At 53.2% G+C, this 57123-nt stretch carries 56 protein-coding genes and 1 other annotated feature (2 of these 57 running past the window's edge); of the genes, 42 read left to right on the top strand and 14 right to left on the bottom strand.

Features of this window, described 5'->3' with window-relative positions; translation table 11 throughout:
• From BLT01_RS06665 to BLT01_RS06650, 4 genes are all read left to right on the top strand, one after another.
• A protein-coding gene (locus BLT01_RS06665; RefSeq protein ID WP_092096114.1) for a redoxin domain-containing protein crosses the window boundary here: on the top strand, positions 1-176 show its 3' end. Its footprint begins 454 nt before the window's first position; 176 of the gene's 630 nt are visible here — the last part of the coding sequence; its start codon lies beyond the left edge, outside the window; the stop codon is at positions 174-176.
• A gap of 166 nt (positions 177-342) precedes the next feature.
• A complete protein-coding gene (locus BLT01_RS06660) occupies positions 343-1776 on the top strand; it encodes a S41 family peptidase (RefSeq protein ID WP_092096112.1) in 1434 nt (477 codons plus the stop codon).
• Between the two features lie 135 nt (positions 1777-1911).
• A complete protein-coding gene (locus tag BLT01_RS06655; protein WP_176765070.1) occupies positions 1912-3030 on the top strand; it encodes a PDZ domain-containing protein in 1119 nt (372 codons plus the stop codon).
• A 30-nt stretch (positions 3031-3060) separates the two neighbouring features.
• A complete protein-coding gene (locus BLT01_RS06650; RefSeq protein ID WP_092096107.1) occupies positions 3061-3318 on the top strand; it encodes a CsbA family protein in 258 nt (85 codons plus the stop codon).
• Between the two features lie 53 nt (positions 3319-3371).
• Here BLT01_RS06650 and BLT01_RS06645 read toward each other — a convergent pair whose 3' ends face one another.
• Together BLT01_RS06645 and BLT01_RS06640 are read right to left on the bottom strand one after the other, a co-directional pair.
• Positions 3372-3683, bottom strand: a complete 312-nt coding sequence (locus BLT01_RS06645; RefSeq protein WP_092096104.1) for an AzlD domain-containing protein — start codon at positions 3681-3683, stop codon at positions 3372-3374.
• The gene (locus BLT01_RS06640; RefSeq protein ID WP_092096101.1) at positions 3683-4408 is read right to left on the bottom strand and encodes an AzlC family ABC transporter permease; all 726 of its coding nucleotides are present in this window, start codon (positions 4406-4408) and stop codon (positions 3683-3685) included. Before BLT01_RS06640 ends, BLT01_RS06645 begins: the two co-directional genes overlap by 1 nt.
• Positions 4409-4544: 136 nt before the next feature.
• Here BLT01_RS06640 and BLT01_RS06635 point away from each other — a divergent pair, with 136 nt between their 5' ends.
• The 7 genes from BLT01_RS06635 (at position 4545) to BLT01_RS06605 (ending at position 16753) form a co-directional block, all read left to right on the top strand.
• Positions 4545-5198 (top strand): TVP38/TMEM64 family protein, encoded by a 654-nt coding sequence (locus BLT01_RS06635; protein WP_092096099.1) that lies wholly within the window; start codon positions 4545-4547, stop codon positions 5196-5198.
• Positions 5199-5312: 114 nt separating this feature from the next.
• Complete coding sequence (addB, locus tag BLT01_RS06630) at positions 5313-8813, top strand: helicase-exonuclease AddAB subunit AddB (protein WP_092096096.1); 3501 nt, start codon at positions 5313-5315, stop codon at positions 8811-8813.
• Positions 8788-12516, top strand: coding sequence for a helicase-exonuclease AddAB subunit AddA (gene addA, locus BLT01_RS06625; RefSeq protein ID WP_092096093.1), 3729 nt, complete (start codon positions 8788-8790; stop codon positions 12514-12516). Before addB ends, addA begins: the two co-directional genes overlap by 26 nt.
• The gene (locus BLT01_RS06620; RefSeq protein WP_092096091.1) at positions 12479-13645 is read left to right on the top strand and encodes a DUF418 domain-containing protein; all 1167 of its coding nucleotides are present in this window, start codon (positions 12479-12481) and stop codon (positions 13643-13645) included. Before addA ends, BLT01_RS06620 begins: the two co-directional genes overlap by 38 nt.
• Before the next feature lie 79 nt (positions 13646-13724).
• A complete protein-coding gene (locus BLT01_RS06615) occupies positions 13725-14627 on the top strand; it encodes a fumarylacetoacetate hydrolase family protein (protein WP_092096089.1) in 903 nt (300 codons plus the stop codon).
• Between the two features lie 73 nt (positions 14628-14700).
• Positions 14701-15072, top strand: coding sequence for a YisL family protein (locus BLT01_RS06610; protein ID WP_092096084.1), 372 nt, complete (start codon positions 14701-14703; stop codon positions 15070-15072).
• 226 nt (positions 15073-15298) lie between these two features.
• Positions 15299-16753, top strand: a complete 1455-nt coding sequence (locus tag BLT01_RS06605) for an alpha-amylase family glycosyl hydrolase (RefSeq protein WP_092096081.1) — start codon at positions 15299-15301, stop codon at positions 16751-16753.
• A gap of 46 nt (positions 16754-16799) precedes the next feature.
• Here BLT01_RS06605 and BLT01_RS06600 read toward each other — a convergent pair whose 3' ends face one another.
• Genes BLT01_RS06600 through BLT01_RS06590 form a run of 3 tightly spaced genes read right to left on the bottom strand, consistent with a single transcriptional unit; the run spans position 16800 to position 19855 of the window.
• Positions 16800-18143, bottom strand: a complete 1344-nt coding sequence (locus BLT01_RS06600; RefSeq protein ID WP_092096078.1) for a CoA-disulfide reductase — start codon at positions 18141-18143, stop codon at positions 16800-16802.
• A gap of 20 nt (positions 18144-18163) precedes the next feature.
• Positions 18164-19018 carry a DegV family protein gene (locus BLT01_RS06595; protein WP_092096076.1) on the bottom strand — a complete coding sequence of 285 codons (855 nt, stop codon included), beginning with the start codon at positions 19016-19018 and terminating at the stop codon, positions 18164-18166.
• Positions 19019-19030: 12 nt separating this feature from the next.
• Positions 19031-19855: a Cof-type HAD-IIB family hydrolase gene (locus BLT01_RS06590; protein WP_092096073.1), complete on the bottom strand. Its 825-nt coding sequence runs from the start codon at positions 19853-19855 to the stop codon at positions 19031-19033.
• A 144-nt stretch (positions 19856-19999) separates the two neighbouring features.
• On the opposite strand from BLT01_RS06590, the gene BLT01_RS06585 reads away from it, so the two are divergent.
• From BLT01_RS06585 to BLT01_RS06575, 3 genes are all read left to right on the top strand, one after another.
• On the top strand, positions 20000-20776 hold the full coding sequence (locus BLT01_RS06585; RefSeq protein ID WP_092096070.1) for a prolyl oligopeptidase family serine peptidase: 777 nt from the start codon (positions 20000-20002) through the stop codon (positions 20774-20776).
• Positions 20777-20813: 37 nt separating this feature from the next.
• Complete coding sequence (locus BLT01_RS06580; RefSeq protein ID WP_092096198.1) at positions 20814-21122, top strand: metal-sulfur cluster assembly factor; 309 nt, start codon at positions 20814-20816, stop codon at positions 21120-21122.
• Between the two features lie 168 nt (positions 21123-21290).
• A complete protein-coding gene (locus BLT01_RS06575) occupies positions 21291-23420 on the top strand; it encodes an ATP-dependent Clp protease ATP-binding subunit (protein ID WP_092096067.1) in 2130 nt (709 codons plus the stop codon).
• Positions 23421-23474: 54 nt separating this feature from the next.
• On the opposite strand, the gene BLT01_RS06570 is transcribed toward BLT01_RS06575, so the two are convergent.
• A complete protein-coding gene (locus BLT01_RS06570) occupies positions 23475-23660 on the bottom strand; it encodes a YjzD family protein (protein WP_092096064.1) in 186 nt (61 codons plus the stop codon).
• A gap of 184 nt (positions 23661-23844) precedes the next feature.
• Between BLT01_RS06570 and BLT01_RS06565 the strand changes: the two genes are divergently transcribed.
• The 7 genes from BLT01_RS06565 (at position 23845) to opp4C (ending at position 32253) form a co-directional block, all read left to right on the top strand.
• Entirely contained in the window at positions 23845-24777 is a 933-nt protein-coding gene (locus tag BLT01_RS06565) for a beta-ketoacyl-ACP synthase III (RefSeq protein ID WP_092096061.1), read from the top strand.
• A gap of 82 nt (positions 24778-24859) precedes the next feature.
• Positions 24860-26104 carry a beta-ketoacyl-ACP synthase II gene (fabF, locus tag BLT01_RS06560; protein ID WP_092096058.1) on the top strand — a complete coding sequence of 415 codons (1245 nt, stop codon included), beginning with the start codon at positions 24860-24862 and terminating at the stop codon, positions 26102-26104.
• A 292-nt stretch (positions 26105-26396) separates the two neighbouring features.
• Positions 26397-27425, top strand: a complete 1029-nt coding sequence (locus tag BLT01_RS06555; protein ID WP_092096055.1) for an ABC transporter ATP-binding protein — start codon at positions 26397-26399, stop codon at positions 27423-27425.
• On the top strand, positions 27422-28429 hold the full coding sequence (locus BLT01_RS06550) for an ABC transporter ATP-binding protein (protein ID WP_092096052.1): 1008 nt from the start codon (positions 27422-27424) through the stop codon (positions 28427-28429). Before BLT01_RS06555 ends, BLT01_RS06550 begins: the two co-directional genes overlap by 4 nt.
• 35 nt (positions 28430-28464) lie before the next feature.
• Positions 28465-30204, top strand: coding sequence for an oligopeptide ABC transporter substrate-binding protein (gene opp4A / locus BLT01_RS06545; RefSeq protein WP_092096049.1), 1740 nt, complete (start codon positions 28465-28467; stop codon positions 30202-30204).
• 150 nt (positions 30205-30354) lie between these two features.
• Positions 30355-31320 (top strand): oligopeptide ABC transporter permease, encoded by a 966-nt coding sequence (gene opp4B / locus BLT01_RS06540; RefSeq protein WP_092096046.1) that lies wholly within the window; start codon positions 30355-30357, stop codon positions 31318-31320.
• Positions 31321-31335: 15 nt separating this feature from the next.
• Positions 31336-32253 (top strand): oligopeptide ABC transporter permease, encoded by a 918-nt coding sequence (gene opp4C, locus BLT01_RS06535; RefSeq protein ID WP_092096043.1) that lies wholly within the window; start codon positions 31336-31338, stop codon positions 32251-32253.
• Between the two features lie 265 nt (positions 32254-32518).
• Here opp4C and trpS read toward each other — a convergent pair whose 3' ends face one another.
• On the bottom strand, positions 32519-33511 hold the full coding sequence (gene trpS, locus BLT01_RS06530; protein ID WP_092096040.1) for a tryptophan--tRNA ligase: 993 nt from the start codon (positions 33509-33511) through the stop codon (positions 32519-32521).
• A gap of 45 nt (positions 33512-33556) precedes the next feature.
• Positions 33557-33767: a binding site (T-box leader), on the bottom strand.
• Positions 33768-34024: 257 nt separating this feature from the next.
• Here trpS and BLT01_RS06525 point away from each other — a divergent pair.
• The 5 genes from BLT01_RS06525 to pepF all read left to right on the top strand — a co-directional run bounded on the left by BLT01_RS06525 (position 34025) and on the right by pepF (position 40211).
• On the top strand, positions 34025-35221 hold the full coding sequence (locus BLT01_RS06525; RefSeq protein WP_092096037.1) for a putative glycoside hydrolase: 1197 nt from the start codon (positions 34025-34027) through the stop codon (positions 35219-35221).
• 431 nt (positions 35222-35652) lie between these two features.
• Positions 35653-36051: a transcriptional regulator SpxA gene (gene spxA, locus BLT01_RS06520; protein WP_092096035.1), complete on the top strand. Its 399-nt coding sequence runs from the start codon at positions 35653-35655 to the stop codon at positions 36049-36051.
• Between the two features lie 239 nt (positions 36052-36290).
• Positions 36291-36950 (top strand): adaptor protein MecA, encoded by a 660-nt coding sequence (gene mecA / locus BLT01_RS06515; protein ID WP_092096032.1) that lies wholly within the window; start codon positions 36291-36293, stop codon positions 36948-36950.
• A 248-nt stretch (positions 36951-37198) separates the two neighbouring features.
• Entirely contained in the window at positions 37199-38347 is a 1149-nt protein-coding gene (locus BLT01_RS06510; protein ID WP_125903300.1) for a competence protein CoiA, read from the top strand.
• A gap of 49 nt (positions 38348-38396) precedes the next feature.
• The gene (gene pepF / locus BLT01_RS06505; RefSeq protein ID WP_092096026.1) at positions 38397-40211 is read left to right on the top strand and encodes an oligoendopeptidase F; all 1815 of its coding nucleotides are present in this window, start codon (positions 38397-38399) and stop codon (positions 40209-40211) included.
• A gap of 688 nt (positions 40212-40899) precedes the next feature.
• On the opposite strand, the gene BLT01_RS06500 is transcribed toward pepF, so the two are convergent.
• Both BLT01_RS06500 and BLT01_RS06495 read right to left on the bottom strand, forming a co-directional pair.
• A complete protein-coding gene (locus BLT01_RS06500; RefSeq protein ID WP_092096023.1) occupies positions 40900-41697 on the bottom strand; it encodes a DsbA family protein in 798 nt (265 codons plus the stop codon).
• Positions 41694-42095 (bottom strand): globin domain-containing protein, encoded by a 402-nt coding sequence (locus tag BLT01_RS06495; protein WP_092096021.1) that lies wholly within the window; start codon positions 42093-42095, stop codon positions 41694-41696. Before BLT01_RS06495 ends, BLT01_RS06500 begins: the two co-directional genes overlap by 4 nt.
• A 194-nt stretch (positions 42096-42289) precedes the next feature.
• Here BLT01_RS06495 and BLT01_RS06490 point away from each other — a divergent pair, with 194 nt between their 5' ends.
• Genes BLT01_RS06490 through BLT01_RS06475 form a run of 4 tightly spaced genes read left to right on the top strand, consistent with a single transcriptional unit; the run spans position 42290 to position 45078 of the window.
• Complete coding sequence (locus BLT01_RS06490; RefSeq protein WP_092096196.1) at positions 42290-42673, top strand: UPF0738 family protein; 384 nt, start codon at positions 42290-42292, stop codon at positions 42671-42673.
• Positions 42674-42702: 29 nt separating this feature from the next.
• Positions 42703-43377, top strand: coding sequence for a GTP pyrophosphokinase (locus tag BLT01_RS06485; RefSeq protein ID WP_092096018.1), 675 nt, complete (start codon positions 42703-42705; stop codon positions 43375-43377).
• On the top strand, positions 43374-44177 hold the full coding sequence (locus BLT01_RS06480) for an NAD kinase (protein WP_092096015.1): 804 nt from the start codon (positions 43374-43376) through the stop codon (positions 44175-44177). The genes BLT01_RS06485 and BLT01_RS06480 overlap by 4 nt, the downstream gene beginning before the upstream one ends.
• Positions 44146-45078 (top strand): RluA family pseudouridine synthase, encoded by a 933-nt coding sequence (locus BLT01_RS06475; RefSeq protein ID WP_092096012.1) that lies wholly within the window; start codon positions 44146-44148, stop codon positions 45076-45078. The genes BLT01_RS06480 and BLT01_RS06475 overlap by 32 nt, the downstream gene beginning before the upstream one ends.
• Before the next feature lie 7 nt (positions 45079-45085).
• Here the strand turns inward: BLT01_RS06475 and prpE are convergent, their stop codons facing one another.
• Positions 45086-45826: a bis(5'-nucleosyl)-tetraphosphatase PrpE gene (prpE, locus tag BLT01_RS06470; protein ID WP_092096193.1), complete on the bottom strand. Its 741-nt coding sequence runs from the start codon at positions 45824-45826 to the stop codon at positions 45086-45088.
• Between the two features lie 125 nt (positions 45827-45951).
• Here prpE and mgtE point away from each other — a divergent pair, with 125 nt between their 5' ends.
• Together mgtE and BLT01_RS06460 are read left to right on the top strand one after the other, a co-directional pair.
• The gene (mgtE, locus tag BLT01_RS06465) at positions 45952-47325 is read left to right on the top strand and encodes a magnesium transporter (protein ID WP_092096009.1); all 1374 of its coding nucleotides are present in this window, start codon (positions 45952-45954) and stop codon (positions 47323-47325) included.
• A gap of 48 nt (positions 47326-47373) precedes the next feature.
• Positions 47374-47772 (top strand): hypothetical protein, encoded by a 399-nt coding sequence (locus BLT01_RS06460; protein ID WP_092096006.1) that lies wholly within the window; start codon positions 47374-47376, stop codon positions 47770-47772.
• 128 nt (positions 47773-47900) lie between these two features.
• Here BLT01_RS06460 and BLT01_RS06455 read toward each other — a convergent pair whose 3' ends face one another.
• Entirely contained in the window at positions 47901-48365 is a 465-nt protein-coding gene (locus BLT01_RS06455) for a CotY/CotZ family spore coat protein (RefSeq protein WP_092096003.1), read from the bottom strand.
• A gap of 131 nt (positions 48366-48496) precedes the next feature.
• Between BLT01_RS06455 and BLT01_RS06450 the strand changes: the two genes are divergently transcribed.
• From BLT01_RS06450 to BLT01_RS06425, 6 genes are all read left to right on the top strand, one after another.
• Positions 48497-48898 (top strand): hypothetical protein, encoded by a 402-nt coding sequence (locus BLT01_RS06450; RefSeq protein ID WP_092096000.1) that lies wholly within the window; start codon positions 48497-48499, stop codon positions 48896-48898.
• Positions 48898-49353: a stage V sporulation protein AC gene (gene spoVAC, locus BLT01_RS06445; protein ID WP_092095997.1), complete on the top strand. Its 456-nt coding sequence runs from the start codon at positions 48898-48900 to the stop codon at positions 49351-49353. Before BLT01_RS06450 ends, spoVAC begins: the two co-directional genes overlap by 1 nt.
• Positions 49347-50369, top strand: coding sequence for a beta-ketoacyl-[acyl-carrier-protein] synthase family protein (locus tag BLT01_RS06440; RefSeq protein ID WP_092095994.1), 1023 nt, complete (start codon positions 49347-49349; stop codon positions 50367-50369). The genes spoVAC and BLT01_RS06440 overlap by 7 nt, the downstream gene beginning before the upstream one ends.
• On the top strand, positions 50366-50728 hold the full coding sequence (gene spoVAE / locus BLT01_RS06435; RefSeq protein WP_092095991.1) for a stage V sporulation protein AE: 363 nt from the start codon (positions 50366-50368) through the stop codon (positions 50726-50728). The genes BLT01_RS06440 and spoVAE overlap by 4 nt, the downstream gene beginning before the upstream one ends.
• Positions 50729-50851: 123 nt before the next feature.
• Positions 50852-51019, top strand: a complete 168-nt coding sequence (gene yjcZ, locus BLT01_RS06430) for a sporulation protein YjcZ (RefSeq protein ID WP_092095988.1) — start codon at positions 50852-50854, stop codon at positions 51017-51019.
• A 12-nt stretch (positions 51020-51031) separates the two neighbouring features.
• On the top strand, positions 51032-51289 hold the full coding sequence (locus tag BLT01_RS06425; protein ID WP_092095985.1) for a stage VI sporulation protein F: 258 nt from the start codon (positions 51032-51034) through the stop codon (positions 51287-51289).
• A 52-nt stretch (positions 51290-51341) separates the two neighbouring features.
• Here BLT01_RS06425 and BLT01_RS06420 read toward each other — a convergent pair whose 3' ends face one another.
• From BLT01_RS06420 to BLT01_RS06410, 3 genes are all read right to left on the bottom strand, one after another.
• Positions 51342-51770, bottom strand: coding sequence for a GNAT family N-acetyltransferase (locus BLT01_RS06420; RefSeq protein ID WP_092095982.1), 429 nt, complete (start codon positions 51768-51770; stop codon positions 51342-51344).
• Positions 51771-51773: 3 nt separating this feature from the next.
• Entirely contained in the window at positions 51774-52289 is a 516-nt protein-coding gene (locus tag BLT01_RS06415; protein WP_092095979.1) for a 2'-5' RNA ligase family protein, read from the bottom strand.
• Between the two features lie 63 nt (positions 52290-52352).
• Positions 52353-53075, bottom strand: a complete 723-nt coding sequence (locus BLT01_RS06410) for an alpha/beta hydrolase (protein WP_092095976.1) — start codon at positions 53073-53075, stop codon at positions 52353-52355.
• Positions 53076-53174: 99 nt separating this feature from the next.
• Between BLT01_RS06410 and BLT01_RS06405 the strand changes: the two genes are divergently transcribed.
• The 4 genes from BLT01_RS06405 to BLT01_RS06390 form a co-directional block, all read left to right on the top strand.
• A complete protein-coding gene (locus BLT01_RS06405; RefSeq protein WP_092095973.1) occupies positions 53175-53756 on the top strand; it encodes a phosphatidylglycerophosphatase A family protein in 582 nt (193 codons plus the stop codon).
• A 97-nt stretch (positions 53757-53853) separates the two neighbouring features.
• Positions 53854-54852 (top strand): TAXI family TRAP transporter solute-binding subunit, encoded by a 999-nt coding sequence (locus BLT01_RS06400; protein WP_092095970.1) that lies wholly within the window; start codon positions 53854-53856, stop codon positions 54850-54852.
• A gap of 92 nt (positions 54853-54944) precedes the next feature.
• Positions 54945-55457 carry a DUF1850 domain-containing protein gene (locus BLT01_RS06395; RefSeq protein WP_092095967.1) on the top strand — a complete coding sequence of 171 codons (513 nt, stop codon included), beginning with the start codon at positions 54945-54947 and terminating at the stop codon, positions 55455-55457.
• Positions 55447-57123 carry the 5' portion of a TRAP transporter permease gene (locus BLT01_RS06390; protein WP_092095964.1) on the top strand. 333 nt of this gene lie beyond the right edge of the window, so 1677 of the gene's 2010 nt are visible here — the first part of the coding sequence; the start codon lies at positions 55447-55449; the stop codon falls past the right edge of the window. The genes BLT01_RS06395 and BLT01_RS06390 overlap by 11 nt, the downstream gene beginning before the upstream one ends.

Raw genomic sequence — 57123 nt, 5'->3', positions numbered from 1 at the left:
AATTCGGACTGTCATTCCCGATCCCTCTGGATACGGAAGGTGAGCAGATGGACGTTTACCGGGTCATCACGATTCCGACTACCTACATCATCGATACGTCCGGCATCATACGCCATGTGGTTCGCGGGCCGATGGACGCCGAGATGATGAGGAACCTGACTGGCAGTATCGACTAAGCCGGGCATGGACGAGTGTTAAGAAAACTGCTTTGAGTGTTAAGAAGAGACCCTTGGGTGTTAAATAAAGTCCGGCAATCCCGGAGTTGCCGAAATATAAAAATCGGCCATGCGTGTCGTATGCTTCCCGCTCTGTTCATACACTTGGACGGAGGAGGGATGTCAGATGCGCATGAGCCGATTTTTAATGTTTGTGGCGGTCTGCGCGGCAGCGGGCGGAATCTTCTACTTTGTCCAGAACGGAAAAGGCGAATCGGCCGAATCTGTCAGCGGCAAAAAGCCGATTGATGAGGCGTATGACCTGATTTTGGAAAAAGCGGTCCATCGTGTCGGCGGGGATGAGCTGGTCGAGGGGGCCATGAGAGGGATGGCCGATGTGCTGAACGATCCGTACAGTACATACTTGACCGAAGAGGAGGCCGCGGCCCATGAGGAATCGCTATCGGACGAGCGTGTCGGAATCGGGGCGGAAATAACGGAATCCAGGGGGCGCTTTATCATCGTGGCTCCGGTCCGCAACTCGCCTGCAGAAAAAGCCGGCATACTGCCGTACGATGAGATTGTCCGTGTCGACGGTGAGCGTGTGGACGGTAAGACGATGAAAGAACTGCTTTCACTGATCAAAGGCTCGGAAGGGTCGGATATCACGCTGACCATTTTTCGGCCGGATGAGGACAGGCACCTCGAAATCGCGATGAAAAGAAGCGCGATACCGGTCAAAACGGTGGACAGCAGGATGATCGAGAAAGACGGCTATCAGCTCGGTGTCGTATCCATCTCGATGTTCGGTGAGGAAACAGCCGGTGAGTGGGAGGCGCATACAAAGAAACTGATCAGCGAGGGAGCGGATGGGCTCATCATCGATGTGCGCGGCAATCCCGGCGGCTACTTGTTCAGCGTCTCCAAGATTGCAGGCAGCCTTCTTAGGGAGGGGACGGTTTTCGCCTTTATGCAGGACGCGGACGGGGTCAAGGAGCCGGTCCGCTCCGAAGCTCCTGAAGACGAAGAGTACGCGAAAGCGATGCGCCTGATGAAAGCGGTTCTTCTGCAGGACAAAGGAAGTGCTTCCGCCAGTGAAGTACTGAGCGGAGCACTTCAGGACAATGGGCGGGCGTTTATCGTAGGCACAGTCAGCTTCGGCAAGGGAACCGTGCAGGAAACATGGCCGCTATCCAACGGAGGCGAGATGAAGCTTTCGACGCACAAATGGCTGACCCCGTCCGGAGAATGGATCCACGGCAAGGGAATCAAGCCGGATCTTGAATCGGGGCAGCAATCGCTTTACGGGCTGCCAGTCATGCCGGTAGAGGGCAACTATCAACCCGGCGACTACGGGGAAGACGTGGGATATGCCCAGCGGGTACTGGCAGCATTGGGCTATGATGTGACACGTGAGGACGGCTATTACGATGAGACGACACTAAAGGCGGTCGAGCAGTTCAGGGACCATGAGAAGCTGAATCCCGGCGGAGCCATGGATGACGCGTTCTTCCGGGCACTCCGACAAAAAGTGATTGACTACAAGTCGGACGAAAAAAACGATGATCAGCTGCAGCTCGCCGTGAGCTATATGAAACATGTATTGAAGTCCGGCAACTAAAATCATTCTCATCCTACCCCGGGTTTGATAGAATGAAGTAATGAAGTTTGATTGTGGTTTAGAACCGGGGATGGTGACAGTCTGATGGTAGAGGAAATCTTGTTCGAATTGTTGCATGCCGCGGGAAGATTTTTTATGAACCCGCTGCTTTATATCATTTTGTTGTTCTCTGTCTTGTTGGGTTATACGAGAGTCAAGCGGGAACGCAAGCATTTCAGAGTGAGAATGCATGAAGGCCTGACTGAATTCCGCGCACTGCTCAAGGAGTCATGGCTGATTGCACTTGTCCTGTCGCTGTTGATTGCTGGGGCGGGGCTTGTTGTACCGAAAGGCTGGATCGTGCTGTTCTGCGGCTTCATGCTTGTTGCGGTGCTTCTTTTCCGCTACCAGTCCGGCGCTCCGATATACGCTGCCGGCCTTGCAGCACTTGTTTACTGGCTGCTTGGACACTACGGAATTGCGACGGACTGGCCGGTCATCGGTTGGACTTACACCGGCATATCGGGTGAGACAGCCGTCACCGTCACGGCGGTTGCCGGCCTGCTCACGGCTGCAGAAGGGCTTCTGATCCGCAAGTATGGCGCCCGGGATGCATCTCCGCTCCTCCTGGAGACGGCGAGGGGACTCCAGGGAGCTGCTTACCGGACTAAACGTCTCTGGCTTCTGCCGCTTCTTTTCGCAGTGCCGGGAGGGCCCGTAGGAGAGATGCTTCCTTATTGGCCGCAGTTCACGCTCGGCGGGACTTCTTATTACTTGGTCTTCATCCCGGCGGTCATCGGTTTTGAGCACACTGCCAAGCAGCATCTGCCGGGGCGGGTTTATCGCGGTTACGGCAAGGCGGTTTTCGCCACCGGACTCGGTGTCGCGGCAGCTGCTTTCCTGGGGCTCTGGGAGCCGCTGGCAGGCTGGGCGGTTCTTGCGCTCGGTTTCATTGTGCGGATGGTGATCGCCATCACAAATGCCGTGCGGGAGAATACAGGTAACTTTGCGGTGGCACCGAGAAGTGACGGAGTAGTCGTCGCTGCGGTGCTTTCGGAATCACCTGCGGACAAAATGGGGATTCTTCCGGGCGAGACAATCCGGAAGGTCAATGGCGTCACCGTCACGGATGAGCGGGAATTGTACGAAGCCATCCAGGTCAATGCGGCCCACTGCCGCGTCGAGGTGCTTAATCGTGAAGGTGAATTGCGGCTTTGCCAACATGTCATCTTCAGGCATGATCACCACCGGATTGGCCTTCTCGTCGTCCGCTGACCGGTATTCGCAGGAGAGGGGGGTCAGCCTGTGGAATCATACGCACTCAAAATCATCCTTGCGCTTTTCCTGCCGGCGGCACTGGTCATCCTGTTTACCCGGGTGACCTACCACCATGTGGTTGGCCTTGTCCTGACGGTGGCATTGATCGCAGCGTCCGTTTATGCCGGGTATACGCATACCTGGCTGCTCTATACGATCGACGCCCTATCGCTGACCGTCGGGTTTTACGCGGCTGGCAGGATGAGGCAACGGACAAAGCAGGGACAAAAGCAAAATCCGGAATGACAAAACGGCCTGGCGCATACTTGCGTCAGGCCGTTTTGTCTGTTGCCGCTTGTTCAGCCGGCCAGCAGGCTATAGACAGCGAGAATCACGATCGTTCCGAGCACGGTTCCCATGACACCGCCGCCAAGCCAGGCAATCAGTGCGGCAGAAGCAAATCCGATCACTCCGAACAGAAGATCTTCCGGCTGTGCATACAGGATTGCCGGGAAGATCAGTGCGCCGAGCACGGCGAACGGAATATTCCTCAACACTCCGGATATGGCCGGCGGCAATTCTCTCCCCTCGAGGAAGGTGAGAGGGATGGCGCGCGGAAGGTAGGTCACGACTGCCATTCCGAGCAGCATCCACCAATACCAGCTACCCATCAGGCCCCCTCCTTTCGTTCAACTGCACGCCGGAGGACATTTCCGCGTCGGGCGTAGAGTACTTCAACAGCGACCGCAGAGACGACTGTGGATACCATGATGGCCCAGCCGGTCGACAGTAGCTCCGTCCAGAAGAAAAAGCCGTTTAAGGCGGCAGCGGTCAAAGCAAGCAGAACGATTTTGCGATTGCCTTTCAGGGAAGGGACGAGAAGCGCCACAAACATGGCGTAAAGCGCAATCGACATCGCAGCTTGGAGAAAAAGTGGAAGGTTGGCCCCGATCACATGCCCGATCCCGCTGAAGAGGACCCAACTGGCGTAAGACAGGACGATGACACCGGCAGCATAAGAAGTCCGGACGCGACCCGCCCCGGAAGTGGAGATCACGGAGAAGGTTTCGTCGGTGATGCCGAATGCATAGACCGCCTTTTTCCACCTGGCGTCCGGCTGCATCTTTTCATTGAGTGAAGCCGTCATAAGAAAGTGACGGATATTCACGATGAACGTGTTCAGCACAATCAAAACAGGGTCCACCTTGGCCGTAATAAGGCTGAGGGATATGTATTGCGCGGCGCCGGCAAAGACAAAAATACTCATGGCAAGCGTCTCGGCCAAGGTAAGACCGGTTGTCTTGGCAAGCAGTCCGAACGTCAGCGCTACCGGAAAATAACCGATGGCGATGGTGAGGCCCGCCTTCAGGCCGGCGGCAAGGCCTTCTTTCTGCATAATATCCCATCTTTCGTGCATGATTATGTTTATATTATACTACAAGGATTTTCCTTGGGACGCCTGATTTTGTAGAGTTGCTTGAATAGCGTAAAATAAGGGAAATGAAGCTTGAAAACCAGGTCGGGGGTAAGACATGGAGAATTGGCTGGATTTTGACACATTAATTGAATTAACATCGCGTTACCGGGCGCTCGGGCCTCTTCTGGGCTTTTTGTTCCCGTTTATCGAGGCGTTTCTCCCCTTTCTGCCTCTATTTGTGTTCGTCCTGGCGAATGCCAACGCGTACGGATTCTTTTTCGGTTTCCTCATCAGCTGGGGCGGCACAGTGGCGGGCTCATATACCGTATTCCTCCTCATCCGGAAATATGGCGATGCAAGGGTGTTCAGGTTCCTGACGAAAAGCGAGCGCGTCCGGAAACTGATTCATTGGGTGGAACGCAACAGTTTCGGTCCGCTGTTTGTGCTTCTCTGTTTTCCGTTCACACCTTCCGCACTCGTGAACCTTGTTGCGGGCCTCTCCAATCTGAAAAAGAAAGTGTATTTGCTTACTTTGATGGCCGGGAAGTTTGTGATGATTGCCATTGCGAGTTTTATCGGTCATGACCTGCGCTCGCTGATCACCCAGCCGGTGCGGACAGCGGTGGTGGGGGTCGTCATTTTCTTGCTGTGGCTCGGCGGCAAGCAGCTGGAAAAGCGGCTTGATAGGCGGGTCGAGGACGACTTCAGGTCAATTCGCGAAGAACAGACTGCCGCGGAGGAAGAAGAACTCCGTGAAAAGGATAACTGACCTGCACGCGGCCGGAAAGGCCGGTGCGGGTTATCCTTACATAATTAAAGAACGTTTGTTCGTTATTTTCTCTTCTATTATAATAGAGTTCATGTCAGAAAGGAGTGGCAGCCGATGACATTCAGACTGATCACCGGGCGGGCCGGTTCCGGAAAGACTACCATGATCCGGAAAGAGATTGCCGGCAAGCTGAATGAAAATCCCCTTGGTTCGCCGGTTTTTGTTATCGTACCGGACCAGATGTCGTTTTCCATGGAGAAAAGCCTATCGACAGAATTTGGCCTCAAAGGAACGATTCGCGCCCAAGTGGCGACATTCAAACGCCTGGCCTGGCGCATTCTTCAGGAGACGGGGGGAATCACCCGGACGGAAGTGAACGGCTACGGTTACCGGATGCTGATCCGGAGCTTGCTTGCGGAAAATCGGGACGAGTTCAAACTGTTCCGGCAGGCGGCAGATAAGAGGGGGTTCACCGAACAATTGGAGGAGCTGCTGAAGGAATTCAGCCGCTATTGCCTCGATTGTACGACGATGACCGATATGCACGGCGAGCTGGACAAAGCGGGTGCTCCGCGGGCGCTGCTGGATAAGGCTGATGACCTGGAATTGCTCATGAACAAGATTGAAGAGCGTCTCGGCACGGCTTACGTGGACAGCGAAGGCTATCTGGCGCTTTTGGCCTCCCAGATCCGGCACTCAGAACTGGTCCGGGATGCTGAAGTGTATGTGGATGGCTTCGTGACGTTCACGACAAGAGAGCTGGAAATCGTCGAAGAGCTCATGAAGCACGCCAAACGTGTGACGGTCGTCCTTCCAATGGAAGATCCATATGGAAAGTCAACCGGATCGCAGCTGTTTTTTAATGCGCAAGGCAGTGCCGCAAGGCTGGCGGATGCCGCCAAGCGGAACGGAGTGGAGACGGAAGAAGCCATTCACCTTGGCATGCCCCGCAGGTTCAAAAGCAGGGCACTCGCCCACCTGGAATCGGTATTTGACCAATATCCCGCGCCGGCCGCGTCCGCCGAAGGGGATGTGGAACTACTCCGCGCAACGGATGCCAGGGCGGAAGTGCATGCCGTGGCAAGGAGGATCCGGAACCTCATGTTGTCCGGAATGCGCTACCGGGACATGGCGATTTTGTATCGCCAGCCTGAAGTGTATGACGAGCTGATCGAGACGGTATTCCCGCTTTATGATATTCCCGTCTTCATCAGCCGGAAAAAACCGATGTTGCATCACCCGCTGATCGAGTTCAGCCGTTCGGTGCTGGAGGCAGTGGCGGAAGGGTGGGAGTACGAGGACATTTTCCGCGCTGTCAAGACCGATTTGTTCTTTCCGCATGGCGTGGATCTTTCGGAGTGGCGGGATCGGGCGGACAGGCTCGAGAATTACGTGCTGGCAAACGGCATCCGCGGCGAGCGCTGGTTCGATGAAAAACGCTGGCAGGTCAAGCGTTACCGCGGCCTTGAGTTTCACAGCAACGTGCAGACGGACGAAGAACTGGCGATGCAGGAGGATATCCATCTGATCCGGGATGCCGTCCGCGAGCCGCTCGCAAACCTTGAGGCGCGTCTGCGGAGGGGAAAGACCGGGCGTGATATTGCGGCAACCCTTTTCACATTCATGGAGGAACTGCATGTATTCGATAAGATTGTCGACATGAGGCGGCGCGAGGAAGAAGCGGGCCGGCTGTTCGAGGCAGCGGAACATGACCAGGCATGGAATTCCTGGATTGAAGTGCTGGATCAGTTTGTCCTGATGTTTGGCGACAAGGAGGGTCCGCTCGCGGAGTTCATCCGGATTCTCGATGAGGGGTTTGATACGCTCGAATTTGCCCGTATCCCGCCGTCGATCGATCAGGTGACAGTGACCACTGTCGACATCTCAAGGCTGATGGATATGGAAGCTGTCTTCATCATCGGCGTCAATGACGGTGTGTTTCCGAAGCGGATCGACCAGGAAGGGCTTTTGTCTGACCGAGAGCGGGAATGGTTCATGGAAATCGGATTTGAACTGGCACCCACGACGAAGATGCGTCTCATGGATGAGATGTACATGGCGTATCGTGCATTCACGACCGCTTCCTCGAAATTGTTTATTTCCTATCCCGCGTCGGATGCGGAAGGGAAGGCGCTGATCCCATCCCTGTACCTGAAACGCATCGGCCAGATCCTGCCTGACGTGGCCGAATCTGATGTGCTCAATGATCCGGCGGAACTTCCGGGGGAAGAAAGCTGGCAGGAGTACATTAGTCATCCGAGGGCAACCCTCAGGCACGCATCTGCGCAACTGCGGCTTGCGGAAAACGATGGTGAATTGTCCGGTCCGTGGCGGACGGCGATCGGCTATTACCGGAATGACCCGTACTGGTCGATGATTTTCGGAAAGGTGCTCCGCCCGACTCGGAAACGGGAGACGGAGCGGCTTGAGCCGTCTGTCACGGCCGCTCTTTACGGTGAGCAAATCGGCTCAAGTGTCTCGCGCGTCGAGTCGTATTTCAGCTGTCCGTTCCAGCATTATGCAAGCTTCGGGCTGAAACTGCGCGAACGCGGTGAGTTCAAGCTGGATCCGCCGGCACTCGGCGACCTGTTCCACGCAGCGCTAAAGTGGATCTCCGATGAGACCGGACGGCGGAAATTGTCTTGGGGCGCGCTCAGCCGGACCGAATGCCTGACACTCGCCAGGGATGCAGTAGAGTCGATCAGCCCATACTTTTTCAATCAGATCCTGCTGAGTTCCAGCCGATATGCCTATATCAAGCGGAAGATCACGGGAATCATCCAGCGGACGCTCCTCGGGCTCTCGAAACAGGCCAGGCATTCCGGTTTCAATCCTGTGGCCATCGAAGCGGCGTTCGGTCCGGGCGAGAAATTCCCGCCTCTCCGTGTTCCCCTGAAGAGAGGAAGGATGATGCAGCTCAGGGGCCGGATCGACCGGGTGGATGCTGCGGAAGTCGACGGGAAGCCATTTATCCGTGTCGTCGACTACAAATCATCGGCCAGGGCGCTGGATCTGGCGGAAGTGTATTATGGGCTGTCGCTGCAGATGCTGACTTACCTGGACGTCGCGCTCCTCAATTCCAATGAGTGGTTCGGCAGAGAAGCACTTCCTGCGGGTGTCCTGTACATCCATGTGCACAATCCGATGCTTCGTGCAGAATCGGGTGTGCTGGACGATGCGGAGGTCGAGGCTGAGGCGATGAAGTCCTATCGGATGAGGGGGTATGTCCTGGACAACCCCGATGTTGTGCTTGAGATGGATAAAAGCCTTGATGGCTCGTCCGAAACCTTGCCGGTGAGGATGAACAAAAACGGGACATTTTCAAAGACGTCCAAAGTGCTCGGCCCGGAAAGCCTCTCGCTTATGAGAGAATACGTTCGCCGCAAGCACAGGCAGGCCGGTGATTCCATGATTGACGGTGACACCCGCGTTCTGCCATATCGGATGAAAGACAGGATGCCGTGCCAGACGTGCGCATACCGGTCTGTCTGCCAGTTCGACCCTTCAGATCCTGCTCAACGTTACCAAGCGTTGCGCCAGCTGACTCCCGAAGAGTCGATCAAATTGATGGAAAAGGAGGTTAGGGAAGATGAAGATACCGGCGAAACCCGCTGATGAGACATGGACGGATGCCCAGTGGCGGGCCATCCATGCCTCGGGCAGCGACCTGCTTGTCTCGGCAGCGGCCGGTTCGGGAAAGACGGCTGTCCTCATTAACCGCCTGATCGGCAAGGTGACAGACCCGGATGACCCGATCGATGTCGATGAACTGCTCGTCGTGACATTCACGAATGCGGCTGCGGCGGAAATGCGCCATCGGATGGCGACGGCGCTTGAGGAGGCGATCGAGAAGAACCCGTCTTCCTCCCGCCTCAGACGCCAGCTCAGCCTCCTGAATAAAGCACAGATTTCGACCCTTCACTCGTTTTGTATGAATATCGTCCGTCAGTATGCCTATGTGCTGGACATTGACCCCGGATTCCGCATTGCGGACACCTCGGAGGCGGCCCTGCTCAGGGATGATGTGGTCAGCCGGGTTCTTGAAGAGGCGTACGGTTCCGAAAATCCGGAGCCGGTGTATCGCCTCGCGGACAGCTTTACATCCGACCGGGACGACCAGGCGATTGAAGTGCTGATCGACAAGCTATACGACTATTCCCGCGTGCATCCGAAGCCAGAGGAATGGCTGCGGGGCATCCCGCGTCAGTATCACCTCCCGCAGGACGCGGACATCGACAGCCTGCCGTTTATCGTCCCGCTCAAAGAAGCGATCCGCCATCAGCTGGAAGAGGCGGCTTCGATGGCTGCGGAAGTGGGCCGCATCGCCCGGCTGCCGGACGGCCCGGCGCCCCTTGCGACGACCGCGGAAGAAGACGGCGCGCTGATCGGGTCGCTTCTCGGAATCATGGAAAGCGGCTCGTGGAAAGATGCCTACCATGCCTTTGCCGCCGTCAAGTGGGCCAAGGCCGGCACGATCCGGAAAGACAGCTGTGATGAAGAGCTGGCGGAGCGGGCAAAGAAAAAGCGGAATGACATCAAGAAACTCGTCAACGGGCTGAAGGAAGCCTTTTTTGTCCGCACGCCGGCGCGCCTTATGGAAGAGATGCGGCTCATGGCGCCGATGATGGACACGCTCGTCGAACTCACAATCCGGTTCGGTGAACGTTACGCCGACGTAAAACGAAACCGTGGCATCGTCGATTTTTCCGATCTTGAGCACTTGGCGCTCGCCATTTTGTCGGAAGAGCGGGATGGCGAGCTGGTACCGTCGGAGATCGCCCAAGATTTCCGGGACCGTTTCCGGGAAGTGCTGGTCGACGAATACCAAGATACAAACCGCCTGCAGGAGACTATTGTCTCGCTTGTCAAAAGCGGTGAATATGAGGATGGCAACCTGTTCATGGTCGGCGACGTCAAGCAGTCCATTTACCGATTCCGCCTGGCCGAACCGATGCTGTTCCTCGACAAGTATCTGAAGTTTAACGGGGATGCGGACGGCGCGGGCATGAAAATCGACCTGAATGCCAACTTCCGCAGCCGAAGGGAAGTGCTTGATGCGACGAACTATGTGTTTCGTCAGGTGATGGGCGCCCGTGTCGGTGAAATCGACTATGATGAAGCAGCAGCACTCAAGCCCGGTGCCCCTTATAAAGGAGCGGGGCATCCGGCTACGCTGATGATCATCCATGAAGACCAGGAAGATGACGGGGAAGAGACAAAAGGATCGGACGAGGAACTCAAGCAACCACAACTGGAAGCGAGGGCCATCATCCGGGAAATCCGGCGGCTCATGGAGACGGGCGCCCAGGTGACCGATCCGTGGACCGGCAGCACACGCCCGCTCCGTTACCGGGATATCGTCATTCTCATGCGTTCAATGACCTGGTCCGGTGAGATTGCGGAAGAGCTGAAGCTTGCGGGCATTCCGGTCTACGCGGAAACGTCCGGCGGCTATTTTGACGCCATTGAAGTGATGATCATGCTGAACACGCTCCGGGTCATCGACAATCCGTATCAGGACATCCCGTTCGCTTCCGTGCTCCGGGCGCCGTTTATCGGTCTAGGGGAAAACGAACTGGCGAAAATCCGCCTGGCGGCCCCTGATGAGCCATACTACGAGGCGCTTAAGCAATACGTACGGAACGGGGTCTCCGCGGGCATACCGGCTGGGACGGAAGAAAAGATCCGCCGTTTCTATGTCCATTTTGAAGAGTGGCGGGACCTGGCGCGCCGGGGGTCCCTTGCAGACCTGATCTGGCAGGTGTACCTGGATACCCACTATTACGAGATGGCCGGCGCCATGCCGAACGGCAAACAGCGCCAGGCCAACCTGCGCGCCCTCCATGACCGGGCGATCCAGTACGAAAGGACGTCCTTCAGGGGGCTGTTCCGATTCCTCCGCTTTATCGACAGAATGAGGCGGCGGGGTGATGATTTGGGGACGGCAAAAGCGGTCGGCGAGCAGGACGACGTCGTCCGGATCATGACGATCCACGCGTCAAAGGGACTGGAGTTTCCTCATGTATTTGTCGCGGGAGTCGGTCGGCAGTTCAATAAGATGGACTTTAACGAACCGTATTTGTTCGACCAGCACTTCGGTCTCGCGGTCAAGGCGGTGGATCCGGACAACCGCATCCAGTACACGTCACTTCCGTTTCTTGCAATCCGTGAAAAAAAGGAGCTCGAAATGCGGGCAGAGGAAATGCGGGTCCTCTATGTCGCCATGACCCGTGCCAAGGAGGCCCTTCATCTGATCGGCTCTGTGAAGGACCTCGACGCGGCAATTATGAAGTGGCAGGAAGGCCAGCTTGCTGCGGGCGGGCGGCTCCCTGAGTATATCCGCTCGCGTGCGGCAAGCTATCTGGACTGGATCGGGCCGGCAGTGGCACGCCACCGGGCTTTTGCCCAGCATGGCGTGATTCCGGGCGGCCGGCTCCTTGATGACGGATCTGTCTGGAAGATCCAATTTCTCAGTCCTTCAGATCTGTCGGCAGAGAGCATGTCAGCTGAGGAAATCGCCGCGTGTGCGGAGCGGGAGGAGAAGATGCCCGGAATCGAGGCGGAGGAAGAGGTGCTCCGGCGCTTCGAAGCTTCTTATCCGCACAGTGCTTCTGTCGGAAAGCGCTCGAAACAGTCGGTCAGCGAAGTAAAACGGATGTGGTTGCTGGAAAATGCGGAAGAGCCGGATCCGTTCATGACCCGCTCCGATGAGATTCGTCCGATGTATATGCACGACCGTCCTGAATTCATGCAGGAGCGGACGTTGACGGCTGCGGAGATCGGGACCGCGATGCACACGATTATGCAGCATATCGACCTGACCCGTCCGCAGACTGTGCGGGATGTGCAGAACCTGATCACCGGGCTCGTACGCCGGGAACTCATCACTGACGAAGAGGCAAGGGAAGTGGATGCGGCGGCGATCGCACGCTTTTTCGGGACGCCGATCTACGAACGCATCCGAAAATCACCGGATGTCCGCCGGGAATTGCCGTTCACATACGGGCTTGATGCAGGAGACGGCGACCGGCAAATCCTGCAGGGGATCGCCGACTGCCTGTTCCGTGAAAAAGACGGCTGGGTCCTGCTCGACTATAAAACCGACCGGACCGGCATGTTCCGCTCCGAGGAGTCGCTCGAGGCCGCGATGGCCGAACGTTACGGCGTGCAACTCTCGCTTTACGCGCGGGCAATCGGCGACATCCTAGGCATCAACATCAAAGAAAAACTTCTGTACCTGTTTGACGGAGAACGGGTACTGACCATCCGGGGGGATCATTTTGCCGACACTGAAACTGAAACCGACCGCATCTTCTGAACGGATTGCCGCACTTGATTATTTGAGGGGCTTCGCCCTGCTCGGCATCTTCGTCGCGAACATGCTGTTTTTCCACACACCATATGTATATATCGATCCGTTCACCTGGTTCCGTTCACTCAGTGATGAGGTCTCCCACATGTGGGTGGACATCCTGTTCCAGAGCAGCTTTTATCCGCTGTTTGCCATGCTGTTTGGCTACGGAATGAACATGCAGTACGAAAAGGCCGTCCGGCTCGGAAAGCCGTTTGTTCCTACGGCAGCAAGAAGGATGGGCATTCTCCTGCTGTTCGGCATCATCCATGCCTTCCTCATCTGGCCTGGTGATATTCTGATCACTTACGCCCTGATGGGGTTGATCTTCATGTGGATGCTCCGGCTGCCGGCAGCGGTACTCGCGGCGATTGGCGCAATTGTCTACATAGTTCCGATGGGGTTATTGACGCTTCTCACTTTCTTCGCGGAGAAGTTGGACCCCGATGGGATGATGGGGGCATATGTCGATATCACGAACATCAACCGATCCATCGAGGCCTATGCCGGCGGATCGTTCGGAGAAGTGACTGCACAGCGTGCAGCAGACTGGATGTTTATGAATACGGCATCGATTCCGATGGCGATTTTCATGATTCTGCCCCTATTCATGATCGGGGCGGCTGCAGGAAAGATTCGATTGATCGAGAAGGCTTCTGACAACTGGAAAAAGTGGATCCTCCCTGCTGTTTTGTTCACGGCAGCCGGGCTTGCTCTGAAGGCGCTGCCGTATTTCACCGATCTGCCCTACACGTCGCAGATGGTGCAGGATTCGATCGGAGGCCCGCTCCTGACTGCCGGCTACGTTGCACTCGTCCTTTTGCTCCTGCAGTCGGGGCTCGTCCGGAAAGTGTTCCATCCGGTCGCATCCGCAGGACGGATGTCACTGACTGTGTACCTCACGCAGTCAATCATCGCTACCCTGATCTTCTATTCGTATGGACTCGGATATTACGGAAAAGTGCCGGTATCACTCGGAACCTGGCTGGCCGTGGCCATCTTTGCAGTCCAGTGCATCATCGCCGACCTTTATTTCCAGAAATTCAGGCAGGGACCTATCGAGCGGATCTGGCGCAGGCTGACTTATGGGAAATGACGAAATATAAAGGATTCCGCGGATATGTGTCGTAACTAATGAAGTACAACCAACCCAGAATGGAAAGGATGGCGTCAAGATGAAATTGTTATCGTTCCGCTTTGAAGGGAAACAGCGCTTCGGCCCCAAAGTGAAAAAAGAGGAGGCTGTTTGGGATTTGACGGCGATCCATCAAGCACTGGGTGAAGGGGAATCGTTCCCGGCACATATCATCGACGGCATCGCAGAAGGCCATGAGTTCGTGGAAGGAATCCGACGGCTGGTCGAGCGGGCGGAAGCCTCAGACAATCCGGAATCCTATAAGCGCGGATTCGGACAAATCGAATGGACAGCGCCGATTCCGCGAACACCGAAAAACGTCATCTGCATCGGGAAAAACTATGCCGATCACGTAACCGAGATGGGCGGCGACCGCCCGCCGGAAAAACTGGTCGTCTTTACAAAGGCACCGACCGCCATTGCGGCAGATGAAGAGGAATTGCCGGTCCATGAAACCATCACGGAAAGCCTGGACTACGAAGGGGAACTGGCAATCGTCATCGGAAAGGGCGGGCGGAATATCCGGAAGGCACTTGCCTACGATCACATTTTTGGATATACGATCGCCAATGACATCACCGCGCGCGATGTCCAGGCTGCACACATGCAATTCTTCCTGGGTAAAAGCCTCGACAAATCATGTCCATTGGGCCCCTACCTGGTAACGAAAGATGAGATACCGGATCCCCAGAACCTGTCGCTTGTGACAAAGGTCAATGGGGAAGTCCGCCAGAACGGCAACACGAAAGAGATGATTTTCCCGATTGACGAACTGATTGCACAGGTCTCCCTCTACGTCACACTTGAACCTGGTGACATCATCCTGACCGGGACGCCATCAGGGGTCGGAAAAGGGATGAATCCGCCGTCCTATCTCAAGGCGGGCGATACGGTGAAGGTCTCCATCGAGGGGATCGGCACCCTTTCGAACACATTTTCCTGACCATCCTACGTGATTGCCGGTGGCAGCTTGTGGTAGGATAAAGAGGGCAATCATAGAAAATGAGGTGGAATAGTTGGGCGTCTTTACGGATACGACACATCTGCACATCTTCACTTGGGTCGTTGCGGTCATTCTTTTCCTGGCTGCAGCGGTCATGGCGAAAGGGAGCAAGGGACGCAAAATCGTCCATATGATTCTCCGTCTCTTCTACATCCTCGTCATTATAAGCGGGGCCTTCCTGTTCTTTACTTGGTCCAGCGCTGACGCGGCCATGTACGGGGTCAAGTTCCTGCTTGGCGTTTTGACAGTCGGATTCATGGAGATGGTGCTTGTCCGCCAGAACAAAGACAAGCCGACCACCGTCTTCTGGGTGCTGTTCTTCATCAGCTTCCTGGCGACGATGTTCATCGGTTTGAGCCTGCCAATCGGCATGGACTTCTTCTGATCGGACAAAAAGCCGGAAACGGGTCTTCGGACCGGTTTCCGGCTTTTTTTACTGCTTCACTCCAGTTGAAAAGTTGATAAATGTCAGCCTACCCTCTTCCATAACCGCCAACTTCACAGTTTTGCCCCATTTCACCGGGTTTTCATCTTCCGGTTTTCCAAACGGGTCGCCGGGCCAGGGATGGAGTGATAAAATAACGGTTGATGGAGCGAGGAGTGACTAGTTAATGATCAAGAAAACAGTTGCCGCAATCGGTGCGGCTTTACTGATCGGGTCCGCCGCTTTTCCGGCGGCCTCTGCGGAGGAGCGGACGGTCCTGGACGAAAGCATTTATGATACCCTCGTCGACCGGTTCTACAATGGGGCGACGGAAAATGACCAAGGGGCAAACGCGACCGACAACTACGGGTTTAACGGCGGTGACTTTGCCGGTCTCCAGGAAAAGTTGACGTATATTCAAGACATGGGATTCACGGCCGTTTCGATCGGCCCTATTTTTGAGACGGCTACTTATGACGGAAGTGCCGTTCTCAGCTACGGAACCATTGAGGACCGCTTTGGTACGGACAGGGAACTGAAAGACATGTTGTCGGCTTATCACGAAGCCGATATGAAAGTCTTTGCGGACTTTCCGCTGGGCGGTGTCAGTCCCGATCATGAGTGGGCTGCGGGCCAAAACGGGTGGGCCGTGCCATCTGAAAACGGAGAAACAATCGACTGGGACCTCGGCAATCAAGACGTCCAGGATGCACTGATCGACGCGGCTGTTTCGTTTGCAGAAAAGACAGGCGTCGACGGCATCCGGCTGACAAATTTCGGCGATGCTGACACTGCGTTTCTTGACAGGATGATCGCTGAGCTAAAAGAAACATCCCCTGAGCTGATGGTATTTTCGTCTGCACCGTCAGAAGCCGATTTCGATATGAGTGATAATCCGGATATCATGGAAGCACTCCGATCGGCATTCGTCGAAATGGATCCGGATTCTTCGGGAATCAATCAACTCGAATTGACGGAGCCTCCGTCCATGCTGGCTTTCGACGACCTGAACACCGACCGGTTCACGACCGGGATGGTGGAACGGAACATGTTCCCGCCGACCCGTTGGAAGGTTGCGGCGACCGCACTCTTTACGCTGCCAGGCGTGCCTGTGATGACATATGGCACCGAAATTGCAGTAACGGGCAAGGAAGCCCCAGGTACGCACCCCCTGCACAATTTCAAGACTGATGAGGAACTGAAGGAACACATTGCCGATGTGAACAGCATCCGGAACCAGTCGGATGCGCTGCGCACAGGCGATTTCAAGCTTCTCCACAACGAGGGCGGACTGATTGCTTACAAGCGCTGGAATAAAGATGAAACATGGGTCATCATAGTCAACAACACAAGTGAAACGCAGCGTGTCGACCTGACCGAAGAGGAAATCGGGGAAGGGAAAAAGTTGCGGGCCCTGTTCGACAGTAACTTGGTCAGCCAGGCAGACAGCGGCGAGTATCGCCTCGTACTCGACAGGGAGACGGCAGACTTGTTCATCGTTGAAGAAGACACCGGTCTCAACATTCCTTATATCATTGCCGCAATCCTTGTCTACACCACGTTCGTCGGATTCATTTACATGGTCTGGAGAAAAGGGAAACAGCGGGCCCAAGACGAAAAAGCAGTCAAGCCTAAAGCCTAATCACATCAAACAAGACCGCCATCCGATTTGGAAGGCGGTCTTGTTTTCAATATTTACCTGAGGATCGCATTGCCCGATACCCGACCATATTAATGGGGTCTTTAGGCGAGCCGTAGGGAGGGGCATATGCTGTTTCGATGGCGGACAAGTCATCGACAGTCAGGCCGCCTCGAATTGCGGTTGCAATCACATCAATCCGCTTATCCGCCCCTTTTTCGCCGACAGCCTGCGCGCCATAGATGGCGCGAGTGTCCGGGGCGTAATGGACTTTCAGGACCAGTTTGCCGCTGTCCGGGTAGTAACCGGCGTTCGACCGGCTTTTGTGGACAACAGTCTCGTACTGGATGCCCTCTTTTTTGAGCACCTTCTCCGTCATGCCGGTCATGCCCGCAGTGAGATCAAACAGTTTTGTGATTGATGTTCCGAGCAACCCGTCCATTTCCGTGTCGCCGCCCGCCAGATGGTTGGCAACGATAAAAGCGGCTCGGTGTGCAGGCCAGGAAAGAGGTACGCGTTTCGGCTTGCCGGTAAACCAATCCCGGCCTTCCGCCGCATCCCCGATTGCGTAGATATCCGGGTCATTCGTCCTCATGAATGGATCAGTGGCAATCCCTCCGGTCGGCCCGATCTCCAGCCCGGCTTCCTCTGCAAGAAAGGTATTGGGTTCAAGGCCGACGGCGGTCGCAATAAAGTCCGCTTCCATTTCAGTGCCGTCATCGAGCATGACAGTCCTGCCCTCGATCATTTTGAGTTCGCGCCCGAGGTGGAGGGTGACGCCGTTTCGCTTCATTTCTTCCGCGAGCAGTTCGGACATGTCCTCATCCCCTATCGGCATGACATGGTCATTGTGCTCGATCAGGGCAGTCTCGATGCCACGGTGACGGAAGTTCTCTGCAAGTTCCACGCCGATGAACCCGCCGCCGACGACCACACAGGAAGCCGGCTGCTGTTCGTCGAGAAAGTCCCGGAACTGCTCCAGATCCCCGAAGTGGCGGAGTGTAAACAGCGGGATGCCGGGTTTCCCCGGCACGGACGGCTTGCGGGCCCGTCCGCCGGGAGAAAGGATCAGCTTATCGTATGACAGAGTTTCCGTTTTGCCTGTCTCCATATTGCAGATGTGGACTTTTTTGGCGGCTCGGTCAATCTTTGTGGCTTCGTGAAAGAGACGCACATCAATGGACTTCTTTTCCTCAAAACCTTCCGGAGTGGAGTGGACAAGATCATCCGGGCTTTCAATCACCCCACCGAGCACATAAGGCATACCGCATGTGGCAAATCCGAGTTCCGAATCTTTTCCGATCAGCGTAATGTGGGCATCCGGCAAAAAGCGGCGGATCTGAGAAGAAACGGTCGCCCCTCCGGCGACCGCTCCGATGACGATTATTTTCATGAAATCATCCTTCCTGGATATTATTCCGGATCGGGACCGAAGAAGAATAGAGCGATCGTACCCGGTCCGGCATGGGCGCCGATTGCGGAGCCGATCTGATAGATGCCGACCGACTCGGGCCTGATGGTCTCTTCAATCATTCTTTTCAAGATCAGCGCAGCTTCTTCGTCATCACCGTGGCTGATGGCCACATGCTGGCCGGCAAAGCTGCCGCCGCGTTCTTCCATAAGACTGATCATGCGCTGAAATACTTTTTTGCGTCCCCGGTATTTTTCGATTGGCACGAGTTTGCCGTCTTCGACATGAAGAAGCGGTTTGATGTTCAGCAAACCGCCGATAAACGCGCTTGCCTTGGACAACCGGCCGCCTTTGGCCAGATAATCAAGGTCTTCCACGGTGAACAGGTGGACGACACGGTCCGCTAAAATTCTGATGGCCTCGGCAATTTCATCCCGGCTCCTGCCTGCATCACGCATCCGGACAGCTTCCCGGACGAGCAGCCCCTGGCCGAGCGAGGCACCTTTCGTATCGATGATGACCAGATCCAGTCCCGGATGGTCTTCCAGCACCTGGTCGCGGATGACGCCGCTTGTACTGTATGTACCGGAAAGTTCGGAGGAAAATGCGATGTACAGGCCTTCTTCACCGGACTTGGCCAATTCCTCCCAACTTTTCGTGAATAGTTCCGGTGATACTTGGGATGTCTTGGGGCGCTCTCCATTGCGTATCCTCCGGAAGATGGTGGAGGAATCAATTTCCGCAATGTCATCATAGGTGTCTCCGCCGATCTCCACGCGGAGCGGAAGGAGGGTCACATCATGCCCTTCAAAGAATGACATCGGCAGGTCGGAACCGCTGTCTGTGAACAGTTTCATCATTCTTCCTCCTTAAATCTTGCTTTCCAGTTTCAGATTCAGGCGCTCCTCGAGGACAGTCGCGATGCCGTCCTCGTTGTTCGTCCCGGTCACTTCATCCGCAATGGACTTTAGCCCGCTGATGGCATTGCCCATTGCAACGCCTGTGCCCGCATACTCAATCATTTCATAGTCATTGTCTTCATCCCCGAAAGCGATGATCCGCTCCTGCGGGATATTCAGCCATTGCGAGACTTTTGAAATGCCCACTGCTTTGTTTAGGCCATGCCGGATCACTTCAATGACATGCCATGGCGCCCCCCATCGGCGATGGTCGATGACTTCCGCATGGACCTCCGCCAGGTGCCGGCGAATGTTTTCCTGATCCTCCAGTTCCGGGTGAATCAGAAGGCTTGTCGGATTATCGTTCAGATAAGAGCGGAGATCGCCAATGGTCACCGCCGGATCTCCCATGGTGAATATATTCAAAAGTTTTTCATCATGGCGGTGAATATAAACGTCATCCATCACTTCCGCAACGACGTTATGGACATTGAAATCCTGAAGAGCTTCGACAACATCGCTGACGACCGGCAGGCTGATCGGTTCATGGAATGTTTTCCAGCTCCGGTCTTTCGGGTGATGGACGAAAGCCCCGTTGAAATTGACGATGGGAACGTCCAGGTTCAGTTGCCGGTAGTAAGGCTCGCTTGCGCGATAAGGGCGTCCGGTCGCAATCATGACCTGGTGGCCTGCCTCTCTGGCGGTCTTCAGGGCATGCTCCGTCTTTTCGGTAATCACTTTTTCATCTGACAGCAGTGTGCCGTCCAGGTCCAGTACAATCAAGTGCTGTTTCATTCGTCGATCTCCCCCTTATGACTGAGTTTAGACCTCTCGGGGAGGTCAAGTCAAAAATAGCCCATGATATGGGCTGATGCCATTCCGGTTTTGTTTTCCCGATTTGTCTGATACGATGAAAAGAAAAAATAGGAAGTGCTGTACATGAATATCAAAGAAGAGCGATGGGCGGGCATTCCGCTCCTGCATATATACTCCGAAACCGGCGGGGAATCCTCCCCGGTCGCCATTTTCCTGCACGGTTTCACAAGCGCCAAGGAACACAATTTGCATTATGCATACAATATGGCCAAACAGGGTCTCCGTGTCATCCTGCCGGAAGCTCATCTTCACGGAGAAAGGGAGGAAGGGCTCGATGAGGTTCAGATGAGCCTCCGCTTCTGGGAGATCGTCCTGACAACCATCGAGGAAGTCGGAACACTCAAGGAAGAGATCGGCCGCCGATTCCCGGATGCCGGAAAAATCGGGCTTGCGGGGACATCCATGGGCGGCATCGAGACGCTCGGCTGCCTGAAGGCCTACAGCTGGATTGATTGTGCGGCGGTCATGATGGGAACACCGGGGTACGTCAATCTGGCCAAGGCACAGATGACGCAGTATGAGTCAAGAGGTTTTGAAATACCGCTGACAGCGGAGGAGCGCCGAAAGCTGCTTGACACGCTTGCAGCATTCGACCTGACCAAGGACCGCAGAGCGCTTGACGGAAGGCCGGTTTATTTCTGGCATGGCGAACAGGACGAAACCGTACCGTTCAAGCCGACGAAGAATTTTGTCAATGCAATCCGGGAAGATTATCAGGAACAGCCGGAACAACTCAAATTCCGCTTTGAACGCCAAGCCGGCCATGCTGTGTCCAGGACAGGCATGCTGGAGTGCTCGGACTGGCTTGCAACTCATTTGAATGATGATGCTGCGGTCTGATATGATGAAGGCAGCAAAGAACGGAAGGGGAATCATGATGGATCAGGAGATGAAAGACAGCCTTATGGGCGCGCTAGAAAACGTGATCGACCCCGAGCTTGGAATCGATGTCGTGAACCTCGGCCTTGTCTATGACGTGGATATGGACGAAGCCGGCAAGGTGGATGTGACGATGACACTGACGTCAATGGGCTGCCCGATGGGCCCGATGATCGTCGACAACATCAAGCGGGAATTGGCCGAGTTGCCTGAGGTCAAGGAAACACAAGTCAACATCGTCTGGAGCCCGCCATGGTCGAAAGACATGATGTCGCGCTATGCAAAAATCGCACTTGGCGTGCGTTAATAAACAGCAGCCCGCCGCACCGGCCCTTTATTGCCGGTGCGGCTTTTTCTGTTTCCGAGCGGCCGTTTGACTTTACCTTTCAAAGGGAAAACATTATAATGAAAATAGTCAAATTAGGTCAAAGTCAAACTAGGTCAATTCGAATTGTGGGGTGAAGAGAAAATGCAAATGAACATGCAAGAGGAAGATCAGCGCAGTCCGCTTGAAAAATACGGACGAAACCTGGTTGATGAAGTAAAGGCCGGGAAAATGGATCCGATCATCGGAAGGGACCAGGAGATCCGGGATGTGATCAGGATTCTCTCCAGGAAGACAAAAAACAACCCGGTACTGATCGGAGAACCCGGTGTCGGGAAAACGGCGATCGTCGAAGGACTTGCCCAGCGCATCGTGAAAAAGGATGTCCCGGAAGGACTCAAGGGCCGCCAGTTATATGAGCTGGATATGAGTTCCCTGATTGCTGGAGCAAAATATCGCGGTGAATTCGAGGAGCGGATGAAAGCGGTCCTGAAGCAGGTCAAGGAAAGCGACGGGGAAATCATCCTGTTTATCGACGAGCTTCATACGATTGTCGGCGCAGGCCGGACGGAAGGCTCGATGGATGCCGGCAACATGCTGAAACCGATGCTGGCACGCGGTGAACTCCACCTGATCGGCGCGACGACGCTGGATGAGTACCGGCTCTACATCGAGAAGGATGCAGCGCTCGAACGCCGGTTTCAGCAGGTGCTTGTCCAAGAACCGGACGTGGAAGATACGATTTCGATTCTCCGCGGCCTGAAGGAACGCTTTGAGCTTCATCACGGTGTGAGGATCCATGACCGCGCACTCGTGGCTGCCGCTTCGCTGTCAGACCGTTATATTACGGAACGTTTCCTGCCGGACAAGGCGATCGACCTTGTCGATGAGGCGAGTGCCATGATCCGGACCGAAATCGACTCGATGCCGCAAGAGCTTGACGAAGTGACCCGGCGCATCATGCAGCTCGAGATAGAAGAGCAGGCGCTGATGATGGAGAAAGATGACCGGAGCAAGGCACGTCTGGAAGATATCCGGGCAGAGCTGAACGAGCTCAGGACTTCGACCGAAGACATGCGGGACCAATGGGAGAGGGAAAAAGAGGTCATTCGCGCGGTCCAGGCAAAGCGGGAGGAGATCGACCGATACCGCCGCGAACTCGAAGACGCAGAAAACCGTTATGACTTGAACCGGGCGGCGGAACTGCGCCATGGCCGCATTCCTCAAGCGGAGAAGGAGCTGCAGGAGATGGAGGCTCCGCTCACCGCTTCCGAGAACCGCCTTCTCCGCGAGGAAGTGACAGAGGAGGAAATCGCCGATATCGTGGCCCGCTGGACGGGCATCCCGGTCTCGAAACTAGTGGAAGGGGAGCGGGAAAAACTGCTCAGGCTTCATGAAACGCTCGAAAAGCGTGTGATCGGGCAGGAGGATGCGGTCCGGCTTGTCACAGAGGCCATTTGGCGAGCCAGGGCCGGCATCAAGGACCCGCACCGCCCGATCGGCTCTTTCCTGTTCCTGGGTCCGACCGGTGTCGGCAAAACAGAGCTGGCCAAGACGATTGCGGCAACGCTGTTCGATTCAGAAGATCACTTTATCCGGATCGATATGTCGGAGTATATGGAAAAGCACTCCGTTTCGCGTCTCGTCGGGGCCCCTCCGGGATACGTCGGATTCGAAGAAGGCGGCCAGCTGACTGAAGCTGTCAGGAGAAATCCATATGCAGTCGTGCTGTTGGACGAAATTGAGAAAGCCCATCCCGATGTTTCGAACATTCTGCTCCAGGCGCTTGATGATGGAAGGATCACGGACAGCCAGGGAAGGAACGTCGACTTCTCCAACACGATCATCATCATGACTTCGAATATCGGCTCCTCACTGCTTCTCCGGATGGAAGGGATTGAGGACCATGCGATTGAAGACGTCGTCATGGCGGAGCTGAAAAAACACTTTAAACCGGAACTGATCAACCGGATGGATGATATCGTCATCTTCAATTCCTTGAAAAGTGATGATTTCCTGAAAATCGCCCGGAAGATGATGAACGACCTTGCAGAACGGGTCGCCACACAGGGAATCCGACTCGAATTCGGCGACGGGATTGCCGAATGGATTGTGGAAGAAGGAACAGATGCCGAGTTCGGGGCGCGTCCCCTCAAGCGTTTTATCCAGCGCCATGTCGAGACGGCAGTTGCTCATGGTCTGATCCGGGGCGGCTTCCGGGAAGGTGACACGATCCGCGCAGTGCTTGAAGACGGAAAGGTCCGCATCGAACAGGCATGAAGCGTCCGTCACAATGAAAAAACCGTTCCCCATCACGGGAACGGTTTTTCTGTTTCACTCGTAGTCCGGCAGCGGCTCTTCCGGCAGGATGGCTGACATGATGAAGAGGAAGAGCGCAGCTACGACGGAAACGATGGCTCCGAGGCCAAAATCAAATGGAACGGCATTGACGGAGCTGACCACATAATTCAGGGTCGTAACAAGAAGAAACGACCAGATGAACGTGAAAATAAATTGCATTGGGTTTCACCTCTGAGCGGAAATATCCGAATTCATCATACCATAGCGGACCCATATTGCAAAACCTGTCATTGCCGCATATTTTGCCAAAAAGAGACGCGACGGGCAAGTTGTCAAAGAACGTTCATGTATGTTAAATTAAGACCAGGTATTAATAGAAGATGATAAGAAAAGGGGTTGCAATATGGGTGTTGGGATGATCGGAATCGGGAAGTATGTCCCGGAGCAGGTGATCACAAATGGAGATCTGGAGAAGCGCCTGGATACATCCGACGAATGGATCCGCACCAGGACAGGCATCGAGGAGAGAAGGATCGCTCCAGACAACGAGAATACGTCGGAGCTTGCTTTCCGTGCGGCTGAAGCGGCTTTAAAAGATGCGGGGATTACAGCTGATCAGCTGGGCCTCATCATCGTGGCGACCGTCACGCCGGACCGGCCATTCCCGAGCGTGGCCACACAGATTCAGGAGCGTCTCGGTGCCAAAAATGCCGGTGCAATGGATCAGTCCGCCGCTTGTGCGGGATTTATGTACAGTGTCGTGACCGCGCAGCAGTTTATACAGAACGGTTGCTATGATTATATTCTTGTCGTCGGTGTGGAAAAACTCTCGAAAATCACCGATTGGGAAGACCGCAACACGGCCGTCCTGTTTGGCGACGGTGCAGGCGCCGCTGTCATCGGCAAGGTGGGCGAAGGCCGCGGAATCCTGGCGTTCGAACTGGGCGCAGATGGCTCCGGCGGCAAGCACCTGTACCAGGATGAATATATCAAGATGAACGGCAGGGAAGTGTTCAAGTTCGCCGTCAGACAGATGGGCGACTCCGCTGTTTCTGTCTTGAACAAGGCTGGTCTGTCGAAGGAAGATGCCGATTATCTGATTCCGCACCAGGCCAACATCCGGATTATGGAGGCGGCACGTGAGCGTCTCGGTCTGCCGCCGGAGAAAATGTCGAAACGGATTCAGAATTACGGCAACACCTCCTCCGCTTCCATCCCGATCGCCCTTTGCGACGAAGTCAGTGAAGGGAATATCAAAGACGATGATGTCATCGTCCTCGTCGGGTTCGGCGGCGGTCTCACATGGGGGGCGCTGGCTATCCGCTGGGGGCGCTGAAACAAACCATTCAGTCCTATCCGTATTAAATGACAGGACCTCACTTATACAACACCATTCACACAGAAGGAAGGGAACTCAGATGAACAAGCGACGAGTCGTAGTGACAGGAGTTGGGGCGGTCAGTCCGCTCGGCAATGACGCAAAGACAACCTGGAAGGGAATCAAGGAAGGCAAGTCGGGCATCGGGCCGATGACGCGCCTGGACAAAGAGCTGTTCCCTGCCAAGGTTGCAGCAGAAGTGAAAGATTTCGACATCGAACAGTACATCCCGAAAAAAGAAGCCCGCAAAATGGACCGCTTCACCCATTACGCGCTTGCGGCGGCATTCGAGGCTATGGAGGATGCAGGGCTTCCGCGGCGTCTTGACGATGAAGAGGCACTCCGGACCGGGGTGTGGATCGGTTCAGGGATCGGCGGCATGGAGACCCATGAACAGCAGTTCAAAACATTTCAGGAGCGGGGCTACCGCAGGGTAAGTCCGTTCTTTGTTCCGATGATGATTCCCGACATGGCTGCCGGCCAGGTTTCGATCTATACTAACGCAAAGGGGATCAACTCCTGCACAGTCACAGCGTGTGCGTCCGGGGCCAACTCAATCGGAGATGCATTCGAAGCGATTCTTCGGGGGGATGCGGACATGATGATCACCGGAGGAGCGGAGGCGCCGATTACCACGATGGCTGTAGCAGGCTTCTGTGCCAATACCGCACTTTCAACGAATCCGGATCCTGAGACGGCTTCCCGCCCGTTTGACGCGGACCGTGACGGTTTTGTCATCGGAGAGGGAGCCGGTATCCTCATTCTTGAAGAATACGAACGTGCAAAGGCGCGGGGAGCGAAAATTTACGCCGAGGTTGTCGGGTACGGCTCGACGGGTGACGCCCATCATATCACGGCTCCTGCTCCTGAAGGCGAGGGCGCAGCAAGGGCGATGGGCCAGGCCATTTCAAAAGCCGGTATCAACCCCGAAGAAATCGGCTATATCAACGCCCACGGCACGAGCACGCCTTACAATGACCAGTTTGAAACCCAGGCCGTCAAGTCGGTGTTCGGAGAGCATGCCTACAATCTGGCCATGAGCTCCACGAAATCAATGACCGGGCACCTGCTTGGTGCAGCAGGTGGAGTGGAAGCCGTGTTCACGGCACTTGCTCTTCACGAAGGAATTCTCCCGCCTACGACAAACTACAAAACTGCCGATCCGGAATGCGACCTGGATTATGTAACGGATGGAGCAAGAAAGCAGGACATCCGATACGCCATGAGCAATTCGCTCGGTTTCGGAGGACATAACGTTTCGCTCCTTTTCAAAAAAGGTGATTGAAAGTTTAGGTATGTAGCCCCAATCTCGATTCATTGAGATTGGGGCTTTTTGGCGTGAAGCGATAATCGAATCTATTAGAAAAATGGCAGCAAAAAGATAAAATATCCAAGTATAGCTAGTGAGGGAGCAAAGCTAAAACCCTTGCCGTTATTGATTTTTCTGATGATGACGACTATTTTAATTCTACAGTGGTTACAGGGAATTCAAAAAACATCTTGCGGATGTAATGTTTTTGTAATAAAATTTAGCAAGAGATGAAATAACAGAAAAATAGAAAACTTGAGGTGCACCCATGACATCCAAACCAAATACATCTGCGCAGACACCTCTTCTAGAGGTACGCAACCTCCAAACCGGATTCAAGATTGATAAACAATATTATAACGCTGTTGAAGGGGTCTCCTTTACCGTTGACCGCAAACAGATTGTCGGCATTGTCGGGGAATCGGGATGCGGGAAGAGCGTCATGTCCCTTTCCATCATGCACCTGCTTCCCAAAGGAATCGGCAAGGTCCGTGGAGGGGAGATCCTGTTCGAAGGGGCCGATATCGTCGGATACAACGAAAAAAAGATGAACAACATCCGCGGGAAAGACATCTCGATGATATTCCAGGAACCGATGACTTCACTGAATCCGGTGTTCACGATCGGCTATCAAATATCCGAGGTGCTTCTGAATCACCAAAATATCAGCAAAAACGAAGCCCGTTCGAAAGCGGTTACATTACTGAAAAATGTGGGAATCCCAAGGGCTGAAAGCATTGTCGATGAATACCCGCACCAGCTTTCCGGAGGCATGCGGCAACGTGTCATGATCGCCATGGCGATTGCCTGCCAGCCAAAGCTGCTGATTGCGGATGAACCGACAACGGCGCTGGATGTGACGGTCCAGGCACAGATTCTGGACCTGCTGAAAAACATCCAGGAAGTCAATGAAATGTCCATCATGCTGATCACCCACGACCTCGGAGTCGTGGCGGAAATCTGTGATGTCGTACTCGTGATGTATGCCGGCAAGATCGTTGAACGGGCCACGGTTGAGGATTTGTTCGAAAAGCCCCAGCATCCGTATACGCAGCTCCTGATGGAAGCCATCCCGAAGATGGAGGAAGAAAAGGAGCGTCTGGCAACGATTGAGGGCCTGGTTCCCTCTGTCAAGGACATGCCTGAAGTAGGGTGCAGGTTTGCGAACCGTTGCCCGAAAGCAATGCCGGAATGCATGCAGATCACTCCCCGCCTCGAGGACACCAAGGGCGGACATGAAGTGGCCTGCCTGCTGTATGAAGAAAGCTGGCCGAAAGAAAGAGTAGGTGCACGATGACAACAAAAGAGCTTACAGAGCAGGGGAACACGCAGAAAGAGCGTGAAAATCTCCTGGAAGTCAAAAACCTGAAAACGTATTACCCGATTCACGGCGGTTTTTTCAAGCGCGTCGTCGGAAATGTGAAAGCTGTAGATGATATTTCTTTCACCATAAAAAAGGGGGAGACGATGGGCCTTGTCGGAGAGTCCGGTTGCGGGAAGTCCACAACCGGACGCACCATTCTCCGCCTGATCAAGCCGACAGGAGGCCAAATCATCTTTGACGGCGAAGACATCACAAGAATCAGCGGGACCAAGCTTCGCAAAGCCCGGCAAGACTTCCAGATGGTGTTCCAGGATCCCTACGCATCGCTCAATCCGATGCAGATGGTCGGCGACATCATCTCGGAACCGATCAAGAACTTTGAGCGGCGTGACAAAAAAGAGCTTGTGGAATACGTCAAGTCCCTGCTGGTCCGTGTCGGCCTTCCGGAAGCCGCCTACTACAAATACGCGCATGAATTCTCCGGCGGCCAGCGCCAGAGAATCGGCATCGCCCGGGCGTTGGCCCTCAACCCGAAGCTGATCATTGCGGATGAGCCGGTTTCTGCACTGGACGTCTCTGTCCAATCCCAAGTCCTGAACCTCCTGAAAGATCTTCAGGAAGAGTTCGGGCTCACGTATCTGTTCATCGCCCACGACCTCAGCGTCGTCAAGCACATGAGCGATACGATCGGTGTCATGTATTTGGGCAATCTCGTCGAGGTTGCTTCAAATAAAGATCTGTACAGCGAGCCGCTGCACCCTTATACACAGGCGCTCATCTCCGCGATTCCGGAACCCGATCCGAAGCTGCGGAAAGAGCGGATTGTGCTGCAGGGGGATGTGCCGAGTCCTGCAAACCCGCCGACGGGCTGCCCGTTCCATACGCGCTGCCCGATGGCACAGGAAATCTGTTCGCAGGAAAAGCCTCCACTGAAGGAGGTGAGACCGGGGCATCACGTTGCGTGCGTACTGTACTGATCACAAACTATTCACGAAAATGGGGGGAATGAAGCATGAAACGCAAATCCATGCTCTGGCTGTTCGCCATGATCCTCGTCCTTTCCGCGTTCCTTGCGGCTTGCGGCGGAAGCGGCAGCGACGGTGCGTCCGAATCTGACTCGGGCGACAGCAAGAAAGACGGCGAGCAGGCGACCGGAGAATCCGGCGAGGCCAAAAAGGGCGGAACGCTCACATATGCGCTTGACGCTGTTCCGGAGGGGCTCTATAACTGGGCATTTTACGGTATTGCGACAGACGCGGAAATCATTGAACTGTTCGATGAGAGTCTGATTGATTATGACGAAAATCTGGAGCCGGTTCCGAACATCGCATCCTGGGAAACAGAAGACAACCAGCACTTTACCTTCAAGTTCAAGGAAGGTGTCAAGTGGCACAACGGTGAAGAACTTACTGTAAATGACTGGGTGTTCGCTCTTGAAACCCTTGCCGATCCTGAGTACGACGGCACACGGTACACGAACGTTCAAACCATCCAAGGCGCTCCTGAGTTCCGCGAAGGAAAAGCAGATAGCATTTCCGGCTTGAAAGTTGTTGATGATTACACAATTGAAATCACTTTTGACGAGCCGCGTGTCAACAACCTGGTCAACCTTTGGTCGTATCCGATGCCTGAAAAAGCATTTGAAGGCATTCCGGTTGCAGAGATGTCTGCATCTGATGTGGTTCGTTCGAAGCCGGTCGGCCTCGGACCATTTAAGGTTGAAAATATCGTCCCTGGTGAATCAGTTGAACTCGTAAAGAACGAAGACTATTGGAACGGCGACGTCAATCTGGATAAGATTATCGTTCGGATCATCGATAATACTGCAACAGTAGGTGCCCTGCAGAACGGTGATGTCGACATGATCGCAATCCAGCCGGTTTCCGGTCCGGAAGTAGAGAAATTAGACAACGTCGAAATCGTTACAGCGCCTGGGCTATCTTACTATTATGTCGGCTTCAAGCTTGGCAAATATGACGCCGATAAGCGTGAAATCGTTGAAGAGACTCCAAAGTACCAAGATGTGAATCTGCGTAAAGCAATGGCTCACGCAATCAACCGCGAAGAATGGATTGACGCCTTCTTCTTCGGGTACGGCAAGCCTGTAAATAAGCCGGTTCCTTCCGCACACTGGATCGCAGCGGATGACAGCGATGTAGAAGTTTATGATTATGATCCTGAAAAGGCAAAAGAACTTCTGGACAAAGCGGGTTACGTTGATAAAGATGGCGACGGCTTCCGTGAAGATCCAAAAGGCGAGAAATTTGAAGTGAAGTTCTCTCACTATGCGACAGGCAACCCGACGTTTGAGTCCCGTGCAAAAGCTCTGACTCAATACTGGGAAGAAGTCGGCCTCAAGTCCAAGCTGGAAATGGTCGAAGTCAACCTGTACTATGACATGATTGAAAAGGACGATTCCTCTATTGAAACATTCTTCGGCGGCTGGAGCACCGGCAGTGACCCAGACCCATCCGGTCTTTGGAAAACGGATGAAATCTGGAACTACCCGCGTTACAACAATCCTGAGTCTGATGCCCTCCTTGAAAAGGCGCTGAGCATTGAAGAGGTCGGCGATGACAAGGAAAAGCGGAAACAGATCTATGCTGATTGGCAAAAGCTGGTCACTGAAGACGTTCCGATGATCTTCATTGCAGAACTTGATGAAATCTACGCGAAATCCGACAAAGTAGGCGGCTTCGAGTTGGATGTTTCAGGACACAACAGCCCGGCTGAATGGTATTTGAACGAGTGATTGATTGACCTGTCAGTGGCGGGCGGGATGCCCGTCCGCCGCTGATATTTTTATGCTCTTAAACACGGTAAGACGTATTTAAGACTATTAAAATATCTCTTACCGTGTTTGAGAGAAACAACGAAGATAGACAGAAGAAGGAGAGTACCTATGCTTAAATATGCGTTGCGCCGAATACTTGGCATGATCCCGATGCTAATCCTCGTATCCATCGTGGTTTTCTTCCTTGCAAAGGCTATGCCTGGGGATTCATTGAGCGGGGAAATTGATCCATTGAATACAAATCCTGAATATATTGCGGAGATGAGAGAGAAATTGGGTTATAACGATCCGGTTTACGTTCAGTATACCCGGTGGATCACAGACTTTGTCCAAGGCGACTTTGGAAAGTCCACCCGTTATAAGTTGCCGGTATCCGAGTTGGTTGCAGAAAAGCTCCCCAATACGATTTTCCTGGCATTGACGTCACTGCTGATCACCTATGTTTTGGCATTTGCGATGGGGATGTATTCGGGAAGAAGGCCGTATACACTCGGAGATAACCTGATATTTGGATTTAACTATGCGGGGATTGCAATCCCTTCGTTTGTTGCTGGTGTGTTCGCCATTTACTTTTTTGCATTCAAGTTGAACTGGTTCCCGTTTGCCGGCTCCGTTGACATCGAGGTCGATAAAGGGACGATCGAATATTGGATGAGCAGAATCCACCATGTCATGCTGCCGGCTTTTGTTTTGGGGATGTTCAGTACGGCTTCCTATACGCAATTTCTCCGGAATGACCTGATCGAGAACTCGAGGAAAGACTTTGTCCGTACGGCGATGGCAAAGGGCACGCCGACCGGCAAGATCTACAATGTACACATCCTGAGGAATTCCATTATTCCTCTCGTCACGTTCCTTGGATTTGATATCGCGGCACTTGTCGGCGGTGCAATCATCACAGAAAAAATCTTCACTTATCCCGGAATTGGTCTTTTGTTCCTTGATTCCGTCACTAGCCGTGACTATCCAACTGTAATGGCGATCACCATGATGCTGTCTGCGATGGTTCTGATCGGTAACCTGATTGCCGATATTTTATATGGAATCGTGGACCCTAGGATTCGCTTAGGTTAAGGAGGAAGCTACAACATGACAACAAATACAGCATACGGGGCGGTGAAGCGTCCCGAGAAGAGTTCTTCTCCTTGGGCGATCGCCAGGAGGAAATTTCTGAGGAACAAACTGGCCATGATCAGCACTGTCTTTTTGGGCATTGTCATCCTTCTTTCTTTATTGGCACCGGTCCTGGCACCTTATCTGTCGCCGATTCCGGATATCACCAAAGTGAACATTGGTAAAATGAGTATTCCACCGAATGATGAATATTTGCTGGGAACAGATAAAAGCGGCCGCGATGTCATGACCCGGCTCCTTTATGGCGGGAGAATCTCCCTGTTGGTCGGGGCAAGCGCTACTGCAATCGTTGTGATTCTCGGAACGATTGTCGGGTCAGTTGCCGGGTTTTTCGGAGGGGCAGTGGATAGCCTGCTCATGCGTTTTACCGACTTCGTCCTAAACTTCCCGTTCCTCGTCTTCGTCATTGTCCTGAACACGATCCTCTATGGCATCGTCGACGGACTCTGGGTACTGATCCTCGTCATCGGGCTTCTCAGTTGGGGAGGGGTTGCGCGGATTGTCCGTTCAAAAGTGCTCTCGGAAAGGGAGAACGAATACGTCCTCGCCGCCATTTCGATCGGTACGCCACCGGCAAAGATTATCATCAAACATCTCTTGCCGAACGTCCTGTCTACTATCATTGTTCAGGCAACACTGCTTTTTGCAAGCCTGATTGTGGCGGAGACCGGGTTGAGCTACCTGGGCTTCGGGGTTCCGGAAGAAACCCCGAGTTGGGGCAACATGCTTGCGTTTGCCAATGAGCCTGATGTGCTCCAAGGAAAGCCATGGATGTGGATGCCTCCGGCGCTGGCCGTTACGTTCACCATTCTTTCAATTAACTTCATCGGTGAAGGCCTGAAAGACGCCCTCAATCCGAAATCACAACGCTGAGATTCATGTGGATGCATACAAAAAGCGGATCCTTCTGAAAGAAGGGATCCGCTTTTTCATATGGTGTACAAACCCTATACGGAAAGGACGCGCCCGATGAACCGTATCTTCCTGTTCCTCGTATCGTACGGACTATGCGTCATCACAATGTCGCATCTCGTGCTGTTCCTGAATTACCGGGCTTTGGGCCACTCTTGGGAAACCGTGTTCCGCTATATTTTGTCCACGCCGGATTTCAAGTTGATGGTGCTATCGCTGGTCGTGCTTATTTTCTGCGTTTCCGGCCGAGGCCCATCGCGGATTCCATCCGGGAAAGAGTAGCCGATGCAATCGAATTCGCTTTTTCGGCACCTTCATCAAGAATCCGGTCCAGTTCCCGGGAGCCGATCAATTCGTTGTAGCGCTCCTGGATCGGTGAAAGGTGACCGATGACAGCCTCGGCGACGCCTGCCTTGAACGCGCCATAGCCGCTGCCGCCATATTTCTGGACAAGTTCTTCTACAGAATAGCCTGTAAGTGAGGCTTCGATATTGAGCAGGTTGCTCACTCCGGGTTTGTTCTCGGCATCATAGGCGACTTTGCCGTCTGAATCGGTCACCGCACTCTTGATCTTTTTCTCAATCTGTTTCGGTTCGTCAAGAAGGGAGATGACCGCTTTTTTGTTCTCATCAGACTTGCTCATCTTCTTGAGTGGATCCTGCAGGGACTTGATCCGTGCACCGTGCTCAGGCAGGCGGATATCCGGCACGGTAAGCGTCTCACCGAAGCGCTTGTTGAACCGCTCTGCCAGATCGCGTGTCAGCTCCACATGCTGTTTCTGGTCATCGCCGACCGGGACGATGTCCGAATCGTAAAGCAGGATGTCGGCCGCCATCAGCGGAGGATAGGTGAGCAGGCCGGAGGAAACCGCTTCCCGTCCGTCTGATTTGTCTTTGAATTGGGTCATGCGCTCCAGTTCGCCGATATAGGAAATGCACTGCATGATCCAACCGCCCTGAGCATGTGCCGGAACTTCGGATTGGATAAATAATGTTGCCTTTTCAGGGTCGATGCCGGCCGCAATATAAGTTGCCGCAAGCCGGCGGATCGCCTCACTGAGTTCATCCGGGTCCTGTGGCATCGTAATCGCATGCTGGTCGACGATGCTGAAGATGCAGTCGTATTCGTGCTGGAGTTCTGTAAACTGGCGGAATGCGCCGATGTAGTTGCCGAGTGTGACGGTTCCAGTCGGCTGCACACCTGAGAAAATCCGTTTCATTTGTATAAACCTCCCCAAATAAAAAAATCACCATGCCATCCCGTATAAAGGGACGGATGATGTTCAATCAGCCGCGGTACCACCCGCATTGCCCGAAGGCCGCTCTTACCCTTAACGCGGGCGGACGGGACCGGCTACAAAGGTTCGCCGGACCGGCTCAGGAGTCCATTCGTCGGGAACTGCCGTCCTGTTCTCACCGGCCACAGGCTCTCTGTGCGGCGGGTTCCCGGTTACTCTTCTCCATCAAAGCTGATCATTGATTTCTAACTATTATATAGCTGGTATCGCGATGATGCAACTGACCTGTCATGAATGTTCTTGAAATTCCTTCCTTCCGGTTGCCGGAGCTGATAGAATAAGAGGCAAATAAAGATGAGGACACTGAATCATACAAAACGAAGCAGATTGGAGCGAAGGGTACGAGAATCCTGCAACGCCCGCTGAAAGCGGAAACCCGTAGCGGAAATCTGTATAGGCATTTTCAGTGCCCTCATAAAAAAGGGAGTTTTTCGTATGAAACTAAAATGGATAGGCGCACTGACTCTTGCGGTTTCAATGGCAGCCGCTCCGTCAGTGGCAGCGGAGAGCCCCGCAGAAGATTTCAAAGGGCTCTCCTATGACTATGGGGAAATCGATACCGACATGGTGGCTTCGTCAAAGCTGTACAGGTTTGATTCCGGCCTGGATTTTGAATACCCCGATGCCGTGAGAGGGCTGTATGTAACCGGGCATTCAGCCGGAGGCGAGAAGTTCGGACGGCTTGTGAATCTCATCGATCAATCCGACCTGAACGCCATGGTCATCGATATCAAAGATGATTTCGGATATCTGACCTATGAACCAGCAGAAGACTCCCCTCTCCGGGAATTGGAAATTGGCCAGCCATACATAAAAGATCCGAGAGCCATGCTGGAACAACTCGAAGAAAAGCAGATTTATCCGATTGCCAGGGTCGTCGTATTCAAAGATACCGCTCTCGCGGAAAAGCGTCCCGAACTTTCTTATACAAGCGGGGGGAAGGTTTGGAAAAATGGCAGGGGAGAAGCCTTTGTAAGTCCGTTCATGAAGGAAGTCTGGGACTACAATGTGGAGATTGCAATCGAAGCGGCCAAGATGGGGTTCAAAGAAATCCAATTTGACTACGTCCGCTTTCCCGAAGGATTTGAGACCAGAGCGGATTCTTTGAAATATAGCTTTGGAGACTATGAGAACTCGAAACTGGATCCGATCCAGAGACGTGTCCAGGCAGTCACGGACTTTGTTGCCTACGCGAGGGAGCAGCTTAAGCCATATGACGTGGATGTATCCGTTGATATCTTCGGGTATTCGGCCACCTTGCCGGAAGCTCCGGGCATCGGCCAGAATTTCTCGAAAATCTCAGAGAACGTAGACGTCATTTCCTCGATGATCTATCCGAGCCATTGGACTTCTTATTTTGGTATCTCCAAGCCGGATCTTGAGCCCTACCGACTGGTGGCCGAGTACGCAAAAGTCGAGAATGAAAAGTTGTCAGCACTCGAAAATCCGCCGGTGTCCCGTCCATGGCTACAGGACTTCACGGCCAGCTGGCTGGGGAGCGGCAACTATAAGCGCTATGGCAAGGCAGAAGTGGAAGCGCAAATCAAGGCACTCAATGATGCGGGAATTGATGAGTTCCTTCTCTGGAATGCCGGGAACAGTTATACAGAAGGCGTGGACTATACGCCATAAGATCAGAGCACACACCAATTTATTTTCCGGTGTGTGCCTTTTTTCGTTTATCTTCAAATGAAATGGGAAATAGTACAAATAAAGCGGAACTTATTTTTTGCCGGGACGTACTAATAGGTAGGAGGGATGGGCAAGTCCCGCGGAACCTTTTATTTTCATTCATTGAAGAATAATTGAGAATGAAATGTTCATCTGTGTTTGTGTTTATTCCGAAATGGGTATAACAGCTCTGAAGCAAACATTTGCTCGATTCCTTCATCAAATGTAGCGAAGAAGTGAAGGTTTGTGTCTAAATGAAAACTTTCTTCAAAACGGTGTATCCCTAAGGTCAAAAATGGTGTATAATAAAGTCATCACTTTAATAATTAGAATGATTTTAATCAGATAAATTTAGGTTGCTGCTTCCTACCATTGAAAGGACGTGTTTGTGGATGAGTGTGACCCTTTTTACATCTCCCAGCTGTACTTCGTGCCGGAAAGCGAAAGCTTGGCTTGAAGAACATGATATTCCATATACTGAGCGGAATATTTTTTCGGAATCCCTGACAATCGATGAAATTAAGCAAATTCTGCGTATGACGGAAGACGGGACAGACGAGATCATCTCTACCCGCTCGAAAATCTTCCAAAAACTTGATGTCGACCTGGAGAGCCTTCCTCTCCATGAGCTTTACGAATTGATCCAGGAACACCCGGGTCTTCTCAGAAGGCCGATCATCCTGGACGACAAACGACTTCAGGTCGGTTACAACGAGGATGAGATCAGGCGATTCCTTCCGCGCAAGGTAAGGGCATACCAGCTCCTCGAAGCGCAGCGGATGGTCAACTGAGGCAAAACAGGACTGACAGGGATGTTGCGATTGACCTGTCAGTCTTTTTCGTTTTTTTCTCTTGCTTTCCTGAATCCTGTCCCATACAATGCTAATACTACAAGCAGCCGTTCCGTCTGGACACGCCTTTCCAGATTTGACGGTGACGGCATATACTGACAGCAGGACACTTGCCATCGGTGGATTGCTTTGTCACACCCGGGTTACGGAGAATACCGTCGGAAGGGAGAGGTGTAAACATGGAAATCGAACGCATCAATGAAAATACTGTGAAGTTTTTCATTTCGTATATTGATATCGAAGAGCGCGGTTTTACCCGCGACGAAATCTGGTACAATCGCGACCGCAGCGAAGAGTTGTTCTGGGAGATGATGGAAGAAGTCGACGAGGAAGCCGACTTTACCATCGAGGGACCGCTTTGGATCCAAGTCCATGCAATGGATAAGGGACTCGAAGTGACTGTGACCCGAGCCCAAGTGACCCGTGACGGGAAGCAGTTGGAGCCGCCATTCGGCCAGGAGGGAAGACGGATGTTCCAGGAGGATGAATCCTCTTACGCCGACCTCCAGAACCTCGACCAGTACGTCCCAGGTTTCCGCCAGGAAGAGGACGACTGGGAGGACGCGACTTTCCTTGTCGGTGAGTTCGATGACCTGATTCCGCTTTCGCAGATCCTGAAGGAAGAGGCACTGCGGACTTCGCTCCATCTGTTTGAGGACAACTACTATCTCCACATTGGCTTTGACAGCCTCGCTGGCGATGAGGAAGATCTCGACGACATAGTCAGCGTGCTGACGGAGTATCTGCAACGGACGAATGTCACCATTCACCGGATAGAGGAATATGGAAAGACAATCATCGCCGATGATGTATTCGGCACAGTTGCAGAGCACTTCTGATTCCCAGGCTGTACGGATTACCGTACAGCTTTTTCTTTACCAAAAAACTGTAAATCAGAACTTGTGAGGATTCGGACCAAGAATTCGCATTTTTTTATTTTGGGGCTTTTTTTAGAGGCGAAATTTGATTTTGGTCCGATCCTGGATGCCAATATTGAAAAATGGCAGTTCATGCGCCTCTTGGCGGAGTTGCCAGATCATCTGTGCGGGTTTACAATGACGGAAAGAAAGGAGGGAATAGTCAGAATATGTTGGCGGCCATCTTGGAAAACGAGGTGCAGTTCATCATTACCCAGGACATGACGAGGGAGTCTCTCCATCATATGAAAAACTCACACCACTTCCGCTGTCCGCAATGCCGCAATAAAATGTGGCTGAAAATCGGAGATGTCAGGATTCCCCATTTCGCCCACGCGGCGAGAAGCGATTGCAGGCGGATGTTTTCAGAAGGGGAGACGCCGGCCCATCTGGCAGGCAAACAGCAACTCTACGAAATGTTTACCGGGCTCGGTCTAAGTACGGGCATGGAGACGGCCCTGACACCGATCGGCCAGCGGCCTGACCTTCTCGTCGAGTATGACGGCAGTGCACATGCGATTGAATTTCAATGCAGCCGGATTCCGCCCGCGCTTGTGCGAAAGCGCACGGAGGGGTATGAGGGGGCGGGAATCATTCCTCATTGGATTCCTTCTGCGCCCGAAAGCTGGAGTTCGACGGGACAGCCAATCAGGACCTTGTCTATTCCTGAGTTTCTGCAGCTGTTCATCCGCCGGGATGTGAAAACCGGGAATTACCTGATGACCTATGACCCCGTGACCAGGCATTTCTATTACTTCGTGCATCTGATGCACGTCAGCGGTAACACATTTTTGGGCAAGATGGTCGCCATTCCCTATGTTTTGCAGGGGTTCCCTTTTGCTGTGCCTTCTCCCATCGATGAGATCACATTCAGCTCCTTTATGAGGATTTATGCTTCCAGGCGCAGGTCCTATTTAAATCGGAGGGTTCTGTACAACCGCAGAGGGGTTCACGACCCCTTACTTCGGTCTTGTTATGAGAACCGGATCAGCGCGGATCGGCTACCGCCCCTTATCGGCGTCCCGACTTCCGGCGCGGCAGCCTTTAAGGAGCACGACGCAGAGTGGCAGGCGCAGTTCGTCTTTTTTGCCTTCGGTGCAGAAAGCAGGGAATCCTCAAGTTCTGATTTGATCAGAGAATTTCTGAACCTCTTACCGGCGCAAAGAGGGGACGGGGAGGGAGCTGTGTCCGCCTATTTGAAATTCCTTGAGGCATCCGGAGTCAAGAGTCTCCGAGACATCCTTGATTGCCATGAACTGCCCGAAAGCTCGATCAGATATCTTTGGAAGGAATTCCTTGCAAGCCATAATGAATATTGAGAAAATGTTCTTGAGTTTATTTTGGCTATCGAAGGAAGGGGTAATCCAAATGACGACCGAACCGAAAAACGATGTATTGACAAGAAATCAGGTCCCGGTTGAGGAGACATGGCGACTTGAGGACATCTTTGCTTCCGATGAACAATGGGAAGAAGAATATAAAGAAATTGAAGTGCTGGCCGGGAAAGCGGATACATTCCGCGGAACGCTCGGGAATGGAGCCAAGGAGCTGCTGGCAGCCCTGCAATACCGGGATGAGATTTCCGAGCGGCTCCAGCGCCTGTATGCCTATTCCCATATGCGTTACGACCAAGACACCGCCAACAGCACATACCAGGCAATGGACAGCCGTGCAAAGACACTGTACGTCAAGGTTTCGACGAGCCTTTCTTATTTCGTCCCAGAATTGCTTTCAATTGAGGAAAAGGAATTGAACCGCTTCGTTGAAGAAGAGGAAGGCCTGAAGGTGTACCGGCATGCTCTTGAGGAAGTGAACCGCCAGCGTCCTCATGTTCTGCCTGCGGAACAGGAGGCTCTCCTGGCGCAGTTCTCGGAGGTCGCGAACGCATCATCCGAGACGTTCGGCATGCTGAACAATGCCGACCTTGAGTTCCCGGAGATCAAAGATGAAAAAGGCAATGTGGTCAAGCTTACACATGGCCGCTATACGACATTCCTTGAAAGCAACGATCCTTCAGTCCGCGAAGCCGCATTCCGCGCCATGTACGATACCTACGGGAAATTCCGCAACACTTTCGCCTCGACACTTTCCGGTGAAATCAAGTCCAACAACGTCCATGCACGCATCCGCAACTACTCTTCCGCGCGGGAAGCGGCACTTTCGAACAATCATATCCCCGAAGCCGTCTATGACAATCTCATTTCGACAATCAACGACAACCTGCACCTGCTGCACAAGTACATTGCGCTGAGGAAGAAAGTACTGGGACTGGACGAATTGCATATGTGGGACCTCTACACGCCGCTGGTCAAGGACGTTGACATGAAAGTACCGTATGAGAATGCCAAACAGATGATGCTCGAAGGGCTAGCACCGCTTGGGGACGAATATGCGGACATCTTGAAGGAAGGCCTCGAAAACCGCTGGGTAGACGTCCGCGAAAACAAAGGCAAGCGTTCAGGCGCTTACTCATCCGGATCATACGGAACAAATCCATATATCTTGATGAACTGGCAGGACAATGTAAACAACCTGTTCACGCTCGCACATGAATTCGGCCACAGCGTCCACAGCTACTACACGCGCAAGAACCAGCCATTTGTATACGGCGATTACACGATTTTCGTCGCAGAGGTTGCTTCGACCTGCAACGAAGCCCTTTTGAATGACCATCTCCTTAAAACACTGGATGATGAGCAGAAAAAGATCTACTTGCTGAACTATTGGCTGGAAGGATTCCGTGGCACGGTATTCCGCCAGACGATGTTTGCGGAATTCGAACATGCCATTCATCAGCTTGATCAGCAGGGAATTGCACTGACAGCCGATAAACTGACGGAAGTGTATTATGAGCTCAACAAGAAATACTTCGGCGATGACATCGTCATTGATGAGGAAATTGGCCTGGAATGGGCACGCATTCCGCACTTCTACTACAATTACTATGTATACCAGTATGCAACCGGCTACAGCGCCGCGGTCGCCCTCAGCAACAAAATTCTGGAGGAAGGTGATCCGGCTGTCGAACGCTACATCAACCGCTTCCTGAAAGCGGGCTCCTCGGATTACCCGATCGAAGTCCTGAAACAGGCAGGAGTGGACATGACCTCCAGCCAGCCGATTGAAGAGGCCTGCAGGGCATTTGGTGAAAAACTCGATGAACTCGAAAGACTGCTCGGCTGACCGGCTTTTTTAAATAGGTGACTGATGAAACTGCAGGCAAATGGGATTCTACCTCATTGCCTGCAGTCTTTTTGTGCGGAGGGAAGCGTAGCCCCAGACACTCCCGAACCATGCTGGAAGGGCTGGGGGTCACTCGGGTACACTTGGTAATCACTCGGCGTCGGGAACCGGGATTTCAAAGAGGAAGTCCGCCAAGGATGGAAAGCGGTCTCTTTGTGCAACACGACGTTTTTCCGCGCACCAATCTCGTATTGGCGACTGCCTTTGGCGCCTGAGGTAAGCTCCCGAAACGGGATGCCAGGGGATTTTTCAGAAGCAGGAGAACCCAGAACAAAGTAGTGCTCCATACAAATTTCATTTATCAAATATCAGAGAGTTCCGTTACTAAGCTTTCAGAACATTTTTGTCGCAATAATGTTATTCGGATTGAAAACGCTCGCAATATGACAACCTTGTGAACTCTTATGTGAAATCTTGCGCAATCAATTATTTCGTGATAAGTTAAGAACGTGAAATAATTCACGGCAACAAACACCCCTTTTGTTTGAACGTGAACATTTCCCCCATCCCCTTCGTGTAATACGAAAAAGCACCCGCTCCTCCCCCGGAGCGGGTGTCTTTTTGTCGTGAAGGAAACAAACTGACCGCACAACAAAGCCGGAATCCGACAGGATTCCGGCTGAATTCATTATAAGTCCATTTTTCTGCGCCAAAGGGTTGCACCCCGTACAGGCAGACATTCGATCCGGCGTTGAAGCAGGCGTTTTTTCAGCTCACGCTCAGCGGTCCTCGTGCTTACCTTATAGATGGCGGCAATCTCACCGGTTGTCAGAGAGTCAAATCGGCGGAACAGTTCATCGAGAGACGGGGGAACCGACTTTTTCATCTGGTCTCCGAGCAACTCTTCCAAAACCTTCACATAAATTCCGTAGTCATGGATGCCGTCCACCATCAGACCCTCATCTTCAAAATTGTTATTAAAGAAAACGAAACTCGGAGCTTGGTCGACTTCCATCTCCCGGGAGATGTACAGATCGCACTGGAAAGACTTTGCGGCATTGACGGATCGGAAGTCTTGCGAGAATTCGGCTGTGTCGATTCCGACCAGGTCGGCAATCTCAAGCAGGACTTCCGGTGTTGTGACATCGCGCCCTTTCAGGAACCTGTAATCGAGAAGCCGGCACAGGTACTTGAATCCGGCCCGCTTGCCCTGGAACTCGGCCGCCTTGACAGCGACTGCAGGAAGGGCAGGATGGGGGATTCGGGTATCCTGGGGCCCCAGGGCAAGGCTTTTTTGTGGCGATAGGCATGTCTTCATGATGATGCGGTAGGTGAAGTATTGTTCATACTCCACCTGCAGACGTCGGAGAATCGGGACCAGTCCATAGCAGTCCGCATCAGTCGGATCGATGAAGACATACAGCTCAAGCGGTTTGGCCGAGTTCTCCGTTTCCAGGATCTCCGAAGCATTCGGCAGTAAGTTCAAACGGACCCCTCCTCATCCGGTCCGGTCCTGTTGACCATATGGTTAGCGGTCAGGATCAGCCGGTTATAGAAGTCTTCACGGATCTTCCCTTCCATGCCGACCTCGTCCATCGCTTCAGCCATGCATTCGAGCCAGGCCTGGGCACGGTCATAGGTGATAGGGAACGGCATGTGCCGCGCCCGCAGCATGGGGTGTCCGTGTTCCTCGGTATATAAATTGGGTCCACCCAGAAACTGGGTGAGAAACTGTTTCTGTTTTCTGGCGGTTTCAGTCAAATCATCTGGAAAAATGGGATAGAGCATCGGATGCCGGGCGACTTTCCCGTAGAACGCGTCGACGAGATCGGACAGCAGCTCCGGGCCGATCTCTTCATAAGGAATGATGGGTTTCCGGGTCATGATGCATGCTCCTTTGCTAACTCCATTGCCTGTAATTGTAGACTCATTCTATCAACCGCACTCCGGTTCTACAAATAAATCGATTTCCAACCCGGTCTGTGAGAGCTTTTGAGCCAGATTGGAACTGCGTGCGAATGCCTGCTGTGATAGACTGAAGTGAGATGATTTGTATGCATAGAAAGGACGAAGACATCGTGACCAAACAGCCAATCGTTCAGAGCGCCGGATTTACCGGCAATGTAACCGAATTTAACCTGCGGGAAGGTGCGGAGCTTTCCGGGACACAACCCGCGGGGAGAATGATCACGGATACCGATTCCGGAACGTTCGTTTATTTGCTGGATGACGGGGAGCGGTTTGTCCATGTACATTTTCCTGAAGAAGTCTGGCCGGAGATGGCGGCAGTCCTGAAAAGCGGGCGGACTCCTGTTCTCATGGCCGGAGAACATCGGATTGAGCTTGTAAACTTTACGGATGAGCTGGAGATGCTGATCTTCAATATCGAAGGCAATGACAATTACGGCGAGGCGTTCTCGACGGCGGTCGAGAGGGCTTTCAGCCAGATCCTGAGTGCCTGAATAGCACTGACCGAACGGGGGATTGAACAATGGGACAATGGGAACGGTTTCTCGAGCCGTACAAGCAGGCGGTCGATGAACTGAAGATCAAGTTAAAAGGCATGCGGGCACAATTCGCTACGGAAATTGAGCACGCGCCGATCGAGTTTGTGACGGGGCGGGTCAAGCCGCTTCCAAGTATTTACGACAAGGCGTTGGAAAAAGGCATTCCATTCGAACCTTCGGAGTTGCTGGCCACGGAGATTCCGGACATAGCAGGCATGCGTATTATGTGCCAGTTTGTCGATGATATCGGAGTGGTCGTCGAAAGCATCCGGCAGCGAAAGGACATGACTGTTACTGAAGAACGTGACTACATCTCGAAAAATAAACCGAGCGGATACAGGTCTTATCATATGATCGTCGAATATCCGGTCCAGACCATTCATGGCGAAATCAAAATTCTCGTTGAGATCCAGATTCGTACGCTCGCGATGAATTTCTGGGCGACAATCGAGCATTCACTGAACTATAAATATAAGGGGGATTTCCCCGAGGAGATCAAAGTGCGTCTCCAGAGTGCGGCCGAGGCGGCATTTTCGCTTGATGAAGAGATGTCGAAAATCCGGGATGAGATCCAAGAAGCCCAGCGTTATTTCAGTACGTACAAAGGAGACGCAAGGGATAATCTGGGGGAATCCGGTAAAGGAGGCGGCGATCGATGAGGTATTCGATTCAATCGAGGGGCGATGATCTGTCCAATGATCTCGCAACACGAGCCAAACAGTATTTGAACGATTTCGGCCTTGTGTACGATGAAAAGGAACCGGAAATCGTCCTGACGATCGGTGGAGACGGAACGCTCCTCCATGCCTTCCACCGATACCGGGACCGGCTGGCGGATACGGCATTCGTCGGTGTGCATACCGGTCATCTCGGCTTTTATGCCGACTGGCAGCCACCGGAAATTGAAAAATTGGTGATTTCAATCGCCAAGCATGACTTTGATGTAATTGAATATCCGCTTTTGGAAGTGGCCATCCAGTATCGCAATGATATGAACGATGCGGTTTACCTGGCGATGAACGAGTCGACCGTCAAATCACCGGATGTCACACTTGTCATGGACGTTGAACTGAACGGGATGCCGTTCGAACGTTTCCGTGGTGACGGACTTTGCGTCTCGACGCCTTCCGGCAGCACAGCCTACAACAAATCGCTCGGCGGGGCGATCATCCATCCTGCGCTGCCGGCCATGCAGTTGACAGAAATGGCCTCCATCAACAACCGGGTGTTCCGGACTGTCGGATCGCCGCTCGTCCTCCCGGCCCATCATACTTGTGTATTGAAGCCGGTGAAAGGGCCTGATTTCATGGTGACGGTCGACCATCTGCATCTCCTGCACAAGGACGTCAAGACGATCAGCTACCGGGTTGCGGATGAACGGGTGCGCTTCGCTCGTTTCCGTCCCTTCCCGTTCTGGAAGCGGGTCCATGACTCCTTCATCGACAGCGATGTCCTCTGACAACCGTTTCAGGCTTTCGTTCACCGCAGAGGCGGATGGTGTCGGATTACGGGACTTCTTGGCGGAAAGCGGTATTTCCCGAAGGACACTGACCGCAGTCAAATACAAGGGCGGCGAAATTTTGGTCAATGGAGAGGAAAAGACGGTGCGGCAAGAACTCCAGGCCGGGGATGTGGTCACTGTCATTTTTCCGCCGGAAAAGCCGGCGAAAGGGCTTATTCCAGAGGATGGCGAGCTTTGTGTGCTATACGAGGACGAATCGGTCCTGATTCTGGATAAGCCGTCCGGACAGGCGACCATTCCGTCGAGGGATGTGCCGTCCGGCACGCTCGCCAACTTTGTTGCCGGTAAATTCCGTGCGGAGGGGACGCCGGCGACCGTACATGTCGTCACCCGTCTTGACCGGGATACCTCCGGGATTGTCTGTATCGCAAAGAACCGCCACATCCATCATCTCATGTCCGGGAAGATGCAGGCGGGCGGCGTTCTCAAACGATATGAAGCGATTGTGCGCGGCATGTTCAGCAACCGCAAATTTTTTATCGATGAGCCGATCGGACGAAGGGAAGGCAGCATCATAGAACGGATGGTGCGGCCCGACGGTCTGCGGGCCATCACCGAAGTCCGTGTATTGGAAACAACCGGGACCCGCGGCGAGGAATTCACCCGGCTTTCTGTGATCCTTCATACGGGCAGGACCCATCAGATCCGAGTACACCTTGCCCATATCGGACACCCGCTTGAAGGGGATACGCTGTACGGCGGCAACGCAGAGCGAATCGGGCGCCAGGCGCTCCATTGTGCCGGGCTATCATTCAGTCATCCGCTTACTGGTGCGCCGATTGAGGTCTGCAGTCCGGTTCCCGAAGACATGCTTGCGGTTGCCGGATTCAGCAGGTGATGCGGAATCAGCCGAATTGGCTGAATTTTTCCGGCTGGAAAGGTTGCCGGGATGGGACGCTCACCACCGTTTTTTCGGGGTAGCGGAGGGCACTCAATTTCCCGCCGAACACACAGCCGGTATCCAAGTTGACTGTATTGTTCACAAAGCGGCATTCCGGAACGGGCGTATGGCCGTATACGACGAACGGCTTCCCATAATATTGTCTAGCCCAGTCCCGCCTTACCGGTCGGCCGTCCGGCAGGGTTTCGCCGGTGATGTCCCCGTACAGCACAAAGGTTCGCAAGCGGCTGCCTTCTTTCCTTCCGATCAGGTCCTCGCGGATTCCGGCGTGGGCGATGATCAGTTTCCCATCATCCAGCATCTGATAGAGCGGGAGCGATTCGTAAAAGCGGATATAACGCTTGCGGATGTGCTCCCGCTCCTTTCCTGAGAGAGCACCGAGTTCTGCCACAGTTGTCTCCAGCCCGTGCCTTTGCCGCACATTGTTGCCGAGCATGTATCGGTAAAGTTTGTTGCAATGATTTCCCGGGGAATAAATCAGCTGCCCGGCATCTTGGAGCCCAAATAGAAACTTCAGCATTTCAACCGATTTCGGGCCGCGGTCCGTCGCATCCCCGACAAAGGCGGGCAATCGCCCTTCGGGATGTTCGCAGCACCCGTTTTCCATGTGGTAGCCGAGTTTTGCGAACAGCTCAAGAAATTCGTCATAGCACCCGTGAAGGTCACCGAAGATATCCAACTTCAACAAGAAAGCACCCCATTCCGCACTGATGTTCAGAATACGACTTGTTGTGAGTCTACCCCGCACAGCCATTCACCAACACGGCCGGGGCAGATTTGCGGATGGATTGATTGAAAGGAGGGCCCGGCATGCCGGAAGCACTGAATGAGCAGGAAGAAACTTATATTGATGAGGATCTGGTCACCCGATTATTGGAGGAGGGGGATCCCGAGGCATTCAGGGAGGAATTCCTCGCAGGCCACCCGTATGACCAGGCGAAATACTATGAAAAAGCCGGGCCCGAACTTCGCCGGAAAATGTATGAATTTCTGTCGCCGAAAGAACTTGCGGAGATTTTTGAAGTATCCGAGATTGCGGACGATGAGTTTGACGCGTACCTGAGTGAAATGGACACCCGATACGCGGCGGATATGTTTGCGGGCATGTACGCGGATAACGCGGTCGATGTGCTGAATGAGCTGGATAAATCAAAGGTCCTGACTTACCTGACTCTCATGGACGACGAAGACGCCGGTGAAATCAAAGACCTCCTGCATTATGAGGAATACACGGCCGGTGCGATCATGACGACGGAGTATGTCACAATCCCGGAAAATTCGACGGTCCGTTCTGCGATGACCATACTCCGGAACGCAGCACCGGATGCGGAGACGATTTATTATATTTTCGTAACAGATGATGAAAACCGTCTGTCGGGTGTTGTGTCACTGAGAGATATGATTATTACGGATGAAAATGCGATTGTTTCGGATATTATGAATGAACGTGTTGTGAGCGTGCTGGTCAGTGATGATCAGGAGGAAGTCGCCCGGACGATGAAGGACTATGATTTCCTGGCAATGCCTGTAGTGGATTTCCAGCAGCACCTCCTCGGAATCATCACAGTGGATGATATCATCGACGTGCTTGAAGAAGAAGCCTCCGACGACTATTCCAAACTTGCGGGTGTTTCGGATATGGACACCATCGACCGGAATCCGATTGCAGCAGCCAAAAAGCGCTTGCCTTGGCTGATCTTGCTGACATTTCTCGGAATGGTGACTGCCAATCTGATGGGAAGATTCGAACAGACCCTCGACCAGGTCGCGCTTCTTGCGGTTTTCATCCCACTCATTGCAGGGATGGCGGGGAACAGCGGGACACAGGCGCTCGCCGTTGCTGTAAGAGGAATTGCGACAGGTGACATTGAGGAAGAAAGCAGAGTGAAACTGCTGGTGAGGGAAGCGGGGACCGGCCTGATCACGGGGACGGTCTGCGGCATCTTCGTCATCGGGCTGATTTATTTTTGGAAGCACGAACTTGTGCTGGGGCTGCTGGTCGGTGTGGCGATTGTCTGTTCCATCTTTGTAGCCACATTGGCAGGTTCCTTCATTCCGCTTTTGATGCACCGAATGAAAATTGATCCGGCGGTCGCATCAGGCCCATTTATCACGACGCTGAATGACATCATCAGTATTTTGATTTATCTTGGCCTGGCCACGGTCTTCCTTTCCCAACTGTGACCAATGGGCGCCATGAGGCATACGATGGGGAAAAAGGGATGTGAGCCTATGGCGGAAAAAGAGGGATGGCCATTGCTGTTCGTGGATGCTCCACCTGTTTACTTTGTGACAGAACCGATCTATAGCCGGGAGACGACTGATGAGGAAGCTCAATCGGGCGGCGAAGATGAGAGCACATCTGTCTATGAACTTCCAAAGCGCCCCGAAGAAACAGCCAAACTGCTCACCCAGCTGCGCTTCCTGTGCCGCCCGTTCCAGCGGGAGGTATACCGTCCGATCCAGTTCCGTTTAAAAGACGGCACAGTAGTCAATGGCGAAATCCTGAATCTAGAGAAAAGCAGATTCGCTGTCAAAGGCACCAGCGAAGAGAAAATCGAAATGGAAATTTCCGTCGATGAGCTGGATGCCATCTGGTGGAAAGGAAAACCATTCCCGTATGGGAACTGAAAAAAATGAACAAGCTGAAGCTGGCGGCCCATCCGCCAGCTTTTTTCCGTTTTTAATTTGTCTTCAAACCTAAAACAAATACACCGCCCGGATGATTCCGGACGGCGGGACACTTGGTGCGGCGGCGATCAGTCGTACGGGCACAAGTCAACAAATACGTCATCGACGCAGATGATTCCGCAGAAGCAGCGGATATCGACGGTGACGCAAAGCCCGGTCGCTTTCCAAGGATTTGTTGTGGAGCTCGGATCCTTGAAGACTGCGCGCAACATTACACAGCAGTCGCCAATGATTTTCTCGACCCGGAAGCAAGTGAAGGAATACGTCGGAGTGCCGGACTTTGTGCAATCAGGTTTATGCACCTTGAATGGCGTGCCATCCTTCGTCAGCAGGTTGATGACCCGAGTATTGAAAGCAGTCGGGCTGGCAAGGCCACCGAGCGGCTTTGTGAAACAGCTGGTCGGGCAGTCTTCGCAGTTGTCATCAGTGCCTGCGTCCTGGATGTGCTTCACGGCTTTGATTACGTCGCACAAGCAGTGGTCGAAGGAAGAGGATCCGGCGGTAAAGTCTTTCTTATCACCACAGCAGCTCATTTCTGAACACCTCCTCCCTATTGATCTCTGTCTACCATATGCGCCCCGGAAACGAGTGTCCGGGCGAATGCACAGATTGCATAGCAGAACAAAATGACGGACATACTACATGGAAAACGGGAGGTGGCTCCTTGAAAAGAAAGTTGGCAATCGCGGCGGCCTGCCTGCTGCTGGCCGGTTGCGGCGCCGGGAACGGAGAAATCCGCGTATCCGGAGGGAAGCCTGATGAAAGCCTAAAGGTGGAGGAAGTCCTCAAGGAGAAGGATGACAGGATTACGTCAGCCGTAGCGGTCTTTGTGCAAGAAGATCTTCTGGTTGTCGTGGAAGTCAGACCCCTCAGCCGCTTCTCAAAGGCGAAGATCGAGGAAGAGCTGACGAAAAAGATGGAAAAGGCGTTTCCGGACCAGACCGTCACTCTTTCGGCAGACCGAAAGATTTACTGGGAGACAGACAAGCTGGACGAGCTTGAGGAGGAAGATAAGTTGCATAAAAAAGTGGAAACCATCAAATCTCTCTCGAAGGAAGAAACGTAATGGACCGCCAGGCGTATTCACAGATGGAACAGCAAGTCACGCCCAAGGTGCCATTGGGCCTTAATTTGATGAAAGCATTTTTAACAGGCGGAATCATCTGTGCCATCGGAGAGGGAGTCATGTATTTTTATATGTACTTCTTTGACTTCACCGAGCGCACAGCAGGCAATCCGACGGTCGCTACGATGATTTTCATCGCCATGCTGCTGACCGGATTCGGGAAATACAAGCGGATCGCCCAGTTTGGCGGGGCGGGTTCGGCCGTTCCGGTGACCGGATTCGGGAACGCCATGATTTCTGCCGCAATCGAGCACAGGACGGAGGGCTATGTGCTCGGTGTTGGAGGCAACATGTTTAAGCTGGCCGGGTCAGTCATTGTGTTTGGTGTCTTTTCTGCGTTTGTCGTGGCCCTCATCAAGACTATCCTCGTGAAATTCGGGGTGGTCGGATGGTAGCGAGGGGGGTCATCCGATTCGGAAGCAGACCGGCCATCCGCGCCGTTGCAGTGGCCGCAGGCCCAACTGAAAACAAACACAGTCCGTTCAGCCTGCAATTTGACCGCCTGTACGACTCGGACCTGTGTGGCCAGAAGACCAATGAGCAGGCCCACAGGAAACTGATCGAGGATGCGTGCGGCCTTGCCCTGAACAAGGCAGGAAAGACGATCAGCGATGCAGATTATCTCGTATGCGGTGATCTTGTAAATGAGATGACCCCATCCAATTTTGCGGCCGCGACGACAGGCCTGCCTTATGTGGGGCTATTTTCGGCTTGTGCGACCTCGACATCCGCTTTGGCCTATGCCGCATTACTATCGGAAGCAGGAGCCTCGACGCTCGTATTGGCAGGTGCAGCCAGCCATCACAACGCCATCGAACGGCAGTTCAGGTATCCGATCGAATATGGATTCCAGAAGCCGCAGAATGCCCAATGGACTGTAACGGCCGCCGGTATTGCTGCCGTAACCCCGCATGAGGAGGGTTATCCGTCAATCCGCCAAGCTACGATTGGCCGTGTCGTCGACTATGGCCTGACCGATCCGCTGAATATGGGCGCAGCCATGGCGCCGGCAGCATTTGATACGTTCCGGAGACATCTTGAGGCTGCAGGAGCGGAACCGGAGGATTATGATGTCATCATCACAGGGGATCTTGGTGCGATCGGAACTCAACTGTTCAGGAATATGGCCTCGGAATCCGGATATACAGTGGATGGAGATCGCTGGAGGGATGCCGGAAAAGAGTTCTATGGAGAGGATCCGTCTTTCTTTGCGGGTGCAAGCGGAGCAGGCTGTTCCGCGGCTGTCTACTTTTCAGACGTGTATAACCGGATGATGGAAGGGGAATACAGGCGTGCGCTCCTGATGGCGACGGGCGCTCTTCTTTCCCCGCTTTCCTTCCAGCAGGGGGAGAGCATCCCGTGTACCTGTCACGCAATTGAGCTGGTGATGGGAGAGGGGGAGAGCAGATGATGGCTTCTTTTTTGATTGCGTTTGTCGTAGGTGGGCTGTTCTGCGTGATCGGACAGTTGCTCTTTGATGTTGCGAAGCTTTCTCCCGGCCATACGCTATGTATTCTTGTCGTCTCTGGCGCAGTACTCGACGGATTTGGACTTTATGAGCCATTGATTGACTTCGCCGGGGCAGGCGCAACGATTCCGATCACGTCTTTCGGAAATTCACTTACGCACGGCGCGCTTCAAGAGGCGGAAAAGCACGGCCTTGTCGGGGTCATCACCGGCATGTTCGAAGTGACAAGTTCGGGGATCAGCGCAGCTATTCTGTTTGGTTTCATCGCCTCGCTCCTGTTCAGATCGAAAAGCCGACCATAGATCCGCAGTCCATTGCCGTAATGGCAATGGGCTTTTTTGTATTCAAAAACCAACCGGGCAAGCGCCCTGCCGCCAATCGATCCGGGGCCATATTCTACAAGGAACAGGAAAGGGGGGAGTGCAATGTTCGGTTACAGTTACGGCGGCGGAGGCGGCTTTGGCGGTGGCTGGGGCTGCGGCGGCCACGGTGGCGGTGGCTACGGCGGAAAGTCCTATGGCGGTTCAATGTTCGTGCTAATCGTCATCCTGTTCATCCTGCTGATCATCGTCGGCAAAAGCTATAACTGCTAAGGAGGAGACGGGATGAACGAGTCGCTTTTCAAGAAAATCGAGAATAAGACCGGTGTCTCGATGGATGAACTGTTTGCACTGGCAAATGCAATCCAGCATGCCAACTTCCAGGATGAGCGGCAAGTCAGGAAAATCATCCGCAAAGTCGGAAAACTGGCGAAAAAAGACGTATCCAAACAATTGGAAGACCAGATTGCAGAATCCATCCTGAAAAACGGCAATTCCCTGAATGTAGGGGATATCCAGCGGATGATCGATAAAAACGGCTGAACTGTATAATAAAATCCGCGTCAGACCAGATATCTGACGCGGATTTTCACATTCATATCGTTTTTTCCATCACGCGATGGGGAATGCCGGCGTCCATAAATTCCGGAGATGTGACGGCATAGCCGATTTTCTCGTAGAACGGAACGGCATGGTTTTGTGCGTTCAGCCGGATTTTGCAGAGACCGGCTTTTCGTGCATGCTCCTCCAGCAAAACCATCATTTGCTGGCCAAGGTGTCGGCCCCGGTATTCGGGGAGGACACAGACCCGCTCGACTTTGCCGACATCGTCACCGATGTCCCGGATTCTGCCGGCAGCAATCGGACGCTCTTCGTCGTAGGCGATAAAGTGAACGGCCTCTTCATCCAAATCATCCAGCTCGATATGGATCGGCACGCCCTGTTCCTCTACAAAAACCGCCTTGCGGACGGCAAAGGCATCCTCACGCTCTGTTTCCGTCGTAGCGAGCTTCAGGCTGACCATCGCTCACTCATCTCCAGACAGTGTAAAGGTTTCGTAGACAGTCCAAGAACCGTCCTCAAGCTGGTAAAGGAGGTGGACACGATCAATCATTTCGCTATGCTGGAAGTTATCCATTTTCACTTGGCCAATGATGTCGTCATGTTCGCCATCCGACATCTTTTGGGCAATCGTGATGTGGGGGACGTACTGATGGTTTTCAGTGCTCTTGATGAAATCGAGACTGAGGGCCTCACGCAGTGCAAGGATTTCATCATTCGGATCGATCTTGAGGTAGATTGCGTTTGTGATCGGTGCGAATGTGCTGGCTTTCATCACTTTCAGCTCGAACGGTTTTTGTTTGGCTGCAACCCGCAGTAATTCGTCGGCAGCCTCCTTCATGTCTTTCCCTTCAAGCGTGAATGGGCCCAAGATAGTCATATGGGGCGGGATCAGTGCGTAGTGTGCATCATAGCGCTTGCGGTATGTGTTGGCCCTGTCCTGTAATTCTTTGGAAGGGAATGCGACAATTCCGTACTTCATGCGAAGACCTCCTTTGTATGTTCTCCCTTAAGGATATCAGAAAGTTCGCCGATTGGTTAATCTTCACTTTCCGAAAGCAAACCTGATGGCGCGTTCGAGATCGCGCTGCCAATACTTCCAGGTGTGCTTACCATCAAATTCTTCATAGAATGACGAAAACCCTTTTTTCTCGATCAAGTTCCTTAATTTTCGGTTGGGATTCAGAAAATCGTCAATTTCACCGGTGGTAGTCGGGACTTCCGTCTCGCCGGTTCCGATGACCTGATAGATGTCGAAGGCCGCGGGATCCGATACGGATTCGACAGCCGCCATGACCTGATTGTCCGCATACGGGGAGTGGCAGACAACTTTGCCGAAACTGTTTGGATATTTGCAGGCGGTCATCAGTGAAACTGTTGCCGCAAGGGAGTCGCCGATCAGGCCCCTGCCGGCCCCCATCTGGTAAGTCGGGAACACCGAGTCGATGTATGGCACGAGTTCGTGGGCGATAAACCGGATGTAATCGCGGTTCCGGTCGCCATCCGGATGATACATCCGTCTCCGTTCGCTGACACTCTTATAGGGAACGCCGACGACGATGAGCCGCTCGATTGCATCCTCTAAGTAGAGTTTTTCCAGAAGCCTCGTCATCCTGCCATATTGGAAATAGTCTTTTCCGTCCGATGCAATCAGCACCGAGTGTTTGTAAAGGTCGGAGTAGTTCTCCGGAAGATAGACAAGCAGTTCCATCTCTTCGCCGAGAGCTTCGCTATGTAATGTCAATTCGTTGATGCGTCCTTTTTTCAAGCCGTGTCCTCCTTATGGAACGTATAGATTAAATTGTAGCATACTGAATATTACAGGTATAATGTGTGCATGCGTCCAACAAAGAAAGGGGAGATTGTCATGTTTGACCATAACAGGAAAGTCCCGTCCGCCACAGTAACAAAGGCTGCTAAAGATGCACTGACCCGCCGCGGCGTGAGTATCGAGTCCATTGCCAAAATCGTCTATGAGATGCAGGCGCCATACAATGATGGCCTGCAGCTTGCCCACTGCATCGAATCGGTGGAAAGCGTTCTTCAAAAGCGGGAAGTGCAGCATGCGCTTTTGGTCGGCATCGAATTGGATGTCCTGGCGGAAAAAAAGCAGTTGTCAGAGCCGCTCCAGTCAATCGTCGATTCGGATGAAGGCCTTTTCGGGGTCGATGAAACGATCGCACTTGGAGCAGTTTATACGTACGGCAGCATCGCGGTGACCACATTCGGTCATCTGGACAAAAACAAGATCGGTGTCATTAACCATCTGGATACCAAAAAAGGAATCGGTGTTCATACATTCCTTGACGACCTTGTCGCAAGCGTGGCTGCGTGTGCCTCTTCCCGGATCGCCCACAGAACCCGTGATCTTGAGGAGAAAGGAAAAACGTTCAAGGCCCTGCCTCCGGAAGAAACAGCGCCGGAAAGCAATGTGGATGGTGCGAAATAATCGGTGAAGCGGTTACAAGAAAGCGTTGACATGCGAAAATAGTCTCAGTAGAATGAAAACTAGTATGGCCAACTAAATAGAGAAGGGGAGGATCACCATGAAAAAGAAATTCCGATTCTTGGCATTCATCGGAATCATTTCGCTATTCATGCTGGCGGCTTGCGGGGGCGGCGATAATGCCGATGGCGGCGACAGCGGTGAGGGCGGAAAAGATAAAAGCAACAGCGATATCAAGTTCCTCAGCATCCTGACTGGAGGCACGCAGGGCACCTACTATCCGCTCGGCGGCTCGTTCGCAGAGTTCATCTCGGATGAGACGGGCATCAAGACAACCGCGGAAAGCTCCCAGGCATCTGCAGCCAACATGACAGCCCTGGCCGACGACACAGCTGAAATCGCATTTGTCCAGACGGATATCGCCTACTATGCAAACAAAGGTGAACTGATGTTTGACGGACAGGCAATCGACAACGTTTCCGCGCTCGGTGCGCTTTATCCGGAAACCATCCAGCTTGTGACGACTGAAAAGTCCGGCATCAAGTCCTATGACGATCTGAAGGGCAAGAAGATTTCTGTCGGCGCACCGGGTTCCGGTACGTATGCTAACGCGGAGCAGCTCCTTGAGATCCATGGACTCACAATGGATGACATCGATGAGCAGAACCTTGATTTCGGCGAATCTACAGAAAGCCTTCAGTCCGGCCAGATTGACGCGGCATTCATCACTTCCGGTACACCGACTGGAGCAGTTGAAGGACTAAACGCCACGACGCAGGTCTATATCGTGCCGGTGGAGGATGCCAAAGCGGATGAACTGATCGAGAAATATCCGTACTATGCGAAAGATACCATTGCGTCCGGTACATACGGCCTGACTGAAGATGTACCGACAGTATCCGTTGGCGCGATGCTCGTCATCCAGAATGATATTCCCGATGATGTCGTTTATGACATCACGAAGGCTATCTATGAAAACACAGATAAGATCACACATGCCAAAGGTGAGCTGATCAAAGCTGAAAAAGGCCTTGAAGGCATCGGTATTCCAGTACACGCCGGTGCACAGAAATACTTTGATGAAGTGAACGGCAAATGATTTCGCCGTGACATGCAGTGAAGCGATGAAGCCGGGCTTCATCGCTTCACTTTGTTCTTTTGGCGGTGGGCGTCTTCAAAGGAGGGACTGTGATGCGCAAAGCGATTGGCGCTGCAATGATTGCAGCTGTTTTGGCTGCCGTCATGAATGTGCCGATTGCTGATTCATTCGTCTTTACGGAGACCCGCTCAGAAACGCCGGCCATTCATTACATACGGCAGTCGGACAGTGACCGGTTCGTCATCCGGTACACCCATTCAATCCATCTGTCGGATGTGATTGAAACCTATGAAGTCACCAAAGACCGCAAAATCCGTCTTCTTAAGATGGAATATGAGGATCTGGCCATCGGCTTGCCCGGCCATGCGGAAGAAGGGGAGACGTTCACCGCTGAAGACGGCCGATATACACTGGAATACGAAAACCGCATGTTGGACTCATTTGTCCTCTATGTGGCGGACATCGATACGGATTTGGAATTCCGGTATGATGGTCGCGTCTACGACCTAAAGAAGCTTCTCGACCGTGGGTCCTCTTACCAGTTCGAGGTAAGAAAGTTGTCACTACTGGAGTTCTTGAAAGGAGTGAATACGAATGGCGGATGACAAAACAATGCAAGACAGTGGGCATCATCAGTTGTCCGAAGAGGAACAGCAGGAGCTGCTGAAAAAATATGATCCCGAGTCGAACACGCGGGACGTACGGGGGGTCATGAAGAAAATCGTTTTCTTCGGTCTTCTGGCTTTCTCGATCTTCCAACTGTACACGGCAATTTTCGGCCAATATACAGCGTATATCCAGCGTTCGGTCCACCTTGGCTTCGCCCTGTCACTTATTTTTCTTTTGTTCCCGTTTCGCAGGAAATCAGCCAAAAAAGACAGGGTCCCGTTCTATGATGTCATCCTGGCGCTTTTATCTGTCGGTGTCGGTTTGTACTGGCCGCTGCAATACGATCAATTGGTCTTGCGAGTGGGAAGAGTGACCGACCTTGACATGGCGGTCGCCATCCTGGCTGTTATTTTGACGCTGGAAGCCTCGCGCCGTGCGGTCGGCCTGCCAATCACGATTATCGCCTCGGCATTCCTGTTTTATGCATTCACCGGTCCGTATTGGCCGGGATTCCTTGCTCACCGGGGACAAGACCTGACGGCACTCTCACAGCTGATGTTCTATACGACAGACGGGGTGCTTGGCACGCCGATCGGGGTATCGGCAACGTTCATCTTTGTCTTCCTCCTATTTGGCGCTTTTCTAGTCAAGACGGGCGTTGGCCAGTATTTTAATGACTTGGCTGTCGCTCTGGCAGGAAAGCTTACAGGCGGCCCGGCAAAAGTCGCAATCTTCTCAAGCGCGCTGCAGGGAACGATTTCCGGAAGCTCCGTTGCCAACGTCGTCACTTCAGGGTCCTATACAATTCCGATGATGAAAAAGCTCGGCTACCGAAAAGAGTTCGCGGGAGCCGTGGAAGCCTCGGCCTCCACAGGCGGGCAACTGATGCCTCCAATCATGGGGGCGGCAGCTTTCCTTATGGTTGAGTTTATCGGCGGGATCACTTATTGGGAAATTGCGAAAGCAGCCGCCATTCCGGCGTTGCTTTACTTTTCCGGGATTTGGATCATGACACACTTCGAGGCCAAGCGTGTGGGACTTTCGGGTCTTTCGGATGATCAGCTTCCGAACCGGAAAGAAGTCCTGAAGAAAATTTATTTGCTGACACCAATACTCGGCATCATCATCTTCCTGCTGGTCGGCATTCCGACGATGCAAGCAGCGCTGTGGGGGATTGTCCTGACGATTATTGTCAGTGCGTTTGACAAAGAGACCCGACTGAACTTCAAGGACATGATCAATGCGCTTGTCGACGGAGCTCGAACAGCGCTTGCCGTCGCGGCTGCGACGGCATGTGCCGGTATCATTGTTGGGGTCGTCGTCAAGACCGGTCTCGGCCTCAGCCTGGCCAACGGGCTGATTTCCGCTTCCGGCGGCCACCTTTTCCTGACCCTCTTCTTCACGATGCTTGCGGCCATCGTTCTGGGGATGGGTTCACCGACAACCGCAAACTATGTCATCACTTCGACGATCGCTGCTCCGGCAGTAATTGCCCTGCTGATGATCGATGAGCCGACCGGCGCCGCCGTACCGGTTGTCGTGGCACTATCTGCGCACCTGTTTGTGTTTTACTTCGGCATTATCGCGGACATTACACCACCGGTCGCTCTTGCAGCATTTGCGGCTTCCGGCATTTCCGGAGGGGATCCGATCCGGACCGGT

The organism is Bhargavaea beijingensis (assembly GCF_900101985.1).
GTDB classification, from domain to species: Bacteria; Bacillota; Bacilli; order Bacillales_A; family Planococcaceae; genus Bhargavaea; species Bhargavaea beijingensis.
This window is presented reverse-complemented; position numbering and strand designations above follow the sequence as displayed.

What these genes read in the sequence shown, in the direction of transcription:
- BLT01_RS06640 (WP_092096101.1), bottom strand. Translation starts at nt 4,408, where the DNA reads ATGCAGAAAGAAGGCCTTGCCGCCGGCCTGAAGGCGGGCCTCACCATC.
- opp4B (WP_092096046.1), top strand. Translation starts at nt 30,355, where the DNA reads ATGCTTAAATATGCGTTGCGCCGAATACTTGGCATGATCCCGATGCTA.
- BLT01_RS06415 (WP_092095979.1), bottom strand. Translation starts at nt 52,289, where the DNA reads ATGAAGTACGGAATTGTCGCATTCCCTTCCAAAGAATTACAGGACAGG.
- BLT01_RS06570 (WP_092096064.1), bottom strand. Translation starts at nt 23,660, where the DNA reads ATGCAATTTATTTTCACGTTCATCTGGTCGTTTCTTCTTGTTACGACC.
- BLT01_RS06595 (WP_092096076.1), bottom strand. Translation starts at nt 19,018, where the DNA reads ATGAAACTGTTCACAGACAGCGGTTCCGACCTGCCGATGTCATTCTTT.
- spoVAC (WP_092095997.1), top strand. Translation starts at nt 48,898, where the DNA reads ATGGACCGCCAGGCGTATTCACAGATGGAACAGCAAGTCACGCCCAAG.
- mgtE (WP_092096009.1), top strand. Translation starts at nt 45,952, where the DNA reads ATGCCGGAAGCACTGAATGAGCAGGAAGAAACTTATATTGATGAGGAT.
- BLT01_RS06395 (WP_092095967.1), top strand. Translation starts at nt 54,945, where the DNA reads ATGCGCAAAGCGATTGGCGCTGCAATGATTGCAGCTGTTTTGGCTGCC.
- BLT01_RS06440 (WP_092095994.1), top strand. Translation starts at nt 49,347, where the DNA reads ATGGTAGCGAGGGGGGTCATCCGATTCGGAAGCAGACCGGCCATCCGC.
- BLT01_RS06525 (WP_092096037.1), top strand. Translation starts at nt 34,025, where the DNA reads ATGAAACTAAAATGGATAGGCGCACTGACTCTTGCGGTTTCAATGGCA.
- BLT01_RS06655 (WP_176765070.1), top strand. Translation starts at nt 1,912, where the DNA reads ATGAACCCGCTGCTTTATATCATTTTGTTGTTCTCTGTCTTGTTGGGT.
- opp4C (WP_092096043.1), top strand. Translation starts at nt 31,336, where the DNA reads ATGACAACAAATACAGCATACGGGGCGGTGAAGCGTCCCGAGAAGAGT.
- BLT01_RS06585 (WP_092096070.1), top strand. Translation starts at nt 20,000, where the DNA reads ATGAATATCAAAGAAGAGCGATGGGCGGGCATTCCGCTCCTGCATATA.
- yjcZ (WP_092095988.1), top strand. Translation starts at nt 50,852, where the DNA reads ATGTTCGGTTACAGTTACGGCGGCGGAGGCGGCTTTGGCGGTGGCTGG.
- BLT01_RS06565 (WP_092096061.1), top strand. Translation starts at nt 23,845, where the DNA reads ATGGGTGTTGGGATGATCGGAATCGGGAAGTATGTCCCGGAGCAGGTG.
- BLT01_RS06405 (WP_092095973.1), top strand. Translation starts at nt 53,175, where the DNA reads ATGTTTGACCATAACAGGAAAGTCCCGTCCGCCACAGTAACAAAGGCT.
- spoVAE (WP_092095991.1), top strand. Translation starts at nt 50,366, where the DNA reads ATGATGGCTTCTTTTTTGATTGCGTTTGTCGTAGGTGGGCTGTTCTGC.
- BLT01_RS06425 (WP_092095985.1), top strand. Translation starts at nt 51,032, where the DNA reads ATGAACGAGTCGCTTTTCAAGAAAATCGAGAATAAGACCGGTGTCTCG.
- BLT01_RS06480 (WP_092096015.1), top strand. Translation starts at nt 43,374, where the DNA reads ATGAGGTATTCGATTCAATCGAGGGGCGATGATCTGTCCAATGATCTC.
- BLT01_RS06420 (WP_092095982.1), bottom strand. Translation starts at nt 51,770, where the DNA reads ATGGTCAGCCTGAAGCTCGCTACGACGGAAACAGAGCGTGAGGATGCC.
- BLT01_RS06400 (WP_092095970.1), top strand. Translation starts at nt 53,854, where the DNA reads ATGAAAAAGAAATTCCGATTCTTGGCATTCATCGGAATCATTTCGCTA.
- BLT01_RS06475 (WP_092096012.1), top strand. Translation starts at nt 44,146, where the DNA reads ATGACTCCTTCATCGACAGCGATGTCCTCTGACAACCGTTTCAGGCTT.
- spxA (WP_092096035.1), top strand. Translation starts at nt 35,653, where the DNA reads ATGAGTGTGACCCTTTTTACATCTCCCAGCTGTACTTCGTGCCGGAAA.
- BLT01_RS06495 (WP_092096021.1), bottom strand. Translation starts at nt 42,095, where the DNA reads ATGACCCGGAAACCCATCATTCCTTATGAAGAGATCGGCCCGGAGCTG.
- BLT01_RS06455 (WP_092096003.1), bottom strand. Translation starts at nt 48,365, where the DNA reads ATGAGCTGCTGTGGTGATAAGAAAGACTTTACCGCCGGATCCTCTTCC.
- BLT01_RS06590 (WP_092096073.1), bottom strand. Translation starts at nt 19,855, where the DNA reads ATGAAACAGCACTTGATTGTACTGGACCTGGACGGCACACTGCTGTCA.
- BLT01_RS06580 (WP_092096198.1), top strand. Translation starts at nt 20,814, where the DNA reads ATGGATCAGGAGATGAAAGACAGCCTTATGGGCGCGCTAGAAAACGTG.
- BLT01_RS06510 (WP_125903300.1), top strand. Translation starts at nt 37,199, where the DNA reads ATGTTGGCGGCCATCTTGGAAAACGAGGTGCAGTTCATCATTACCCAG.
- BLT01_RS06605 (WP_092096081.1), top strand. Translation starts at nt 15,299, where the DNA reads ATGATCAAGAAAACAGTTGCCGCAATCGGTGCGGCTTTACTGATCGGG.
- BLT01_RS06635 (WP_092096099.1), top strand. Translation starts at nt 4,545, where the DNA reads ATGGAGAATTGGCTGGATTTTGACACATTAATTGAATTAACATCGCGT.
- mecA (WP_092096032.1), top strand. Translation starts at nt 36,291, where the DNA reads ATGGAAATCGAACGCATCAATGAAAATACTGTGAAGTTTTTCATTTCG.
- BLT01_RS06485 (WP_092096018.1), top strand. Translation starts at nt 42,703, where the DNA reads ATGGGACAATGGGAACGGTTTCTCGAGCCGTACAAGCAGGCGGTCGAT.
- BLT01_RS06660 (WP_092096112.1), top strand. Translation starts at nt 343, where the DNA reads ATGCGCATGAGCCGATTTTTAATGTTTGTGGCGGTCTGCGCGGCAGCG.
- BLT01_RS06550 (WP_092096052.1), top strand. Translation starts at nt 27,422, where the DNA reads ATGACAACAAAAGAGCTTACAGAGCAGGGGAACACGCAGAAAGAGCGT.
- opp4A (WP_092096049.1), top strand. Translation starts at nt 28,465, where the DNA reads ATGAAACGCAAATCCATGCTCTGGCTGTTCGCCATGATCCTCGTCCTT.
- BLT01_RS06555 (WP_092096055.1), top strand. Translation starts at nt 26,397, where the DNA reads ATGACATCCAAACCAAATACATCTGCGCAGACACCTCTTCTAGAGGTA.
- BLT01_RS06600 (WP_092096078.1), bottom strand. Translation starts at nt 18,143, where the DNA reads ATGAAAATAATCGTCATCGGAGCGGTCGCCGGAGGGGCGACCGTTTCT.
- fabF (WP_092096058.1), top strand. Translation starts at nt 24,860, where the DNA reads ATGAACAAGCGACGAGTCGTAGTGACAGGAGTTGGGGCGGTCAGTCCG.
- BLT01_RS06575 (WP_092096067.1), top strand. Translation starts at nt 21,291, where the DNA reads ATGAACATGCAAGAGGAAGATCAGCGCAGTCCGCTTGAAAAATACGGA.
- BLT01_RS06645 (WP_092096104.1), bottom strand. Translation starts at nt 3,683, where the DNA reads ATGGGTAGCTGGTATTGGTGGATGCTGCTCGGAATGGCAGTCGTGACC.
- addA (WP_092096093.1), top strand. Translation starts at nt 8,788, where the DNA reads ATGAAGATACCGGCGAAACCCGCTGATGAGACATGGACGGATGCCCAG.
- BLT01_RS06460 (WP_092096006.1), top strand. Translation starts at nt 47,374, where the DNA reads ATGGCGGAAAAAGAGGGATGGCCATTGCTGTTCGTGGATGCTCCACCT.
- addB (WP_092096096.1), top strand. Translation starts at nt 5,313, where the DNA reads ATGACATTCAGACTGATCACCGGGCGGGCCGGTTCCGGAAAGACTACC.
- pepF (WP_092096026.1), top strand. Translation starts at nt 38,397, where the DNA reads ATGACGACCGAACCGAAAAACGATGTATTGACAAGAAATCAGGTCCCG.
- BLT01_RS06615 (WP_092096089.1), top strand. Translation starts at nt 13,725, where the DNA reads ATGAAATTGTTATCGTTCCGCTTTGAAGGGAAACAGCGCTTCGGCCCC.
- trpS (WP_092096040.1), bottom strand. Translation starts at nt 33,511, where the DNA reads ATGAAACGGATTTTCTCAGGTGTGCAGCCGACTGGAACCGTCACACTC.